This window comes from Paenibacillus sp. WLX1005 (assembly GCF_046603685.1).
GTDB lineage: Bacteria > Bacillota > Bacilli > Paenibacillales > Paenibacillaceae > Saccharibacillus.
In genome coordinates, this window is sequence record NZ_CP176756.1 from 3,938,819 (window position 1) to 3,995,582 (window position 56,764).

General features: G+C 43.6%; 62 protein-coding genes and 2 pseudogenes (2 of these 64 cut by a window edge). 30 read left to right on the forward strand and 34 right to left on the reverse strand.

Going from position 1 to position 56,764, the window contains the following annotated elements; all coding sequences use genetic code 11:
• The 4 genes from ACE3MZ_RS16755 to ACE3MZ_RS16770 form a co-directional block, all read left to right on the forward strand.
• Positions 1-118: the 3' end of a hypothetical protein gene (locus ACE3MZ_RS16755; RefSeq protein WP_411343274.1), read on the forward strand. It extends 1,658 nt beyond the left edge of the window; the window shows 118 of its 1,776 coding nt (coding positions 1,659-1,776); its start codon lies beyond the left edge, outside the window; the stop codon is at positions 116-118.
• Positions 119-171: 53 nt separating this feature from the next.
• Entirely contained in the window at positions 172-687 is a 516-nt protein-coding gene (locus ACE3MZ_RS16760; protein ID WP_411343275.1) for a hypothetical protein, read from the forward strand.
• Positions 688-718: 31 nt separating this feature from the next.
• Positions 719-1,195, forward strand: a complete 477-nt coding sequence (locus ACE3MZ_RS16765; RefSeq protein WP_411343276.1) for a hypothetical protein — start codon at positions 719-721, stop codon at positions 1,193-1,195.
• 92 nt (positions 1,196-1,287) lie between these two features.
• On the forward strand, positions 1,288-2,151 hold the full coding sequence (locus ACE3MZ_RS16770; protein ID WP_411343277.1) for a hypothetical protein: 864 nt from the start codon (positions 1,288-1,290) through the stop codon (positions 2,149-2,151).
• A gap of 310 nt (positions 2,152-2,461) precedes the next feature.
• On the opposite strand, the gene ACE3MZ_RS16775 is transcribed toward ACE3MZ_RS16770, so the two are convergent.
• A complete protein-coding gene (locus ACE3MZ_RS16775; protein ID WP_411343278.1) occupies positions 2,462-3,391 on the reverse strand; it encodes a VanZ family protein in 930 nt (309 codons plus the stop codon).
• A gap of 237 nt (positions 3,392-3,628) precedes the next feature.
• Between ACE3MZ_RS16775 and ACE3MZ_RS16780 the strand changes: the two genes are divergently transcribed.
• Entirely contained in the window at positions 3,629-4,843 is a 1,215-nt protein-coding gene (locus ACE3MZ_RS16780) for an FAD-dependent monooxygenase (protein ID WP_411343279.1), read from the forward strand.
• Between the two features lie 359 nt (positions 4,844-5,202).
• Here the strand turns inward: ACE3MZ_RS16780 and ACE3MZ_RS16785 are convergent, their stop codons facing one another.
• From ACE3MZ_RS16785 to ACE3MZ_RS16795, 3 genes are all read right to left on the reverse strand, one after another.
• The gene (locus ACE3MZ_RS16785; RefSeq protein WP_411343280.1) at positions 5,203-5,622 is read right to left on the reverse strand and encodes a hypothetical protein; all 420 of its coding nucleotides are present in this window, start codon (positions 5,620-5,622) and stop codon (positions 5,203-5,205) included.
• A 128-nt stretch (positions 5,623-5,750) separates the two neighbouring features.
• Positions 5,751-6,185: a DoxX family protein gene (locus ACE3MZ_RS16790; protein ID WP_411343281.1), complete on the reverse strand. Its 435-nt coding sequence runs from the start codon at positions 6,183-6,185 to the stop codon at positions 5,751-5,753.
• A 76-nt stretch (positions 6,186-6,261) separates the two neighbouring features.
• Complete coding sequence (locus ACE3MZ_RS16795; protein WP_411343282.1) at positions 6,262-6,834, reverse strand: TetR/AcrR family transcriptional regulator; 573 nt, start codon at positions 6,832-6,834, stop codon at positions 6,262-6,264.
• Between the two features lie 203 nt (positions 6,835-7,037).
• Here ACE3MZ_RS16795 and ACE3MZ_RS16800 point away from each other — a divergent pair, with 203 nt between their 5' ends.
• Positions 7,038-7,898: an alpha/beta fold hydrolase gene (locus tag ACE3MZ_RS16800; protein WP_411343283.1), complete on the forward strand. Its 861-nt coding sequence runs from the start codon at positions 7,038-7,040 to the stop codon at positions 7,896-7,898.
• A 327-nt stretch (positions 7,899-8,225) separates the two neighbouring features.
• Here the strand turns inward: ACE3MZ_RS16800 and ACE3MZ_RS16805 are convergent, their stop codons facing one another.
• The 13 genes and pseudogenes from ACE3MZ_RS16805 to ACE3MZ_RS16865 all read right to left on the reverse strand — a co-directional run bounded on the left by ACE3MZ_RS16805 (position 8,226) and on the right by ACE3MZ_RS16865 (position 15,747).
• Positions 8,226-9,281: an ankyrin repeat domain-containing protein gene (locus tag ACE3MZ_RS16805; protein WP_411343284.1), complete on the reverse strand. Its 1,056-nt coding sequence runs from the start codon at positions 9,279-9,281 to the stop codon at positions 8,226-8,228.
• Between the two features lie 320 nt (positions 9,282-9,601).
• Positions 9,602-9,826 carry a CPCC family cysteine-rich protein gene (locus ACE3MZ_RS16810; protein WP_411343285.1) on the reverse strand — a complete coding sequence of 75 codons (225 nt, stop codon included), beginning with the start codon at positions 9,824-9,826 and terminating at the stop codon, positions 9,602-9,604.
• A gap of 14 nt (positions 9,827-9,840) precedes the next feature.
• On the reverse strand, positions 9,841-10,194 hold the full coding sequence (locus tag ACE3MZ_RS16815; protein WP_411343286.1) for a YciI family protein: 354 nt from the start codon (positions 10,192-10,194) through the stop codon (positions 9,841-9,843).
• An 83-nt stretch (positions 10,195-10,277) separates the two neighbouring features.
• On the reverse strand, positions 10,278-10,496 hold the full coding sequence (locus ACE3MZ_RS16820; RefSeq protein ID WP_411343288.1) for a hypothetical protein: 219 nt from the start codon (positions 10,494-10,496) through the stop codon (positions 10,278-10,280).
• Positions 10,497-10,545: 49 nt separating this feature from the next.
• A complete protein-coding gene (locus tag ACE3MZ_RS16825; protein ID WP_411343289.1) occupies positions 10,546-11,151 on the reverse strand; it encodes a histidine phosphatase family protein in 606 nt (201 codons plus the stop codon).
• A gap of 83 nt (positions 11,152-11,234) precedes the next feature.
• The gene (locus ACE3MZ_RS16830) at positions 11,235-11,615 is read right to left on the reverse strand and encodes a hypothetical protein (protein ID WP_411343290.1); all 381 of its coding nucleotides are present in this window, start codon (positions 11,613-11,615) and stop codon (positions 11,235-11,237) included.
• A 118-nt stretch (positions 11,616-11,733) separates the two neighbouring features.
• Positions 11,734-12,216: a hypothetical protein gene (locus tag ACE3MZ_RS16835; RefSeq protein ID WP_411343291.1), complete on the reverse strand. Its 483-nt coding sequence runs from the start codon at positions 12,214-12,216 to the stop codon at positions 11,734-11,736.
• 104 nt (positions 12,217-12,320) lie between these two features.
• Complete coding sequence (locus ACE3MZ_RS16840) at positions 12,321-12,767, reverse strand: oxidoreductase (protein ID WP_411343292.1); 447 nt, start codon at positions 12,765-12,767, stop codon at positions 12,321-12,323.
• A complete protein-coding gene (locus ACE3MZ_RS16845) occupies positions 12,764-13,123 on the reverse strand; it encodes a DUF6794 domain-containing protein (protein ID WP_411343293.1) in 360 nt (119 codons plus the stop codon). The genes ACE3MZ_RS16840 and ACE3MZ_RS16845 overlap by 4 nt, the downstream gene beginning before the upstream one ends.
• Positions 13,124-13,331: 208 nt before the next feature.
• A pseudogene (locus ACE3MZ_RS16850) lies at positions 13,332-13,544 on the reverse strand (GNAT family N-acetyltransferase); the annotation flags it as partial.
• Between the two features lie 30 nt (positions 13,545-13,574).
• The gene (locus ACE3MZ_RS16855; RefSeq protein WP_411343294.1) at positions 13,575-13,772 is read right to left on the reverse strand and encodes a hypothetical protein; all 198 of its coding nucleotides are present in this window, start codon (positions 13,770-13,772) and stop codon (positions 13,575-13,577) included.
• A gap of 38 nt (positions 13,773-13,810) precedes the next feature.
• Complete coding sequence (locus ACE3MZ_RS16860) at positions 13,811-14,920, reverse strand: copper amine oxidase N-terminal domain-containing protein (RefSeq protein WP_411343295.1); 1,110 nt, start codon at positions 14,918-14,920, stop codon at positions 13,811-13,813.
• A gap of 275 nt (positions 14,921-15,195) precedes the next feature.
• Positions 15,196-15,747, reverse strand: coding sequence for an NAD(P)H-dependent oxidoreductase (locus ACE3MZ_RS16865; protein ID WP_411343296.1), 552 nt, complete (start codon positions 15,745-15,747; stop codon positions 15,196-15,198).
• A gap of 302 nt (positions 15,748-16,049) precedes the next feature.
• Between ACE3MZ_RS16865 and ACE3MZ_RS16870 the strand changes: the two genes are divergently transcribed.
• Positions 16,050-16,430: a winged helix-turn-helix transcriptional regulator gene (locus tag ACE3MZ_RS16870; protein WP_411343297.1), complete on the forward strand. Its 381-nt coding sequence runs from the start codon at positions 16,050-16,052 to the stop codon at positions 16,428-16,430.
• Between the two features lie 114 nt (positions 16,431-16,544).
• Positions 16,545-17,336: an SDR family oxidoreductase gene (locus ACE3MZ_RS16875; protein ID WP_411343298.1), complete on the forward strand. Its 792-nt coding sequence runs from the start codon at positions 16,545-16,547 to the stop codon at positions 17,334-17,336.
• A gap of 243 nt (positions 17,337-17,579) precedes the next feature.
• Here ACE3MZ_RS16875 and ACE3MZ_RS16880 read toward each other — a convergent pair whose 3' ends face one another.
• Positions 17,580-18,134, reverse strand: coding sequence for a hypothetical protein (locus ACE3MZ_RS16880; protein ID WP_411343299.1), 555 nt, complete (start codon positions 18,132-18,134; stop codon positions 17,580-17,582).
• Between the two features lie 104 nt (positions 18,135-18,238).
• Here ACE3MZ_RS16880 and ACE3MZ_RS16885 point away from each other — a divergent pair, with 104 nt between their 5' ends.
• Positions 18,239-18,628: a MerR family transcriptional regulator gene (locus ACE3MZ_RS16885; protein ID WP_411343300.1), complete on the forward strand. Its 390-nt coding sequence runs from the start codon at positions 18,239-18,241 to the stop codon at positions 18,626-18,628.
• Between the two features lie 28 nt (positions 18,629-18,656).
• Positions 18,657-19,421, forward strand: a complete 765-nt coding sequence (locus ACE3MZ_RS16890) for an SDR family oxidoreductase (protein ID WP_411343301.1) — start codon at positions 18,657-18,659, stop codon at positions 19,419-19,421.
• Positions 19,422-19,565: 144 nt separating this feature from the next.
• Here ACE3MZ_RS16890 and ACE3MZ_RS16895 read toward each other — a convergent pair whose 3' ends face one another.
• On the reverse strand, positions 19,566-20,108 hold the full coding sequence (locus ACE3MZ_RS16895) for a DNA topology modulation protein (RefSeq protein WP_411343302.1): 543 nt from the start codon (positions 20,106-20,108) through the stop codon (positions 19,566-19,568).
• Between the two features lie 267 nt (positions 20,109-20,375).
• Here ACE3MZ_RS16895 and ACE3MZ_RS16900 point away from each other — a divergent pair, with 267 nt between their 5' ends.
• From ACE3MZ_RS16900 to ACE3MZ_RS16930, 7 genes are all read left to right on the forward strand, one after another.
• Positions 20,376-21,401: an ABC transporter substrate-binding protein gene (locus ACE3MZ_RS16900; protein WP_411343303.1), complete on the forward strand. Its 1,026-nt coding sequence runs from the start codon at positions 20,376-20,378 to the stop codon at positions 21,399-21,401.
• Between the two features lie 98 nt (positions 21,402-21,499).
• Entirely contained in the window at positions 21,500-22,426 is a 927-nt protein-coding gene (locus ACE3MZ_RS16905) for an ABC transporter substrate-binding protein (RefSeq protein ID WP_411343304.1), read from the forward strand.
• Complete coding sequence (locus ACE3MZ_RS16910) at positions 22,423-23,592, forward strand: phosphotransferase enzyme family protein (RefSeq protein ID WP_411343305.1); 1,170 nt, start codon at positions 22,423-22,425, stop codon at positions 23,590-23,592. Before ACE3MZ_RS16905 ends, ACE3MZ_RS16910 begins: the two co-directional genes overlap by 4 nt.
• 85 nt (positions 23,593-23,677) lie before the next feature.
• Positions 23,678-24,433, forward strand: a complete 756-nt coding sequence (locus ACE3MZ_RS16915; RefSeq protein ID WP_411343306.1) for an ABC transporter permease — start codon at positions 23,678-23,680, stop codon at positions 24,431-24,433.
• A gap of 55 nt (positions 24,434-24,488) precedes the next feature.
• Positions 24,489-25,238: an ABC transporter ATP-binding protein gene (locus tag ACE3MZ_RS16920; RefSeq protein WP_411343307.1), complete on the forward strand. Its 750-nt coding sequence runs from the start codon at positions 24,489-24,491 to the stop codon at positions 25,236-25,238.
• Positions 25,239-25,340: 102 nt separating this feature from the next.
• On the forward strand, positions 25,341-26,189 hold the full coding sequence (locus ACE3MZ_RS16925; RefSeq protein WP_411343308.1) for a MerR family transcriptional regulator: 849 nt from the start codon (positions 25,341-25,343) through the stop codon (positions 26,187-26,189).
• Between the two features lie 29 nt (positions 26,190-26,218).
• Complete coding sequence (locus ACE3MZ_RS16930) at positions 26,219-27,049, forward strand: sulfurtransferase (protein WP_411343309.1); 831 nt, start codon at positions 26,219-26,221, stop codon at positions 27,047-27,049.
• A gap of 112 nt (positions 27,050-27,161) precedes the next feature.
• On the opposite strand, the gene ACE3MZ_RS16935 is transcribed toward ACE3MZ_RS16930, so the two are convergent.
• Together ACE3MZ_RS16935 and ACE3MZ_RS16940 are read right to left on the reverse strand one after the other, a co-directional pair.
• Positions 27,162-28,211, reverse strand: a complete 1,050-nt coding sequence (locus ACE3MZ_RS16935; protein ID WP_411343310.1) for a hypothetical protein — start codon at positions 28,209-28,211, stop codon at positions 27,162-27,164.
• Positions 28,211-28,936: a hypothetical protein gene (locus ACE3MZ_RS16940; protein ID WP_411343311.1), complete on the reverse strand. Its 726-nt coding sequence runs from the start codon at positions 28,934-28,936 to the stop codon at positions 28,211-28,213. The genes ACE3MZ_RS16935 and ACE3MZ_RS16940 overlap by 1 nt, the downstream gene beginning before the upstream one ends.
• Before the next feature lie 86 nt (positions 28,937-29,022).
• Here ACE3MZ_RS16940 and ACE3MZ_RS16945 point away from each other — a divergent pair, with 86 nt between their 5' ends.
• Complete coding sequence (locus ACE3MZ_RS16945) at positions 29,023-29,757, forward strand: Crp/Fnr family transcriptional regulator (RefSeq protein ID WP_411343312.1); 735 nt, start codon at positions 29,023-29,025, stop codon at positions 29,755-29,757.
• Between the two features lie 194 nt (positions 29,758-29,951).
• Here ACE3MZ_RS16945 and ACE3MZ_RS16950 read toward each other — a convergent pair whose 3' ends face one another.
• A complete protein-coding gene (locus tag ACE3MZ_RS16950) occupies positions 29,952-30,518 on the reverse strand; it encodes a shikimate kinase (RefSeq protein WP_411343313.1) in 567 nt (188 codons plus the stop codon).
• A 565-nt stretch (positions 30,519-31,083) separates the two neighbouring features.
• Between ACE3MZ_RS16950 and ACE3MZ_RS16955 the strand changes: the two genes are divergently transcribed.
• The 3 genes from ACE3MZ_RS16955 (at position 31,084) to ACE3MZ_RS16965 (ending at position 35,150) form a co-directional block, all read left to right on the forward strand.
• A complete protein-coding gene (locus ACE3MZ_RS16955) occupies positions 31,084-32,400 on the forward strand; it encodes a hemolysin family protein (protein WP_411343314.1) in 1,317 nt (438 codons plus the stop codon).
• A 62-nt stretch (positions 32,401-32,462) separates the two neighbouring features.
• Positions 32,463-33,530, forward strand: a complete 1,068-nt coding sequence (locus ACE3MZ_RS16960) for a hemolysin family protein (RefSeq protein WP_411343315.1) — start codon at positions 32,463-32,465, stop codon at positions 33,528-33,530.
• A 195-nt stretch (positions 33,531-33,725) separates the two neighbouring features.
• The gene (locus ACE3MZ_RS16965; protein WP_411343316.1) at positions 33,726-35,150 is read left to right on the forward strand and encodes a hypothetical protein; all 1,425 of its coding nucleotides are present in this window, start codon (positions 33,726-33,728) and stop codon (positions 35,148-35,150) included.
• Between the two features lie 68 nt (positions 35,151-35,218).
• Here ACE3MZ_RS16965 and ACE3MZ_RS16970 read toward each other — a convergent pair whose 3' ends face one another.
• Complete coding sequence (locus tag ACE3MZ_RS16970; RefSeq protein WP_411343317.1) at positions 35,219-35,827, reverse strand: RBBP9/YdeN family alpha/beta hydrolase; 609 nt, start codon at positions 35,825-35,827, stop codon at positions 35,219-35,221.
• 339 nt (positions 35,828-36,166) lie between these two features.
• Between ACE3MZ_RS16970 and gdhA the strand changes: the two genes are divergently transcribed.
• Positions 36,167-37,540, forward strand: a complete 1,374-nt coding sequence (gdhA, locus tag ACE3MZ_RS16975; protein WP_411343318.1) for an NADP-specific glutamate dehydrogenase — start codon at positions 36,167-36,169, stop codon at positions 37,538-37,540.
• Positions 37,541-37,578: 38 nt separating this feature from the next.
• Here gdhA and ACE3MZ_RS16980 read toward each other — a convergent pair whose 3' ends face one another.
• Positions 37,579-38,607, reverse strand: coding sequence for a LacI family DNA-binding transcriptional regulator (locus ACE3MZ_RS16980; protein WP_411343319.1), 1,029 nt, complete (start codon positions 38,605-38,607; stop codon positions 37,579-37,581).
• 564 nt (positions 38,608-39,171) lie between these two features.
• Between ACE3MZ_RS16980 and ACE3MZ_RS16985 the strand changes: the two genes are divergently transcribed.
• A complete protein-coding gene (locus ACE3MZ_RS16985; protein ID WP_411343320.1) occupies positions 39,172-40,224 on the forward strand; it encodes a 2,3-butanediol dehydrogenase in 1,053 nt (350 codons plus the stop codon).
• A gap of 234 nt (positions 40,225-40,458) precedes the next feature.
• Here ACE3MZ_RS16985 and ACE3MZ_RS16990 read toward each other — a convergent pair whose 3' ends face one another.
• Positions 40,459-41,037 carry an SMI1/KNR4 family protein gene (locus ACE3MZ_RS16990; RefSeq protein ID WP_411346826.1) on the reverse strand — a complete coding sequence of 193 codons (579 nt, stop codon included), beginning with the start codon at positions 41,035-41,037 and terminating at the stop codon, positions 40,459-40,461.
• A pseudogene (locus ACE3MZ_RS16995) lies at positions 41,026-41,676 on the reverse strand (DUF2625 family protein); the annotation flags it as partial. The gene ACE3MZ_RS16990 and the pseudogene ACE3MZ_RS16995, both read right to left, overlap by 12 nt.
• A 314-nt stretch (positions 41,677-41,990) precedes the next feature.
• Between ACE3MZ_RS16995 and ACE3MZ_RS17000 the strand changes: the two are divergent.
• Together ACE3MZ_RS17000 and ACE3MZ_RS17005 are read left to right on the forward strand one after the other, a co-directional pair.
• The gene (locus ACE3MZ_RS17000; RefSeq protein WP_411343321.1) at positions 41,991-42,653 is read left to right on the forward strand and encodes a hypothetical protein; all 663 of its coding nucleotides are present in this window, start codon (positions 41,991-41,993) and stop codon (positions 42,651-42,653) included.
• 75 nt (positions 42,654-42,728) lie between these two features.
• A complete protein-coding gene (locus ACE3MZ_RS17005) occupies positions 42,729-43,271 on the forward strand; it encodes a DUF1697 domain-containing protein (protein WP_411343322.1) in 543 nt (180 codons plus the stop codon).
• A gap of 157 nt (positions 43,272-43,428) precedes the next feature.
• Here the strand turns inward: ACE3MZ_RS17005 and ACE3MZ_RS17010 are convergent, their stop codons facing one another.
• The 4 genes from ACE3MZ_RS17010 to ACE3MZ_RS17025 all read right to left on the reverse strand — a co-directional run bounded on the left by ACE3MZ_RS17010 (position 43,429) and on the right by ACE3MZ_RS17025 (position 47,575).
• Entirely contained in the window at positions 43,429-43,968 is a 540-nt protein-coding gene (locus ACE3MZ_RS17010; RefSeq protein WP_411343323.1) for an SMI1/KNR4 family protein, read from the reverse strand.
• A gap of 150 nt (positions 43,969-44,118) precedes the next feature.
• Positions 44,119-44,901 carry a hypothetical protein gene (locus tag ACE3MZ_RS17015; protein ID WP_411343324.1) on the reverse strand — a complete coding sequence of 261 codons (783 nt, stop codon included), beginning with the start codon at positions 44,899-44,901 and terminating at the stop codon, positions 44,119-44,121.
• On the reverse strand, positions 44,898-45,701 hold the full coding sequence (locus ACE3MZ_RS17020; protein WP_411346827.1) for a hypothetical protein: 804 nt from the start codon (positions 45,699-45,701) through the stop codon (positions 44,898-44,900). The genes ACE3MZ_RS17015 and ACE3MZ_RS17020 overlap by 4 nt, the downstream gene beginning before the upstream one ends.
• A 254-nt stretch (positions 45,702-45,955) precedes the next feature.
• Entirely contained in the window at positions 45,956-47,575 is a 1,620-nt protein-coding gene (locus ACE3MZ_RS17025) for a nucleoside hydrolase-like domain-containing protein (RefSeq protein ID WP_411343325.1), read from the reverse strand.
• A gap of 508 nt (positions 47,576-48,083) precedes the next feature.
• Between ACE3MZ_RS17025 and ACE3MZ_RS17030 the strand changes: the two genes are divergently transcribed.
• The 3 genes from ACE3MZ_RS17030 to ACE3MZ_RS17040 all read left to right on the forward strand — a co-directional run bounded on the left by ACE3MZ_RS17030 (position 48,084) and on the right by ACE3MZ_RS17040 (position 50,243).
• On the forward strand, positions 48,084-48,713 hold the full coding sequence (locus ACE3MZ_RS17030) for a YfbR-like 5'-deoxynucleotidase (protein ID WP_411343326.1): 630 nt from the start codon (positions 48,084-48,086) through the stop codon (positions 48,711-48,713).
• Between the two features lie 272 nt (positions 48,714-48,985).
• Positions 48,986-49,363 (forward strand): PilZ domain-containing protein, encoded by a 378-nt coding sequence (locus tag ACE3MZ_RS17035; protein ID WP_411343327.1) that lies wholly within the window; start codon positions 48,986-48,988, stop codon positions 49,361-49,363.
• Positions 49,364-49,484: 121 nt separating this feature from the next.
• The gene (locus ACE3MZ_RS17040; protein WP_411343328.1) at positions 49,485-50,243 is read left to right on the forward strand and encodes an SDR family NAD(P)-dependent oxidoreductase; all 759 of its coding nucleotides are present in this window, start codon (positions 49,485-49,487) and stop codon (positions 50,241-50,243) included.
• 226 nt (positions 50,244-50,469) lie between these two features.
• On the opposite strand, the gene ACE3MZ_RS17045 is transcribed toward ACE3MZ_RS17040, so the two are convergent.
• Together ACE3MZ_RS17045 and ACE3MZ_RS17050 are read right to left on the reverse strand one after the other, a co-directional pair.
• Positions 50,470-50,775 (reverse strand): hypothetical protein, encoded by a 306-nt coding sequence (locus tag ACE3MZ_RS17045; protein WP_411343329.1) that lies wholly within the window; start codon positions 50,773-50,775, stop codon positions 50,470-50,472.
• 186 nt (positions 50,776-50,961) lie between these two features.
• Complete coding sequence (locus ACE3MZ_RS17050; RefSeq protein WP_411343330.1) at positions 50,962-51,930, reverse strand: LacI family DNA-binding transcriptional regulator; 969 nt, start codon at positions 51,928-51,930, stop codon at positions 50,962-50,964.
• A gap of 217 nt (positions 51,931-52,147) precedes the next feature.
• On the opposite strand from ACE3MZ_RS17050, the gene ACE3MZ_RS17055 reads away from it, so the two are divergent.
• Positions 52,148-53,581 (forward strand): glycoside hydrolase family 1 protein, encoded by a 1,434-nt coding sequence (locus tag ACE3MZ_RS17055; RefSeq protein WP_411343331.1) that lies wholly within the window; start codon positions 52,148-52,150, stop codon positions 53,579-53,581.
• A 506-nt stretch (positions 53,582-54,087) separates the two neighbouring features.
• Here the strand turns inward: ACE3MZ_RS17055 and ACE3MZ_RS17060 are convergent.
• Both ACE3MZ_RS17060 and ACE3MZ_RS17065 read right to left on the reverse strand, forming a co-directional pair.
• Positions 54,088-54,789 (reverse strand): cell wall hydrolase, encoded by a 702-nt coding sequence (locus ACE3MZ_RS17060; RefSeq protein ID WP_411343332.1) that lies wholly within the window; start codon positions 54,787-54,789, stop codon positions 54,088-54,090.
• Positions 54,790-55,593: 804 nt separating this feature from the next.
• Positions 55,594-56,145 carry a TetR/AcrR family transcriptional regulator gene (locus ACE3MZ_RS17065; RefSeq protein WP_411343333.1) on the reverse strand — a complete coding sequence of 184 codons (552 nt, stop codon included), beginning with the start codon at positions 56,143-56,145 and terminating at the stop codon, positions 55,594-55,596.
• A gap of 134 nt (positions 56,146-56,279) precedes the next feature.
• On the opposite strand from ACE3MZ_RS17065, the gene ACE3MZ_RS17070 reads away from it, so the two are divergent.
• On the forward strand, positions 56,280-56,764 hold the 5' portion of the coding sequence (locus ACE3MZ_RS17070) for an acyl-CoA dehydrogenase family protein (RefSeq protein WP_411343334.1). 787 nt of this gene lie beyond the right edge of the window; only the first 485 of its 1,272 coding nucleotides appear in the window; the start codon lies at positions 56,280-56,282; the stop codon falls past the right edge of the window.

A 56,764-nucleotide genomic window follows, 5' to 3' on the forward strand; every position in this document is an offset into this window, starting at 1 on the left:
AGAAGTTCAAATATTTATGAATATTGCTCCAATAAACCCTGCAATCATATTATCAACAATTGAAAGAACTCTTTATGAAGAAAAGCAAACTAGTTTTTTTTCTCGTAAAAAATCCTAATTACGGAAAATTTTCAAGATTACTTAGACATATAGCATATGAAGATTCTTTATTTGAAAGATCGATCGGTACACATTCTTATTATTTTTGCACTATCAGAAAAAGTTAATGAGAATACCGATTCAATACGTAAATTATTGAAATCAATGTTTTATATGTATCTTTCAGGAACACATGCTTCTGCAGAAAAAAAATTAAAAATACTCTCCGATTTAATTTCTTCTGGTCAAGAAAATAAAATTGAATTGGGTTTGCTGTTATTAAGTGCTACATTGGAAGCTTGGCACTTCACGTCATTTTATACTACAGAATTTGGATCTCGTATACGAGATTATGGATGGCAACCAAAATGTGAAGAAGAAATCAGCAACTGGTATGAAACTTTTTTAGAATATATAGTCAAACTAATCAGTTCCAATCATGTTGTAACTCTTAAAGTTAAGTCCATCTTAGCTGAAAAACTAAGAGGACTTTGGAGTAAAGCCCATATGCATAATAAAATAGAAACTGCTTTGAGAACAATTTCATGTAATAGCTCTTGGAATGAAGGCTTAATAGCTAATAGCTAAAAAAGTTTTTTTGAAATTTGATAGTAAGAATATGAGTTCAGATTCAATTCTTAAATTAGAAGAAATGGTGCGTATACTAGAACCTAAAAGTATAGTTGAAAAAATAAAGCTCTATACTCTTTCTGGTAGGAACTTTTACTTAGACTTACTGGAATTTGAAGATGTTCCTGAAAGCTTGAATGCAGGAGTCCAATTATTAGGCAACCAAGCTGCTAATCAAACTACTATACTTGATGAATTGCTACCAGAATTATTAATCGAAAAAGGTTTCAGAATATTTGATTTCGGTAAAGGATTAGCACAAGCAAGTCTATCACCTGAAACTATTTGGAATATTTTACCAGAAGAATTGCAAGCTATATCCGAAACCGAACGTAATCATCAATTATTACAAGGATTTTTAAATGGACTTTTTGAATCCAATCAACAATTATGTGAAGACTATTTAAACGACGCACTTACCAATAAGACTCTTTCTAAAGTTTTCCCATTACTTCAATTAGTGTAGGTATCAATAAAAAAGCAATCGAACGATTAGAACGCTCATTGATAATTGGAGATGCACCGATATGGATATACAGCAATTTAGCATTAGGTAGAATGTTTAATGATATTGATGACGATTCATTAGTCAGTTTATTAAAAAGAATATCCACTAAAGATGATGGAATTACAGTCGCAATTAATATTTTAAGCCTACTGATACATGGGAAGGAGAAAGAAGAAATAAGTAAAAAAATAGCCTTACTAGGACAAGAGCTTATAGTAAGTGTAACTTCCTCAATTTTTTTCAAACGTGATCAAAGATTAGATTACGAAATTTCTGAAATTCTAAAATACTGTTTTGTAGATGAAATAGACCAAAAAAATGCTTTGTTAGTCGCTCAAAATATTTTCTCAGCTTTAGTCAATTCTGATCTTTATACCAGAGACTTAGATGATACTTTAGGAACTCTAGCATCAACTTACCCACTAATTTTCTTAGATACCTTTTTTGGAGAATCAAAAAAAGCTGATGATTATATAGCACTCTCTTTTACCATGAACAATTTAAATTCTTCTTTACATCCTATTTCATTAATAGAAAACTCTATTATTCTTCAATGGTGTAACTCTGATCCAGAAGTTAGACAATTGACTTTAGCTTCAGCTATTACACCATATCAATTCATAGAAGATGAAATTAGCTGGACTCCTTTAGCCATGGATTTAATTGAGAATTCTATAGACCCTATCGCAATATTAGAGAAGCTAAAACGAAAATTCAGACCAATATTTTGGGGTGGTTCAAGAGCAACCGAAATGGAACAATATATTCCATTACTATTACAACTACAAAATAATGTAAATTATATTATTACAGATTGGGCTTCGAAAGAAAAACAAAAATTCCAATCTGAAATTCTTGCTGAAAGAAAATTCGAAAATGAATATGAGAAAAACGCTAATGAACGATTTGAATAGATATAGTTTTACAAAGACTTCTTTATCACTGCCGCACTTTCTCTAAAAAACTATTATAAAATGGACTTATACTTGTACTTTAAACTGTTTTAATTTTGTATAAATAATTTATTTTTGGTAGTCAGCTTGCCCAAATATACTATCGTTGAATCAGATTGGATTAGTTATGAGAAGAATCCCATTGCGACTGGGGAAGAATCATAAAACGACCAAAATACAAAAAGCCTGTTTTTTACGCAGGCTTTTTTATAATTACAATTTTAAACGATATTCCCGAAAGCTCAGGAAAGCTCCCCCCTTGCTTACTCCCTTATTCCCAAAAATACTTCATTTCCCTATACCCTAAATCCCAAACCGCTTCCGTACCTTCAACTGTAATCGTAAGTCTTTTCGCCTTTTCGAAATACCAATGAAATTCCACCGGAGCATTCCCTTGGTATTCCGCAGAGTCGGAGAGTGTTTGCTGTCCGTCTACAGTCAGTTCTATGCTTCCATATGGAGCGCTTGAATCTGCAATTCCATAATTCAAGAAAATATAAACATCTTTACCACCTAGATCATACGTATACGTCGTCTTTTCTCCATGTTTTGCTTTGTAGACATTAAATTGCGGCACAACTTCTTTATCCCCGATTTTGAACGGAGTCAGCGATGCCCGTTGATTAGAATTCCCTTGGCTATCCGTCCATTCATTTAATGCTGTAAATGTTCCCTCCCTTTTCGTCAACATCTCTTCGATCCCTTTACTCATGAGCATCATACCTGCCATCAGTACGACAGCACTTAATATAATTATTCCTACTTTTTTGCAAATAGTAGTACCGCGATTACCTAGTTTGTAGGCTCCATATCCAATCGCTGCTCCCGATGAATTCTGAATGATATCGTTCATGTCGAAGCTGCCGAGTTTAGTGAAACCTTGGATCGTTTCCAAGAAAGTAATACAGAGGATGAATACAATTATGAATCGTACAAATGATAAACGATAGAGCACAGGAATTAGTATACCGAGAGGTATAAAGGCTGCAATATTACCAAAATCCACAAGCTCGATTAGCGACGGAGGGAAAAGGTCAGATATATCTGGCAAGATGTAAAAGCTATTTGGAATCCACATAAAGGTATAGCCATTCGTATCAGTTACATCATCCATTCGATCAAAACCGAAAAACATAAAGTACAGAATGAATATGCTATAGAGAACAAAAATAGGCTGGATTAATCTTCGTATTGTAGTCATGATTCGCTCCTCAATCATAAGATGTTCTGTGCTACTGTTAAGACGATGAACCATGAAGAATTGTATCCATCCTCATATTCCTTCTTCACCTATTGTATTATTGCTTCGATTTAACAGGCTTGGGTAAAAAGTAATCAACCAGAGCGATGATTCAGGACATACGATGTGCTGAATACACATCCTATTTTATTCAACTCATCGACTCGGATATATGCATATGTCGAGAGGAGCAACAATATGAACGTTCAACGGGCACTTATTTCAGGTGCGAGTATTGCCGGGCTTAGTACTGCATTTTGGCTAAGTAAAGTGGGCTGGGAGATTACGATTATTGAACGGGCGCGTACGTTTCGTGACGGTGGGCAGAATGTGGATGTACGTGGGATTGCACGCGATGTTTTGAAGCAAATGGGGTTGGAAGAGCAGGTTCGGAAGCAGACAACTACCGAGAAAGGTACCGCCTTTGTAAACGAAAAAGGTCAGGTTGTCGGTGCTTTTCCGGTAGAGGATTCGGATGGTATGACAGCAGAGCTAGAGATTCTGCGGGGCGATCTGGCGCGTATCGTACTGGAAGCTCTTCCGCCGAGTGTGGATATTCGTTACGGCGACTGGATTGAGCATGTGATCCATCATGACGAGCAGGTTGAGGTTCAGCTGCATTCGGGGCAAACGGAACGCTACGACTTGCTCATTATTGCGGAAGGTGTTCGTTCCAAAACGCGGGATATGTTATTCGGAGACGTTATCTCTCGACGCGAACTTGGGCTGAATATTGCGTACGGGACGATTGAACGGACAAACGAAGACGATCATTGGTGGCGCTGGTATACGTCTACAGGCGGTCGCCAGATTTCCCTTCGCCCGGATAATCGGGGAACGATTCGTGCGATGCTGGCGTTCAAAGATCGCGGCAACAATCTTGCCGCCATGTCTTCTGAAGAAGCTCGCGCTGCATTGCGAGATATTTTTGCCGGAGCAGGCTGGCAGGATGAGCGAGTGATCCACGGATTCGCCACATCGCAGGATGTTTATTTTGATTATTTGACCCAGATTATGATGTCGTCTTGGTCAAAAGGCAGAGTGTGCGTTACCGGCGACGCTGCATGGTGCGTAACTCCGATCGGTGGCGGCGGTTCTTCGCTAGCATTGATTGGCGGATATGTTCTGGCAGCGTTCTTATCACAGGGTACATCTGGCGAATCCACAGACATTCAAGATTGTCTCAACAAGTATGAACAATGGATGCGTCCAATTATTGATAAAGCGCAGCATTTGCCGCCAGGAGCACCGGATTTCTTTTACCCGCAGACCAAGCTGGGAGTTGGGACGATGCAGACGTTTATCCGAATCGCCAGCTTCGGTCCGTTTCGCAAGCTCGCTTCGCGCATCGGTCATGTCGCGCGTACCAAGCAGCAGCTTCCGGAGATACGCATCGTTCAACATACACCGTAAATCAATACGCGTACTTGGTTAGCATGTAGCAATGTCAGATGGACAGGTTCAGCTGAGATCATAAGTAGTGACTATGCATTCAACGTAACCCAACTCTGATTAAATGATATTTGACCGATCTCAAAAAACAAACAATCTTCCCAGTATGAGAAAGGAATGACATCGGTCTTCCGTTCTCGTATCAGGGAGATTGTTTGTGTTGTTGGGACATTAGATTATGGTACGTTTGCTTGTGTACCAAGATGCTCACGATGCTTATATCGCCGTTCTTACCATTTCAACAGAGAGATTCTTATACAAATCTCGTATCATTGAACAGATGGCATAGACTTGTACTCTCTTTGCCATCCTTTTCCTAATCAAGACTTCGTATCGTCTTCGTGCATATCCTTCATCACCTGATCTCGATACTGCTGCCATTTTTGGAAGCCTTTTTCTGGATGATCGGCAAAATCGATAATTCCTTCGCCGTCATCAATTAGCGTCCATCCTGTTTCCTCGTTGATGATCCTTAGTACTTCGATGGCATCATCGCCACCTCTAATATGCAGCATGATACTATCAATCTCTTCCTCCGATCCGATGTTAAATTCAATAAAATAATGCTCACGCTCCAACGTTCCCCAGGCAGAATCTCTAAAATCTCCATCTGGAAATAGCGATCGGAGTCTGTCGATCACGGTATGCTTGCTTCCCAAAGGTATCACTTGATCTTCCGTGATCTCTTCAATGTCCGTAATTTCTCCAGTGATATGCATGATCATAACGTCCCAACTCATATCATTCCCCCTTTCTATATGATTCCTGCGCATCAGATATTGTCTAATACAACCGAAATGGATATGACCGTCAGCTCATATGTAGAGTAGACCCATCATTACAGATCGACTTCCACATTCACCTATCTTCAACCCGCGAGCAACACAGCTGCGATGAAAATCAACTGAATGATCGTTCTCACCAGTAAACCTGTAACTGGCTTACCACCGATCGTCAGTTTCTTTTTCGCTGCAAACACATTGGCAGGAAACATAGCAATCAACAGCACAGCCAAGCCGATCGAAGCTGCTCTGGAAGTAGCATCGAACAGAATGCCAATCGCTCCGGCAATTTCGAGCACACCCGTAATCGTTATGATCCAATCCGGTCTCGGAAATGCAGGCGGAACCATACGAATCATATCGGGACGCTTGCTGCCCCAATGTGTAGACGCCCCCAACAAAAACATGACGGCAACGGCTGCCTGAAGCGAATGTTGCCATTCCTGAAAATGAGAAATACCAACTATGCCCAGACCTTCGAATACGATGAATGACACGATTAACGCGTAAAAGGCAATCATATATATCTCCTTTCGTTTATGTAGTGGTGACGAGTCTATATTTTTGTTGTCAGATTTGGCATCTCAATCCTATCCATTAAGAATGGATTGCAAAATGCTGGATCAGGATCGCTGCTGCCTCGCGCGCGTGCACAGCAGACTGTGGATCAGATTGCAGCATATACGTCGTAATTGCTCCTTCTACTAACAAATACAATGCACTTGCTAGCGCTTCTGGTTGCTTGTAATCCGATTGCTCCACTAGATGCTCGATATACTCACGTAAAATTATTTTATACCGCCGGGTCGCCTCAAAATACGGATGACTGCGATCCAGATATTCCGATGCCGTCTTAATAAACGCACACCCAGTAAAGCTCGGCGCTGCAAACCATTCACCCAGCACATCATACACCGCGAGCAAACGCTCCTGCGACGTATTGCCCTTTTGCTCTACTGAAGACTGAAACCAATCTCTCCACTGCTCATCCTGTCGTTCCAGATACGCCAGCACCAGCTTATCCTTGGACGAAAAGTGGTTGTATAACGTCATCTTCGCAACTTGCGATTCCGCCACCACCTGATCGATCCCAGTCGCACGAATACCCTGTTTATTAAAAAGATCTGACGCCACGCACAAAATCTGTTCTTTTTTGCTTTTATTAACCATCTAACAATCTCCATTCCATGTGCACTTGCATTGATTTATTTTCAACATATACAGACCTGTATACTCATACTAAAGCTGTACGACTAGAATTGCAAATAAAGCACCAAATAAAAACACTTGAAACTATACAGACCTGTATGTATAATTCAAAACGAACAGAATCCTGCAGGTTCTATTTCATATCCTACGATGAGGTGATTGATATGAACGTCCAACACAAGATTGCTGTTGTGCAAGGGTTGAACTTATTTTACCGAGAAGCAGGCAACCGGAATAACCCAACTATTTTACTGCTTCATGGATTTCCGTCCTCTTCTCATATGTATCGCAATCTAATACTGCAACTGGCAGATGATTACCATATTATCGCTCCTGACTATCCGGGCTTTGGCAATAGCGACCAACCGTCCATGACGGAATTTGATTATACATTTGAAGGGATCGCCGAGCTGGTCAATGCTTTTGTGGAGCAATTGAATCTGAAGCAATATAGCCTCTATGTGCATGACTATGGCGCTCCAGTCGGCTACCGATTAGCGGTTATGCATCCCGAACGTGTGCAAGCCATCATCACCCAAAATGGGAATGCGTACGAGATTGGATTAGAGTCGGCATGGGCGCCGATTCAGGCATTTTGGCAAAACCCGGACGATGCTGCTGTTCGTCAAGGTGTAGTGGACCTGTTATCGATTGCGATAACGAAGCTGCAATACGTCAATGGCACACGCAATCCGCAGAGCATCAGCCCGGACAATTGGAACAATGACCAGATTCATCTGGATCGCGAAGGCAATCAGGAGATTCAGCTTGCACTCTATTATGATTATCAGAACAACCTCAAGCAGTATCCGACATGGCATGAATATTTCCGTGAGTATCAGCCGCCTGTATTAGTCGCATGGGGCAAAAATGATATGTTTTTTGGTGTCAAAGGGGCGCTTGCGTATATGGACGATCTGGAAGACGTGGATGTGCATCTGTTGAATACCGGGCATTTTCCGTTGGAAGAAGATTTGGATATCAGCGTGTCGTTGATTCGTGATTTTCTGAAGCGGCGGGTATAAACGATCTAATGGATATAAACTAGATCGGTTTATGTTCAGTAGCTTTGTTTGTAATGTGTTGGTTTATATTGCAACGGTTTCGTTCATGAGGTAGTCATGTTGTTCTTTGATATTTTGTCGATATATGTGACTGTATTCATCATACCTATAGTGAGGACAATGCATTGTATGAGCGTGCATTGTTGCTGCAAAATGTGAATACGCTGATCGACAAGGCTCGAAATGCTAGTATACCGAACAAATAAAAGGAAGAAGCGCTATACATATCGACAGTGCTTCTTCCTTTCTGTGTATATACTTTCCATTTACATATTTAGTAGTGCAATACTATCGCGTATATTCCGGGGACTCCAGCGTCATCGGTTGTGGATTGAGTAACACCCATGCTACAGCAAGCTCGCATAATCTCGCCGGTTCTTCCATACCGTCTCCATTGCGAAGTTGTTTTACGAGCGCTTCTGCTTCTTCCAGCTGGGCATCGCTCAATGGTGTTCCCAGAGTAAAATGATGCAGCAATGCGCGCAGCATTTTACGGAACTCACCATCCCAATTGACGCCACCATTGCCCAGAATTTCGCGAGAGATTTTGCCTGTAATACGAATCACTTCACCCTGTACCGTTTGCGCAGAACCGGTGGATGGAATTAGGAGTCTCCACAGCTCCTCATGCTGATGCTGCCAACCTTGTGTAGATACTGTTATAAGCGATATGCCGTCGTGCATCTGGCGCTTGGCGATGGGAATGATATCAAATAATTCATAGAGACGTGTGAGTGCCTGATCGGTCTGTTCCAAATAGTCTTTATTAAACCCAGCCCGATGAAATTCAAAATCGCTTCCGATTCGCTTAACATCATCTTTCATCGCCGGAGTGATCACAACGCCCAAATCAAGCCACAACGATGCGATCTCTGCCATATCTACAATGTCGCTATTACTGCATTCAGCCAACGCTTTGTCCAGTGCGGTCTGATGACGATTGTTTCTTGCATGGATATTGGCACCTTTTGCAAGCAAGGCGCGAACCGCATCTGGCTTGAACGAACCGTGAGCAGCAAATAGCGGAGTCTCATTTTGGTAATCTGCTGCTTCCGTGTCTGCCCCTAGCTCTAACAACAATGACGTATGCCCGCACCAGCTTCTTGCATGATGATGCAGTGGCGTTCTTCCGTACGTGTCGGTTGCCTGTAGATCCGCTCCCTGTTCGACCAACCAGCGAACCAATTCCGCTGGCACATTGTAAAAACTCAAAGCTGGCTCTTTACTGTAACCGCCTCGCGCATCATATTCGCATTTGGTGAATACTTCTTGTAGTGCGGACAGATCACCTGCTTCAATAAGCTGATCGAAGTGTTTGGGTAATGTTTTTTTCTTTTTGGGCATATGTATGTCTCCTTGCGTTCAGGGTTGATTGTTTCGCTGCTGACTGCTGTACGGTTCTGCTGCGCTCGCTTATTGTATAGAATAGCGATATATTGTTCAATGGATACAATCTAAGCGTGATCCTTGTCGATATAAGTATCGTGTATGTAGGTATAGTATTGTTGTCGTGTCGTCGTCTTGTGGAACGCTTCTATCACAATAGTATAGAGTTTACTCCCAATACTCAAATGTCTGGATGCGTTCTTTGTATTTGATCTATAAAGTGTTGTTCTATTTTTTTTAACTCCTCCTGCATTTTAATGTCATTCAAGTTTTGCTGGTTAGACTCTTTTAAATTCAAATATCGAACCCAACAGCTCATGTTCATATTTTTTAAAATGAAGTTGTGCTTGACGAAGGGAGAATTGATTAGCTCCACCTTCAAAATCAGGATCATAATACTGAAAATCTTCGTCCTCCCAAAAACAAATATCGCAAACAAAATAAGAACCCGGCGGTTCTTCGTCAAGGGTTCTATATCCACAACAGGGACAGATATACATCATGTTAAACCAACTCCTTATTCAAAAACTTGCCGCAATTCAACCTGACCTTCGCCATTCCCCTGCGGATCTGGCATTTTCTTCGCCCATTGAATGGCTTCATCTTTGGATGATACATCGATAAGAATGAAGCCAGCTATGGTATTGTAAGGATCAGTAAAAGGTCCTTCGCTAATCTCAGGGTTGCCACCTGTTTCAGGATAAGACAAACGAATGGCGTTAGAGCTGGGATGAAGTCCTTTTGCCATTACACGTACACCTGCATCCTTCAATTCCTGATTATACCGGTTCATGGCTTCCATCAGCTCTGGACTTGGGAGATGTCCGGCTTCTGAATTTGCCGAAGCTTTAACGATGATCATAAACAACATCTTGATTCCTCCTTTATGTTTAAGTTCGCTTTTTGTGAGAGCGTCTATTTATTATTTAACCTCGATATTAGATGTTGATTACACTAAGGCTTTTGACTCCAAGGTGTTAATGTGCCAACCAGATGATAATTAGAGTCTCCCATGATTCCTTCCATCACTCCACTGGCAATTTCGGTATTGGTCAACCAGCGCGAGCCCGTAGGTTCGATCACGAAGCCAAGCTGAATTTGATAATATGCGTAGTTCTCCGTCTGGTTGATACTCTGCACGTACTTCTCCACATTCGCACCACTGCCCAGCACATGAAATAGCTTCCACTTTTTGCTACTCCTTTGCTTATATGGTTAACGTCTATTGTAAATGTTTCGTAGAAGCAAACTGGTCAATTGAGAATGTATTGCCATCATAACTTAACTTCGTAATAGAACATTCGAATACGAGCTGGCTCTGCTGCAAAATAAAATCAGATCTGAGTTTATTCAATATAGACTCAGGAAAAAAGTTAGTAAGATAATCGGTAATCAGCCCCCCATGCGTAATCATCACAATATTACTACTCTTGGGATATTGATTAATTAACGCCATCAACAATAAAAACAGCCGTTCTCCAGCCTCATGAGCGGAATCACCTATCGGCGGTATATAATGAGGCTCCATCGTGCATCGATCCCACATCTCAACAAATTCTTGAAACGTCTGTTCCGGCAAATCTCCCCAATTCACACGCTCTCGCAGACGCTGGTCTACTTGAACTGCCGCACCAGTTACCTGTGATATATAGGAAGCTGTAGAAATAGCTCTTTGTAGAGGACTTGAGATAAGCGCCGTTATCGGCATATGATCAAAATATTGAGCTGTCTTCTGTGCCTGACTAATACCTTCCATTGTAATATCCACATTCCCTACAGCCTTTTCCTTTACGGCATGACGAACTAGAAAGAATTGCATAGTCATCATTCTTCTCCTTTGACTACATGAGAATTAAATACTTAAAATATGTACGGTATATTTATACTAAGTTTTTTACGATGTGCTGTGTTTCAAATAGCCAAATCTTCACTTTCTTTGATACTTAAATACTCAATATCAGTACAATAAAAATGTATAGCTGCATCCTCATAATCTTCGATCTCATATTTCATTGGATGATAACCATATTTTGTTACATCCTTAATATTAAAACCACTTATGTATGTCAGAATTGCTCTAGACTCAAAATTCAAAGATTCTATACCCGAAAATCGTATACATAACTCATAAGTTATTTCATTTTCTTTAAGCAAAAATGTCACATCAAGTGTAGAAATCGGCTCGAAATATTTGTTGTGAATAATGCGCAAATGAAAATCTGAAATCCATTTTAGTCTATGAATTGCAAAATGACTGATAATAGATTCTATTTCTTCGATCTTCCTGATCATTTTTAAATACTCTCCCTAAAAAACAAATTTTATATATATGATCATTTGCTATTGAGCACTGGCATGTCACAGTGATTGAATATCTAATACACTTCAACCATTTTTTATTATTGCTAGCTCAGTCTATTATTGCATTGGTAATATGTCTAAGTTCAGCAAGATCTTGTCTGAGACTTTCAGCCACCTCGGTCATGTGATGGCGAGTAAAAACGAATGTACTCTGCGTTTTCAGTTGAGGATCTTCAAAAGGAATTTGCTCTGTCCGCCAAGTGATATTTTGTTCTTCATGAAGGACTTCAACATAATACCCGCCACAACCGAAAATGCCGCACGAGCATGTGAATAATGGATAGATGCCCGGACGAAGCAACGTATTGAAGAATTCCTCCACAACCAGTACTTCGTCATGAGCTAGTTTATTGCCATTTATGTATACAAGTAACTTCCGATCAACAACGGAAACCATCTTTCCTTTTACTTTGCTTATGTTTCTGTAGACCCTTTTTTTCTCTACTTGCAGCTCAATAGATAATCTATCGTATTGTAAATGATCATTTTGCTTCTCAGGGAATGGATCTCGTTTACAATATTTAAAATCCATTATTAAATCTCCATTCTTTGTTTACTGTCATGATAACGTAGCGTGTTTGACCTTTTTCGCCATTTCCCCATAGACTCGTTACATAGATGATGTATTGATTCGAATCATTTGGACTTTCCTTCTATACATGTATTACGTATCGCTTGCTCATATTCTTCCCATTCAAACGTAAAAGGGCCTAATGGAATCGAGCGGTTGTCTGCTTCCAGTCTAAAATCTTGCCATATTACCAGATTTCCTTCTCGCTCTACGAATACCGAAATAAAGCCGCACTCCTCGTCTCCACACCAAGCACAAACTAGTAGCGGATAGCGCCAATACAGATATGGATGCATATCGTTCAGTAAAAAGTAATCTACCATTTGCTGCTGATTTTCCTGGACTCCCCAACCAAAACATGGGATGAATTCGTACTTTTTCAGCATATCATAAATGGATATACCATCTATGAGTATGTCGCTAAAATTCGTATTGATCTGTCCTTCTGGCTTGACCTCCCAATCCTGATAACACTTGGATCTTCTGGTTTCGATACGATTGATTTTGCTCATTGTTTACGCACCTTTTTCCAAATTTCTCTTGATATATGTCCAGACATATCATCATCCTGACACATGCCTGTATGTAGAAAATCATAAAAATCTTTTGTTTCTTCATCCATTTCGCCATACGTTTCAGTCATATTGTCCAGCAAGGATTGTTTAAACTCAGCGATCAAATGAGGTACTTTTTTTCGATCAGAAAGTTCATAATGATTACGAATATACATACCAAATGAGAAATGTAGCCCTATTGTTGTATCCATCGCTCTAAGTTTCTCTTTGTTTTCATCGTCTAAATCATGTTCAATAATGTAGTCGATCAATTCATACATAGAATCAATGACTATCTTTTGCGGTCTTCCCATTGATTTTACACCTCTTATATGATTTTAAACTATGGACGAGAAAACAATGAGTTATGTTGCTAACCTGCTTATCCAATATTATCCCTCGTGTACGAATTCTTTGATTTTAGAGATTCGATCTTGTAAACCGTAAGTATTTACTTCTTTGATGACTTCTGCAGAGAAACGTTCAACCCAACTTTGCTTTTCCATCCATATAAAAAAAGATTTAATTCAAATTTTTAATAAAAGCAACGATTCTATTAACCTCCCGAAATCCGATTTTCTTATGAAACTTCTGACTTCCATCGTTATCTAGCTCTGTATCTGAAGCGATCTCACTACAACCTAATGATTTTGCCCAATGCTCGCCTGCTTTCAGTAACTTAGTCGATATACCTTGATGTCGAAATACTTCTTCTACGTAGATTCCTTCTACATAACAGACAGGACTTGAATTTGATCCTTCTACTTAATCGTTTCTAAGAGACACCTGAATAAAGCCTATACTTCTATTATCTACACTTGCTACGTATACGATACTCGTTACCGACTCCAGAATCTCTTTAAACTCTAGCTTCAAGTCAGTCTCTACACTATGCGACCAGAGCTGCATAGCCAGATTTGTTACTTCCTCCAAATTGGATAATGTTGCTTTTTCGATAATCATAACAATCTCCTTTCTAAACTCTCATTCCTCTTCTAATTTCAATCCAGCTTGTACGTATACGTATGTGTCGAATGATCCGAAGCAAATGTGTAGCGGAATGACAGCGTACCGTTATCGTTTTTTACGAATGTAATGATACTGTCTTCGCTTGGATATGCGAATCGGTCGGCGGCGGCTTGGATGAGGAACTGTTTTTCTTTTGCTGGTAGATTCAGTACTTCGTGCAGATAGACGGGTTTGTTCGTTTCTCGGTTATACACAATCAGATGCTGGGTTTCGTATTCGCGGACGATTAGGAATGGAGCTTCGGCGTGTTCGACCAGATAGTTATATGCTGGATTTAATGGAGCAGCCCAATGGTAGGATGCCGTCTGTTGACCTGTTGGTGTAACGAAGTCGGTTTGTTTGCCATTGGTCAGTACATAGTCACCATTGCTCGTATCGATACTGGTGTCCTTGAAGTCGCCAACAATAGATAAAATGCTTTGTTTTATGATCGTGTTCTTGGCTGCGATGAAGCGTTCTGTTGTACGGATACGGTTGTTGACGCCGACAGCTTCTATGGCTTTGATGTACGCGGATGACTCTGACAGCTTCTTCACTTCAAAGTCGGTGGAATAGTACAGATCGATGTTCACTTTACCGATGAGGTTGCCACGCTTCTGACTGATCGCTTGGTATACATGCTTGGTATCGCGGTTGATCCAGTAGGTGAGATTGTGATCCATGCCCATCACATACAGGGAAGACAGAGTAATGATTCGATTAGTCGAATCCCAAGATACAGTCTGCTTTAAGGCACTGGCAATGAATTTCAGCGGGAGATACGTAGCTCCATTGATGATCTGAGCAGGTACGTCGAGAGTGACTGTTTTGCCATCTACTATAGCGGTTTGGCTGCCGATGGTCAGTTGAATGGTGTGTTCGGCTCCGTATAGCGAAACGGTTTGGTTGGTAGCATTCCAGAAAGTACGCAGACTGGCATGTTGACCAAGTTCACGAATCGGTAGCAATACTCTTCCGTCTTTGATATAAACAGGATTGGTGAGTGTAACACGGTAACGATCGCCGCCGGAATCAATACTTGCTTCTTTTATACTGACTGTACTACTTACTTGGGCAGAAGATGGTAGTGTACTGCAAGTCAAGCATAAGCTTGTTACGATCGTCAAAGCTGTAATCTATTTACACATATTGGGCAACCTCCTAATTTATGTATGTATAATTGATGACGGTTATATGTTTGAAAAGGTTTCATTGTAAGGAGAATATGAAAAAATGCTCCCACAGTTTTGTGAGAGCATCGGTGGATATAGACAGTACATCATTGACGATTTTTTTCATATAATTACGAGATGGGGTAGCGCAATCTGGGCCGATTCTTGCGTACTATATCGCATACTATCTCTATGCTCGTATCCGATTATTTCTGTTCCACTACAGGAGAAGATTGCAAAATATACCGTATATAATCGGCAGCACTCTGCTCCACCTGTTCATCTGTTGCCTGAAACGAAGCTCCGAAAAATGCGAAATACGGCAGTTCAATGGCTCCGACATGATGCAGGCTTGCTTTGAACGGAGCGATAAGCTGCTCTACTGTAAACGAAACGGAACCATCTGGTAGGTAGCTAGTCTGTGTATTTCCAATAGACATGGACAGCCCGAATGATTTGCCTTGTAAACGATCGCCTGTCGATCCATATGCCCAGCCGTAGGCGAACACGTCGTCCATCCATTTTTTCAGTAACGGTGGATAGCTGTACCAGTATAACGGAAATTGTAAAATCACCCTATCGTATTGCTCCAGCAAGCGCTGTTCTCGTTCTACGTCGATCTGCCAATCCGGGTATTCGGTATATAATTCGTGCACCGTTATCTCTTGTGGATGCTGCAACAATTCTTGCTGCCAGCGACGATTGATACGCGATACCTCCAGATTCGGATGTGCGAGAATTACTAGTGTTTGTGTCATATCCTGTACTCCTTTCCTATCTCTCTATAGGATTTATATAGTGTATGCATCTTCCTGTACTTCGGAATATCCCTATTATGCTATTGTCCGTTCAAGATGAAAATACACACAATGAAGTAAGATACTTACCTGAAAGTGTGTACTGGACGGTAGCTATCTGCTATGCCAGAATAAAGGTTTACGGTGATATCATTCTTTGCAATGAATAGAAGTTCATCCGTCCATTCCTAAAGTGAAATCTATCTATTCCATGCATCCATACAAGCATATATTGGCAAATTACAATGAAGAGGAATGAGATCATGAAACGATATAATCTAGGCATTGAAGCCACATTGGAAATCATCGGTGGTAAATGGAAAGCGCTGATTATCTGCCTGCTCATCACTGGTGTTAAACGTACTGGACAACTGGAACGCAGCATCACTGGCATTTCACAAAAAGTACTAATCCAGCAACTACGCGAACTGGAACGCGATGGTCTGGTAGAACGCAAGGTGTATGACCAAATGCCGCCACGTGTTGAATACAGTCTGACTCCATACGGCGTCACTGCCAATCGTATTGTGGAAGTGATGTGCGCGTGGGGAACGGAAAACATCCATATGCGCCAGCAAGCAGGTGAAGAGATTGAATTGTTGGAAAACGAGCCAGACGCATCCTATACGCCAGTGTCCAAGTAGCACAATCGGTCGTTTGTAGAAGTGCCTTATTCTCCCATGATTGACACTCTGCCTGTCCGGGTAAATGCAGTACGAGCAGGATTGAGAATGATCAACGAACAGGAGGATAACGACATGCTAGGGAAAAAGACCATTTTCATCACAGGTGCAGGAACCGGACTCGGAAAAGGCGCTGCCATCGGGCTTGCACAAAAAGGACACCGCGTTATTGCTACCGTTGAAACGATCTCTCAGGTTCCACCATTGCAAGACTATGCCAAGGAACAAGGTTTAACGATCGATGTATTCAAGCTGGATGTGAATAATCCGCTGGATCGCGCTCAGGTGGATAAATACGATATCGACGTATTTGTTGCCAATGCTGCGATTGGACAGGGCGGACCGCTAGCTGAATTGCCCGTAGAGAATCTACGCCAGATTTTTGAAACAAATGTATTCAGTTCGTTGGAGCTGGTACAGCTCGTTGCCAAACAGATGGTTGCGAAGAAAAAAGGCAAAATTATCTTTATCAGCTCCATTGCAGGTCTGAGTGTAACGCCTTATCTCGGTCCCTATTGCGCATCCAAGCATGCGGTGGAAGCAATTGCACAGGCGCTCAAGGACGAATTGGCTGAATTTAATGTGCAGGTGGCTACGATCAATCCGGGTCCTTTCAAAACTGGATTCAACGACATGATGTTTGCTGAAAAAGAAAAATGGTATGACGAAAAGACCAATTTCACCAAACGTGCCGATCTGCTCAAGGGCGAGAAATTGCTTGCCCAGCAATTTGATCCACAAGATATGATTGAGAAAATGGTCGAAATCATCGATGCCAAGCACCACCCATTCCGTAATGTGTACCCAGAAGCTTCCGAGCAGCAGGTGAAGGAATATCAAGCCAAGCTGTGGGAAGAACAGGTGTAATGAGCGAAAGCGAAGACGGATGTTTGTAAGTAAATTGAACGGATTGTAAATAAGTAGTGCCTTTTCGTACATTTCCTTGAACTAAAGGAACTGGCGAAAAGGCACTGTTTTGTTTTATGGCGTCAGTATAGATGATTAGATATTCAATTCATCCCAGCTGTAAATGACATAGCCTAATCCTAATTGAATGAGAATCCATCCTAATATGGGTTTATTGTAGTAAACCATGATTTGCTCTCCTATTCACTTGAACATCAACATATAGAGCCACATTAGCTTATGATGTCCAATTAATTTTTTGGGGATATCTTGCATATTATGAATAGTAAATCCGTAAAAATATAAATTTTCTCTATCGTACAACTGATATGTACCGTCCATCGGAATTTCGTTTCTAAATTTATACAATGCTACGACGTACTCTTCTTCATGATTGTAGCCGTCATACTGAAGATACGACCTGTCTAAATTGCCGATATGTTGAATAGCTTGAACTGCTTCTTTTGCTTGTTGAACGACCGATATACCTGAGTCTTGCGGATACATCTTAATCGTAATCGCCGTTGTAATCATAATAGTCAAAGTAACTTTGGTAATCACGAACCACCTTTTCCGATACGTGATTAACACTGCTAGTCCAACAATAAAAATATTTATTAAAAATGTAAATGGAACCGTTACAATTCTTCCCAAGCCTGTATACGGGAAAAATTTGATCAATAACATCGTTGTTAAGATCGTTGGCATCAATAGAAACAAAAATCGTAAAAATCGGCGAAACTCTTTTAACTCGTCCATTCTATTCCCTCCCTACTTTTTTCTGTTGACATGAACCATGGTTTAAGTCCTATCATGAAGCTATCGATATCGAAAGTATACTGCAACCACCTGGAGGCCTTCAGATGAACTATGTATCCATTGGCGAAGCGGCAGCTCATTTTGGTTTGCCGGAATCGACGCTGCGCTTTTATGAGAAAAAGGGATTGCTGCCGCTTGTAGAGCGCGATGCAGCCGGACGTCGCTTGTATTCGGAGCATCAAATGATGCTGCTCAAGATTATCATTTATCTCAAACATACGCATATGCCGATTCGTACTATTCGACAGTATGTAGACTGGGTGATTGAGGGTAATCATACTATACCGCAACGTTTGGACATGATGCAGCAACACAAGCAGGCGGTATTGGACGAAATCTCGTTTATGCACGAAGCGCTAGACGCGATGGACTCCAAAATCACACGTTATCAAAAACAACTGCAATCCCAAACAGAATCCCCAACGACGATGTAAATCAAACACAGAAAAGAGGTATTCTTTTATGAAGCTGAGTGGGAATACGATTGTGATCACAGGTGGAAGCGCCGGTATTGGACTGGCTTTTGCGGAACGATTTTTGCGTGCGGGTAATACGGTTATTATTTGTGGACGGCGCGAGCAAGCACTTGCGGAAGCCAAAGAACGGTTTCCTGAGCTAATTACCCGTGTGAGCGATCTGGATGTGGAAGCCGAGCGCATCGCACTATTTGACTGGGTGACAACTACTTATCCTGATGTGAATGTACTGGTGAACAATGCTGGAATTCAGCAACGGTTCCATGTACTTCGCTCCGATGCCAAGACGAACTGGAGCGAATTCAATCGCGAGATTACGACGAATATCGAAGCGCCGTTTCATCTGGCGATGCTGTTTGCACCTTATTTTGCCAAGCAATCGGCGGCTGCGATTCTGAATGTGACGTCCGGGCTGGCATTTACGCCGTTCGCTATCGCTCCCATCTATTCCGCTACCAAAGCAGCGCTGCATTCGTTCACGATGAGCCTACGTCATCAATTGAGCGATACGTCGGTCGAGGTGATCGAGATTGCCCCACCTGCTGTCAATACCGATCTCGGTGGCGCTGGTTTGCATACACATGGCGAGCCGCTGAACGATTTTGCAGATGGCATCTTTGAAGGGTTGGAAGCGGGACAGTTAGAAGTTGGCTACGGTACATCGGTGAGTCGTATGCGCATGTCGCGGGATGATATTGACCGATATACCGATGAGATGTATCAGTCGACCAAGCATATGTTTGAACAATAATACGGGTACGTTGGCTATTCTGTTTCGCTTTTGTTCCTTTTATGTGTGGATCTACATGTGTGAGTCTAATATAGCAGTACTACAAACACTCGTCAGCATGCTGGCGAGTGTTTGTCATTTCTAACGCAATACACATAGCGGCAATTAGACGATAACAGATGATGTAGACAGCTGCTTCAGAAATGTATGTAATTGCTGCGAATTGCGGATCGTGATGATCTGCTTGTCCCCTTCAACTTTGCGTAATCTGTCCAGTGTTTGCAGGCGGCTTCGTTTGCGATAATTCCATATCCATTTGATAAATGCCCAATCGATCTTTTCATTACAGCCTGCGTTCATATCAGGACGGCTTTTGCCATGATATTGAATACGGCGTTTGATAACCCGGTACAGACAAAGCCAGCGCGGCATATCCAGATAGATAATCGTGTCTGCATGCTGGATACGAATATCCATCGTACGACCATAATTGCCATCGATAATCCAGCAATCTGCCTGTGCGAATGCTTCCACCTGTCTGTCCCACTCCTCATCCTCGGTCGCCTGCCAGTTCGTTTGCCAGAAATGCGCATCCATATGGATAACTGGAATGTGCAACGTCTCATGAAGTTTTCTCGATAGTGTTGATTTGCCAGCACCGGAACAACCGATGATCATAATTTTCTGCATGGTAGATGAGCTTTGCATTGATATTCCTCCTTTATATCGTATGTAATACATCTTCTTCTGCCTGCACACAACATATTGCCAAGATGCCCAGAAAATGAGTGAAAAATTCTCTAACACAGCTTTTTTGCTAAATTATTCTTGACTCTCCCCTTATGTGGAGGGTTTATCATATTCACATTACCAAGTAAACTCATCAGAATTAACAGATAAGCTGTTTCATTGTATCCATTCGCTTCTAAATGATTTCATTCGCTGGCGTCATGTCAGCATACAGGGGGAACCAAGATGAATGTTATTTCCAAACGTCTCAGTCTGGGCATCACAGGCGCACTGTCATTATTACTAATATTGAGCGGTTGCTCGTCGTCAACAACAGCATCCGGGGAGGACGCAAGTAGCGGGCAATTAGAGAAAACGACCGTCATTCTCGATTGGACACCGAATACGAATCATACCGGATTATATGTCGCACTTGATCAAGGCTATTACAAAGAAGCGGGCTTGGATGTGGATATTATTCAACCTTCTGACGGTACAACAGCCACTCTGGTTGCAGCGGGACAGGGAGATTTTGGGGTGAGTTATCAGGAAGATGTGACTTACGCACTGACAAGCGACGATCCATTGCCGATCAAGGCGGTAGCAGCGCTCATTCAGCATAATACCTCTGGCTTTGCTTCACCAGCAGACAAAGGTATTAAAACCGTCAAAGACTTTGAAGGCAAATTGTATGGCGGCTGGGGTACACCGTCTGAAGAAGCAGTAATCAAAGCGGTGATGAGCAAGAACGGCGCCGATTTTAGCAAGGTCAAGCTGGTCAATCTTGGGGATGACGACTTCTTCGCCGCCACGCAGAACAATGTAGATTTCGCCTGGATCTTCGAAGGCTGGACAGGTATTCAAGCCAAACTGAAGCATATCGAGCTAAATTACATCCCAGTTCGCGATCTTGATCCGGCGCTCGATTATTATACACCACTATTGATCTCCGGCACGAAGACGATTCAGGACAACCCGGAAAAAGTACGTAAGTTCTTGCAAGCTACAGCTCGCGGCTATCAATATGCGATTGAGCATCCAGAGGAAAGCGCCAATATTTTGCTAAAATATGCACCGGAAATTGATAAAAACTTGGCGATCGACAGTCAGAAATATCTGGCAGATAAATACATCGACGATGCACCACGCTGGGGCGAGATGAAGGATGAAGTCTGGAACCGTTATACGAATTTCTTGAAATCAAATGGCTTGATTACAAAAGACTTGCCTGCTGATCAAGCGTATACAAATGAATTTTTGCCACAAACCTAACGTTGACGAAGCAGATGAACTTCTATCTCCAACGCCAAAAGTTACGAATTTCCCGCTTTCTCTTTTCTATTATTTTGATTCATAAGGAGTCTATCGCTATGACGAAACGTATCCGGGTTATTTTGGAATATTTCTATCCGTGGACAAATTCTGCTGGATTTTATTACGCCCGCGAACAGGGTTGGTATGCAGATGCCGGGCTGGATGTGGAGCTCATTTCTGCTGATCCAGGGCGTGGTGATACGCTCTCCTATCTGGATCGCGGTGAAGCGGACTATGGCATCTTTCCAGGCAATCGCCTGCTGGTACTGCGAGAACGACAGCCTTCCGTCCAAGCGATTGCAGCGATCAATCATCGGGCGATGGAAACGATCCAAACGGTCAAACAAACCGGCATTGTACGTCCGCGTGATCTGAGCGGTCGCCGGGTTGCACTCAATCCAACACCACGCGGGCTGGCAATGGTTCGCCATCTGGTGACAGCCGACGGCGGCGACCCCGATCAGATTGAATGGGTGAACAGCGGCGTACGGGAATGGACAGCTGAAGATATTGCTGCGGGTGAAGCGGATGCGACGTTTGGCAGCTACTGGGCGTGGGAGATTCAGATGGATTCGCTCATTCCGGCAGAGCAACGGTTGATCTGGCCCGTCGATGAAATCGGTGCTCCTTCGTATCATAGCTATCAGCTCGGTACAACATCAGCTAAAGTTGCGGCTAACCCGGATGAGATTCGTACCTTTCTGTCCGTAACTGCGCGCGGGTTTCAGGCAGTTGCTGCGGATCCATCGCTGGCGGTAGGCATTTATGAGCAGATTTTGCCTTATTTCCCTGCGACACTAATTCATCGTTCCTTGCCGCTCATTGCGGCTACGTGGCTGCATGATGGGCAATGGGGATACCAGCGCGCGCAATGGATCGAGTCATATGCGCACTGGCTGGCGAGTCATGGCATTTTGCAGCATCCTGAGCGCTGGCGTGACTCCTATACGAATGAATTTCTGACACAGGGGGAATCTTCATGAGCAATGAGCTGGATACTGGCTTTGCCCACGGAATGGGCGTAGAACCGGCGCTTCGTGACTGGCAGACTATTACGCTGACGGAAGCGGAACAGGTAATCGATCGCTATCCACAGCTCGGTAAGCTGCACAAGCTATCTTGGCATAGCCCGCGCCCCTTTTCCAGTGCAGCGATTGCTGTGACAGATGGCGGGGCGGTATTTATAAAACGGCATCATGTGTCGGTACGGGATGTACAGGGCATGCTGGAGGAGCATCATTTGATTCAGCATCTGCATGCTCATGGTGCGGCGGTACACCCGGTATGGGCAGATGTGAACGGGCAAACTGCGCATGCAATTGGGCAATGGACGTATGAACTGCAACCGCTGGCGGTTGGCGAAGACTGGTACCGGGATGATGTATCGTGGACGCCGTTTCACCAGGTGTCTCATGCGTTTGAAGCTGGACGCGCGCTTGCTTCGCTGCATCTGGCGGCAGAAGGGTATGATGCACCTGCACGTCAGCCGCGTCCGCTCATTTCTAGCTTTGGTATCTTTGCCTCAATTGATCCGGCGGCGCGATTGGATCGCTATATTGCCCAGCGTCCGGCGTTGGCACGTTATCTGAATGGTCGCAGCTGGCAGCAGGATATTTTGCTTCCGTTATTTCCTTTTCACCGTCAGCTATATCCGCTGCTATCTTCACTTCCGCCGCTGTGGACACACAATGATCTGCATGGCTCCAATATGCTATGGAGCGGGTCAGGCAGCGATGTGCGCGTAACTGCCATACTGGACTTTGGATTGGCAGATCGCACGAATGCGATGTATGATCTCGCAACGACAATAGAGCGCAATACGATTGAATGGTTACGTATGGATCATCCGGGGGACAACGGCATTGTCCATCATCAGCAGCTAGATGCGTTGTTACAGGGATATCATGAAGTGCGTCCGCTCAGTGAGGCTGAGCGCAAAGCATTGCCACTAATGCTGCCGCTCGTACATGCAGAATATGCGTTATCGGAGATTGATTATTTTGAAGGGATTGTGCATTCGCAACAGAATGCTGATCTCGCGTATGAGGAATTTCTGCTGGGACATGCGCACTGGTTTCATCATCAGGACGGTCGGGATGTGCTGGATTATATTCACGCTTCGCTTCAGAAGCTACCAATTTCACATTGACGTTAGTAAGCAAGTTTGCTATCTTGATTCTAATTCATATTAAATTCATCAGAATAGTATATTTATAAATCAAAGGCGTGATCATATGCTTCAATCATCGTTACGGCGTACAGACCGGATCTATCCGCTGGCTGCTGTTATTGTTCTTATTGGTCTATGGCAGGCGATTGTATCGCTGGCGCATATTCCGGCTTATGTGTTGCCTTCACCGCTAGATGTAGTACGAGCGTTAGGTTCCGATTTGGGTCTGATTGCCGATCATACCAAAGTAACATTGCTCGAAGCGGTGATTGGATTCTCGCTGTCGATTGTACTGGCATTTCTACTCAGCATTGTTATGGATAGCTTTGCACCTGTACAAAAATCGCTGTATCCGATTCTGATCATCTCGCAGACAGTTCCCATTATCGCGCTCACACCGCTCATGATCGTCTGGTTCGGCTTTGGTATATTGAGCAAAGTATTGGTCATTATTCTGGTGTGCTTTTTCCCGATTGCGGTCAGTTTGGCAGACGGCTTTCGCAAAGTGGATCAGGATTATCTGAATCTGTTCCGTTCGCTTGGCGCATCGCGAATACAGGTGTTTCTGCATTTAAAATTACCTGCGGCGGCAGTGAACTTTTTTTCCGGCTTAAAAATTGCTGCTACGTACACGATCATGGCAGCAGTGATCGCCGAATGGCAAGGCGGTATGCAGGGCATCGGTGTCTATATGGTTCGCGCCAAAAAGGCATATGCGCTGGATAAAGTATTCGCCTCAATCGTCGTTATCGTCATCGTTAGCATGCTGATCATCTATCTGATTGAATACATCTCCAAAAAAGTTACGCATTGGAAATAAACCATCCAAGCAAGCTACACATAACTAGTACTAGGCATCAAAGGAGCTGATCTTCATGTCTACCATCCTCTCCCCATCTTCCACGTCAGACACGGATACATTGATTCAGCTCAGTGGAACGGGCAAGCGATACGGCAATACCGAGATTATCCGCGATATCGATCTGTACGTTCGTCGCGGCGAGCTGGTCACTGTACTGGGACCAAGCGGCTGCGGGAAAAGTACGATTTTCAACCTGATTGCCGGACTGATTCAACCAGACGCCGGGCTAGTTCAGGTACAAAGTCGAATCGGCTATATGCAGCAAAAAGACCTGCTGCTACCATGGAAAACGGTCATCGACAACATCGCATTACCGTTGCGATTAAGCGGCGTCTCCAAAAAGGACAGTCGCCAGCGGGCAGCCGAATATATCGATCTGATGGGGCTGCGCGGATACGAGTCCCAGTATCCGTATCGATTGTCTGGCGGGATGAAGCAGCGGGCTAGCTTTTTGCGTACGTTTCTGACGTCACAGGACATGATGCTGTTGGATGAGCCATTTGGTGCGCTTGATTCTATCACTCGTAGTAAGCTACAACGCTGGCTATTAGAGATGAAAGACAATCTGAATCTGTCGATTCTGCTCATTACGCACGATATTGACGAAGCGCTTCTGCTGTCTGATCGGCTGTATGTGATGTCCTCAAGTCCGGGGCGAATTGTAGAAGAACTGGACTTGCCCATGCTGCGAGAAGATAAGGCGCGACGGTTTGTGTCAGGCGAATTGTTGGAGATCAAGGAGCACATTTTGTCCTTGCTTTAGGTTGTTTTCGGTTTCACTTTGCGTTCATGTTCGGTGAAACTCGGTGATAACTCGAACTCTATAGTTTCCATATACAAGATGTACCGGAAAGGAGCGACCGGCATGGAATTGGAATTTTTGACGATTGGAGAAGTGTCCAAGCTATGCAATATTCCCGTAAAAACACTGCGTTATTACGACGAAATTGGTCTGCTGCGACCGGATCGGATTTCGAATGAAAGTCATTACCGTTATTACTCCAAACAAAGCGCGCTCAAAATCCCATTGATCAAGTACTACAAGCAGCTTGGCTTCAAACTCGACGATATTAAGGAGCTAATCCAAGAGCTGGATATCGGCATTTTGAGCAACTTTTTCCAAAAAGAACTGACTTCGGTCGAGGAGCAAATGGATGCGCTACGCAAAAAGCATTTTGCGATTACCGAATGGAGCAAGTTGCTACAGGATGGTGAAGCGTATCTAACGCAACCGGGGGCAACCGGACGAATCGATCTGCGCACCATTCCGGTATACAAGACCGTGCATTTTCGCTATCGTTTGGAAGATGGGCAAAAGCATGAGGAAATGCTGTACAGCAACTCCTTTGTAGAATTGTGCCAGCGTAGTGATGTGTTCGCGTATGGACCATTTATGCTGCATTTTGACCATTTGCAGGAGCGGATGGATGGTAACTTCCGCGAGGTGGATTGTTATACGTCGGTAATTGAGGATGATCAGCCGGGCGTGCATACGCAGGTGATTGGCGGCTTTCAGGCAATTACGACAGTACACAAAGGCGGATATGGTCAGATCGGTGAAACGTATGGACGGCTGCTAGACTGGGCGGAACGGCATAACTTTGCATTGCGTGGATCGGCGTATGAGCGCAATATTATCGATCCGTGGAGCACGCGTGTGCCAGAACATTATGTAACCGAGCTGATCGTACCGATTCGGTCGCTGGGAGCTTGAAGGATTGCTGGAAAGGAGCATGATTTCGTATGTCTTATTTAATTTCAGTGCAAGAAGCGCTACAGCAATGGGAACTTCAACAAGCTGTGTTTCTGGATGCGCGGTTTGTATTTGGCGATATCGAAGCAGGCAAAGCTGCGTATGCACATAGCCATATTCCGGGCGCAATGTATTTTGACCTGAATGACGATCTGTCTGGTCCTATTCTGGAGCATGGTGGTCGACATCCGCTGCCAGATGAACAGGTATTTGCACACAAACTGGGACAGGCAGGAATTGATGCTTCCACACCAGTCATTGTGTACGATGATCAGCATGGCGCTGTAGCGGCACGGCTCTGGTGGATGCTGCATTATTACGGGCATGATCAAGTGAAGCTGCTGGACGCGGGATTTACCGGGTGGGTTCAGGCTGGCGGAACAGTTACGAGGGAGCCTTCTGTTGCGATTGCGCGTTCATTTCTACCACAACTTCGTCGTGAACTGGTCATCGATGTGCATGAAATTTCCAGTCGTCTAGGTGAAGATGGATTGCTGCTCATAGACTCGCGGACACACGGAAGTTACACAGCCGAGACGCCAACCAAATACGCGAGAAATGGTCACATTCCCGGAGCTGTGAATTATTTCTGGGAGCACGGTGTGACAGAACATGGAGTCTTCGGTGATGCAACGCTACAACGGGATCGATTGATTGATTTGCCAGTGGATCGCGAATATGTCGTGTATTGCAACGCTGGTGTGACGGCATGTCCGAATGTACTGGCTTTGCTGGAAGCAGGGTATAAGCATGTTCGACTATATGTAGGCAGCTGGGGCGATTGGATTAGCTATGAAGATGCGCCAGTTGCTATTGAGTAAAACTAGCAATTTAGCAACTCAGTCTCTACATATATTTTGGTAATTTAAGATATATGTAGAGACTAATAACTTTATAAAAAACAAATAAAAGGTTATACCTTCACATTTATATTTATTCCACTTCCCAATCTATAGAATCGATTTTCCAACCATATTTAGTTTTTAATACAACTACATACTCAATATAGTTAAATATTTCACCTGTTTTGGTATCTTTAGTAGTAGATGATTCAAAAATAGTCACCCTTTTTTGATCCGCCTCGCTAATAAGTTTCACTTTATTTTTATGGAATTTTGGGATGTAAATATTTTTAGTTTCGATGTTTCCAATGCTGTAAGAATCATAAATCAGATTATACGTAAATAAAAATTGCATCTTTTGTCTATATTGCTTAAATGTTAGTATGGATATACTTTTATTTAAAGCTTGATTTGCTGTATTTACTAAGTTAACAGCATTAGCAGGAGTCAATGGGGGAGTTTCTTTTCTCAAATCATCTCTTTTTCCATCTTGTCCATATACATATTTGATATATTTCTGCTGTTTAGCACTCCATACATATGCAAACTTGTCATAAATAGCATGAGCGTGTCCTAATTTTGATGTTTCTGGTGATAAGTACCACTCCTTCCCATGTATTTCGTCATTCCCGTCCTTATCAGAATCTTTGATATAAATTTGAGTTTCACTTGCATCTATCGTTCCAATTAACTTCAGTGTATCGTTTACAAAAGCAAAAACTTTTGCATCAGAACCACCGCTTGCTCCAGATACACTTTGTATAATCAGACAATTTTTAAACATTTTGTTTTTGATTTTATTCAGCTTATAAGGTAAAAAATACTCACTTTGATTATTGAACATTTTAGTAACAAGTAAATTTCCTTCATTGTTGTAAATGCTAATAAGTGCTTTAGAATTCAATTCCATTTTTTTATCCCATGCTACAATTAAAATCTCATCATCATTATCATTGTTTACATCGTAAATCATAGTCTGTACTATATCTGTTTTTTTCATATTATTAACTTTAACGAAATCAGCTTGTGCTTCATAAACAGTTTGTTTCTGGGGTGTTGTAGCATGTACTTGTTGAGAAAGTATTGCATTTAAAACAAGCATAAAAAGAAATAGGGTAAACATACCTGCACACTTCTTCATTATAATACCTCCATTGAATCGTTTAAATTTTGAGCGACTTTCATTTGAATCAAAGGTCGTACTAGAGACCCTATAGCTAGAATGTAAGAAAATCCTAATAAAACTACCCAGCCCCAATATTGAGGTTGTTTTATAAATGAAGATTTAAAATAATATGCTGGAGACGATAATATCCATTTTTTTTGCAAACAGTTCGCAGATAGCCAATAATCAAGAAAGATGTTAGTGAGGGCAAGTTCAAACGGAATAAGTATAATGAGTGATACATTAACTATTGGAATAATAGCAAGCAAGGTATGGAAAGCTCCAAAAATGAGTTGCGATGCTAAAGTAACCAAAACAACCAAAAGCCAGCTCTTTGCACCAATATGCAAAATATGAATAAAACGTAATTTATTTTTTACTGCTAATGCAGGTAAAAAATATAATCCAGATTTGAAAATTGCAAATATTGCTTGAATAATAGTCACTATCAAAACCAATTTAACTGCTTTTTTCAAAAAAAATACTATAGCACTGAATGTAAACGATTGATCTTCTCTATCAAAAAATAAAAATCGATAGATTGTAAAAAAATCTAATATAATGGAATTGATGGTATTAAAAAAAATAGCAACAGTAAGTAGGGAAGGGATTAACATTATCAACATATGATATTTGAAAAACCTCATATATGTATATTTTATAATGTTATATCGATCTTCACTTTTTTCTTTAACTAGCATCCTTTATCATCTCCCACTTCAATAAAATAAATTTGTATTTTTAAAGATAGTAATCTCAATTTCAACTGTAAAAGGAGGATTTTATATTGTATTTTTCCGTTGCAGACACTTCATTTTTTCTAAATATCGTAAAACCTTCAAATCGTCAAGATATTGAATCCAAATTTGTACTCAAAAAATATCCACGTGGGCAGATATTATATGAATATGGAGATCAGGGAGATACGATGTACATTGTTAAATCAGGCTCACTCAAAATTTATCGCACAGATGATCAATATGAAATTGTACTTGGACACCAATTTCCAGGCGAAGCTGTTGGAGAGTTAGAATTATTCCATCATAATCCTATGCGCACAGCATCCGTTGCTACTTTGGAGCCTAGTGAATTATGGATGATTAGAAGATCAGACATGAATATTTTAGTAACACAATATCCCGAGCTTATGCGTAAAGTGATCTACATACTTAGCGAGCGATTGACACAGGCAGATCGAAAGATCGAGTACCTAGCTTTTTTGGACGCAAGAGTTCGAGTAGCCAATTTATTATTAGATCTTTGCTCGAACTTTGGTATTCAAGATGATATAACTTGGAGAATAAATTGGAAGGTTACGCATCAACATTTTGCAGATATGATCGGTGTGACTCGAGAGACCGTGACTAAAGTTATAAATCAATTTCAGCAAGATGGTTGGTTATATATTGAGAAGCGTCAGTTCATTATTACAAATTTAAGCATGATCCAACATATGGCGGGTGGCAACATGACTGTACACTCAGAGCGAATATGGCACTCTACTCATAAATATGAGTTATAATCTGAAATTATTTCAATAAAATGTATTTTATTACTCAAATTATATTTCATACTTATTTTTATTTCTGTATTCCTGTACACTTTTTTTTTGTAATCTATATCACATTTTTTCAACTCATTTTTATGTGTAAAACATATATAAAACTCTAAAAAAATAAAGGAGATGGTTTGGAGTCTAACTCCTTTTAATTCCAATCAAAACCCAAATCGTTTTACAATCATATCTGCTACTATTTCCGGGGCTAATTCTGTATTATCAATCCGTATATAATTTGCCGCTTGAATCTCGCCTGGTAGTGAATTTAATCGATACTGCTGATGTGTGTTTAATAACTCTTTTTCCGACCAAGCAATATCGCGTTTACTTGGCTTGTGATGCAATCGATTTTCCGTTTGATTACGCAGTAGTCGTTCATCCACATTCGCTTCCAATTCGACCAAATAGATACTTGCACCCGCCGACTCAAATACATGTAAAGTTTCTTCTATGTAGTCACAGTCACTTTGCAAATCAAACGCCCAGACATAGGTGAAAATCAATCCTTTTAACTCATCACTACTATTTGCTACTTCTTCAAATATTCCACGTCGGATCAGACTAACTAAACGCTTACCAGCAGGTGTACCATAATCGAAAAACTGCGAAACCAGATCAATCGACATATGATTATGGAATAATTTAAAATTCGTTTTTGCTGCCAAATGCTGTCCCACTGTCATCTTGCCTACCGCTTGCGGACCAAATAATATAACAAAGTTCATATTTCCTCTCCCCTATACTTATTTTCCTCTCATTGCTCAAACCAATGTCTTCCTACACTTGTATCATTTTACCAATTCTTACCGATATCGTCATCCTTGCTATCTAAATCGTCGCCATTCCCTTCTTCTGTCAAGGATTTGACAAAATTTCAAACCATAACGTGATACTGTATGGTACAGATGTGTTTATGTTATACTTGTAAGCACTACTTTATGGAAGGAGGCAACAGACTTGGGAAGGCGTTAGCGATTTCTACTGATTTCTCCGTTCCTGTATATTGTCTCCTTCATACGGACTTTTTACGTAATAGGCGATCATCTACCGGAATAACTACATCGTCGGATGTGCGTACTTTTGTAATCGCACAGGGCTAACATTAATATTGGCATCACAAAGTCGAATATAGAGTTGCAGATGCTGTAGAAACCCGTAAAAAGCGGTATATGCCGAAAATTGTACCCTTCATCACAATCTACAATATCAGCAAAGTATCGATTTTCATCTTGTTTTACTATGTTTCACTATTTCTATTGTGGAGGTGAATCCCTCGCACGAGGGAAATCATTGGACCTAACAACGATAATCAATTTGTTTATTCTGGTTGTGCTACTGGCATTAACCGCGTTCTTTGTCGCTTCGGAGTTTGCTGTCGTCAAGGTACGGGCATCCCGGCTTGACCAGTTGATTCAAGAAGGCAATAAAAAAGCAATCATCGCCAAAAAAGTTGCCCATGATCTGGATTACTATCTGTCTGCCTGTCAGCTCGGTATTACGGTGACCGCACTCGGACTCGGTGCCATCGGTAAACCAGCGGTAGAGATGCTGCTGTATCCGGTATTCGACTTTTTCAATATTTCGGTTGCCGCAGCCTCTGTCGCTTCGTATGCGATTGCCTTTTTCCTCGTTACGTTCTTGCACGTCGTTGTCGGCGAAATGGCACCGAAGACGCTGGCAATTCAGTTTGCGGAGAAAATGACATTACTGCTTGCGAGTCCGCTTTACTGGTTCGGACGGATTATGTATCCGCTCATCTGGGCATTGAACGGAACATCGCGCGTATTGCTGCGTGCCTTTGGCGTGAAGCCTGCTGGACATGAACAGGTATATTCAGAAGACGAATTGAAGATTATTATGACGCAAAGTTACGAAGGCGGCGAGATTAACGAAACCAAGCTATCGTATATGGAAAATGTCTTTTCCTTTGACGAGCGTGTCGCGCGCGATATTATGATTCCGCGTACCCAGATGGTCACATTGGATCGCGATCTGGATTACAGCGAGATTGTCAGCATTCTGGACGAGCATTATTACACCCGTTATCCAGTCACATCGGATGAGAACAAAGACCAGATTATCGGGATGATCAATGCGAAGAAGATGCTGCCGCATATTATTAACGGCACAACTGCCAAGCTGGATCAATTTATTCGTCCCATTCCATTCATTTCGGAATCAATGCCAATTCAGCAAGCGATGCTACACATGCAGCAGAAACGGGTTCATATGGCGCTCGTTGTCGATGAATACGGCGGTACTGCCGGTTTGCTGACGATGGAGGATGTGCTAGAGGAACTGGTCGGTGAGATTCGCGACGAATTTGATGCTGATGAGGTGAACGATATTCGGCAGACTGGCGAAGGACAGTATCTGATCAACGGACGCGTGCTGTTGGATGATCTGGAACGCCGCTTTGGTATTGCCTTTGACGATCGGTACGATACCGATACGATCGGCGGCTGGATTTTGCATCACAAAGGTACGGATATTGGCGAAGGCGAGCGTCTGGAACAGGCAGAGCGTGTCTGGACAGTCGCGGAAAAAGACGATATGCAGATCAAATGGGTATCGTTGAATTACAGTGAAGTACCACTTGAACATTAAACTATACGTTGCTTATAAAACATCATTCATATGGAGGTGAATCCCTCACACGAGGGAAATCATTGGACGGAACTATTGGCTTAAATCTATTTCTGGTCGCGGTATTTATCGGTCTTACTGCCTTTTTCGTCGGAGCGGAATTTGCGATTTTGAAAGTACGGATGTCCCGTCTGGATCAATTGATCGCAGATGGCAACAAAAAAGCAGTCATGGCAAAAAAAGTCGCCACTGACCTTGATTATTATCTCTCTGCCTGTCAGCTCGGTATTACGATTACTGCGCTCGTACTCGGTGCGCTTGGTGAACCAACGGTAGAACGGATGCTGCATCCGGTATTTGAACGGTTTGCAGTACCAGAAGCGATCTCGACTGTATTGTCGTACGGTATCGCACTGGCAGTGATTACGTTCCTGCACGTTGTACTTGGTGAGCTGGCACCGAAGACACTGGCGATTCAATTTGCTGAGAAAATGACCTTGCTGCTCGCCCCTTCTCTGTATCGCTTTGGTCGTCTGATGGCGCCGATTATCCGCTTGTTGAACGGCTCGGCTACTTTGCTGCTACGTTTGTTCGGCGTCAAGCCTGCTGGTCATGATACCGTTCACTCAGAGGAAGAATTGAAATGGTTGGTTGAGCAAAGCTTTGAGAGCGGTGAGATCAACCAGACGGAACAGACGTATTTGCAAAATATTTTTGCATTTGACGACCGCACCTTGAGCGAGATTATGATTCCTGCGGATCAGATGATCACCATTGCAGAACAGCTACCACAAGCCGATCTAATCGCTCGGCTCAGTCAGTACGAATATACGCGTTATCCCGTCACCGCTGCCGCAGATGATACCCGGCTGATCGGCTTTATCCATAGCAAGGAAGTGCTGACCGCGATTGCAGCCGGACGTTCTAGCGAATTGTCTGGATTCATGCACGCCCTGCCTACCTTTGCCGAGACTGCTTCGCTGCGGGAAGTACTGCTGAGCATGCAGCAAAACCGCGTGCATATGGCTGCTATTACCGGCACCGGCGGACAGACGGTCGGACTGGTCACCATGGAAGATATTCTGGAAGAGATCGTCGGCGATATTCGCGATGAAGCAGATGATATCAAAGCTCCGCTCGCTTCTATGTAAAACAACTAAATACACAACGACACCGGATTCGTCCCTACGGCGGATTCGGTGTTTTTTGTTGCCTATACATAATCAGAAGATAATAAAGTATCATTTCGGCAAACAAATTGTTACTTTTCCCATCTTCTTCTGGATCACGATTATGTCTACAATAGTAAGGATATGGAAATAAATTTCATACACAAAGGTGGAATCATGATGGCTTCCAACAACAAATTATCGTATACATGCGGTGCATTACTGGCAGCCAGCCTGCTTGGTGCCGGATGTATCGCTCCAGTATCTGCACATGCAGCGACGACCAATTCATCCGTTTCTTCGGTTGCGAGTACAAGTTCTACATCTTCCTCTTCATCCAATACAGCAAGCACAACGATAAACAGCTCAACCGCAAATGCAGTAGCAACGACTGCTACGTCTGCAACTGCGTCCAGCAATGGATTACAGCCGCAAAAAGCATGGGCTTCCGACAATCTACTGACCACATCGGCACTAGTCGCAGATGCATCGCAATCCGTAATGGCAGACACGTATGTCGTACCTGCCAGGAAGCTGGTCTATGTACATATCTCACAGCTCATTCAGAATACGGGCGCTGCCAAGACGCAATATAGCTGGGTTGTGGATAGCCTCAAGGCACTGGATCAGAATACAGGTAAAGTAAAATGGACGTACACATTCCACGAATCCGCAGGTCCCTACACTCTCTACAGTCTGGCAAAATTCACTGCTTCCGGTACGGCGTACGTGTTTCAATCCTTTTCCGATAATACGTACCGTCTCTACTCTATCAACAGTTCTGGCGAGCTAAACTGGATTCGTTCTCTACCACGTCAGGGTGATGGTGATATTGTCGATTTTGAAGTCATGCAGGATGGCTCCATCGTGGCGGCGGTTCAGCATGATTACAATAGCAAAGGCATCTACACGACCGACTTGCTCCGTTTTCAAGCAGGCGGCAAGCTGCTGAATCGTACGTCTATACAAGGGCAAGTACTAGGCATCCAGCAAAATCGTATCCTGTTCAATGCCAGTCCACTCGTGAAGGACAAATCAGGAATCTGGGGCAATCCATACAGTCCACAAATCGCTGTGTATGATCTCAGTCTCAAAAAGACGTTTGCTTATAAACTACCGAAAAATGCCTATGTCTTCAGTGAATCGAATGCCGGTCAACTGGTGATGCCAGACGGCTCTGTCGTCATTCGCGCGGAAGCGACCAGCACTCAGGATAAATTGTATGGCTTCTCTCCAACTGGCACATTGCTATGGGGACGATTGATTCTGGTAGACGCATTTGTACAGCCTGCCGGTTCGGGTTACGCCACATACAGTCCATCTACGATGACTCTTGATCTATATTCATCCAAAGGCAAAATCGCTACTCGCAGCTTCAACGAACTGGCAGATGAGACAACCGATCTAACGACTAATGTAAATGGCAATCTGATGCTCAATCTGGCACAACATACGTATGTAATAAACCCGGAAACACTCAATGTCGCACTCTCATTCGCTACAGATCGCGATTGGATCGATCCTTTTGTAAAAAGCTATGCTGATCGCGCCGTATACACAACGCTCAACGATGGCAAAGTGTATCGCTGGAACTTGAAATAATGTGAATAGAACATAACAAAGACCAGCATTCCCGGTCTGCATAAGCAGATGAAGAATGCTGGTTTTTGTTATCTAGTCGAGATCATGCGTTCCAGTAATTCTAACACTAGCGGGAACTCGGTAAATCCATCGCGATCTAGAAAATGCCCTCCATGCTCCAATTCATGTAATTCTGCCTGCGAATGATCAGCAAAGTTACGACTGAACACAACAGGCACGATGTCATCATCTGCGGCGGCAACTACGACACGCTGCGGAATAGCGGCGATTAACGGCTCATACTGAACGGGAATCTGCACAAATTCATCCAATTGCGGCAAAGTGTACAGCGACTCGTCAAACCCGGAAACAAGCAGCGCTCCACCCAGTTGTACTGGTGCAATCGCCAATTGCTCCTGCATATAGAGTAGTGTAGTGATGCAGCCCAGACTGTGACCAACAATATAAGTGTGGCGATCCGGTGTGCCAATGCGTGCATATACCTGCTCTAACCAATCGGCGGCTATCGGTTGATTCGGATCAGGCATCTCAATCACTTCTACCGCAATACCTTTGGCCGACAACTGCTCTTTGAGCCATGGAAACCAATTATCGTGAACGGAAGCGGTATACCCGTGGATAATATACACTCTATTCTCGGATAAACTATTGTCTTGATTGGAAGAAGCTACAGTCATAGTTTTCGTCTCCTTTGATGTTATTTTTTAATGATGTTACCATATAAAATAAACTTTATAAAGTATACTTATTAATTATTTTATACATGTTAATAAACGATATATAGGTTCCATTTTTATCATTTCGTATTGACTATTGCATTATTGATTGTTGACTGTGCACATGCAAAGCACGTTATACCTTACATAGCATGTTCAAAATTTAACTGTGCAAATTATAAATTATTTTTATGAGCGCTGATGAAATAAACGATTGGCACATTCAAAGTACGCTATCTATAATGATGTAAAGCTGACTTGAAGCTTACATGAATTCATACAAAAAGGAGTACGAGAAGCATGAGTAAACTGATACAAGACCATACATCATCGACAGAAGCATACATACAATCTATTTATGATACCGTGATCAAACGTAATCCGGGCGAGCAGGAATTTCATCAGGCAGTGAACGAATTTCTGGAAAGTATGGCGTCGGTAATCGAGCAGCATCCTGAATATCGCAAGCATGCCGTGCTGGAACGACTGCTAGAACCAGAGCGATTGGTGTCCTTCCGTGTACCATGGGTGGACGATCATGGGCAAGTGCAGGTCAATCGAGGCTTCCGAGTCCAGTTTAACAGTACACTCGGTCCTTACAAAGGCGGACTTCGTTTTCACGAGACGGTCAACAGCAGCATTATCAAATTTCTCGGCTTTGAGCAGATTTTCAAAAATGCCTTAACCGGGCAGCCGATCGGCGGTGGCAAAGGCGGCTCTGACTTTGATCCGAAAGGCAAATCAGATATGGAAATTATGCGGTTCTGCCAAAGCTTCATGACGGAACTATACAAATATATCGGCTCCGACGTCGATGTACCTGCCGGGGATATCGGGGTTGGCGGACGTGAGATCGGATATTTGTTCGGTCAGTACAAACGGATTCGCGGCGGCAATGAACCGGGCATTTTAACTGGAAAAGGTATTGGTTATGGCGGTAGTCTGGCACGTACAGAAGCGACAGGATACGGCTGTATTTACTTCCTACAGGAACTACTCTCTTCGCGCGGATTACATCTGCAAGGACGCCGTACCGTTGTATCAGGCAGCGGCAATGTATCGATTTTCGCTATGGAAAAGGCGCAAGAATTGGGCGCTATTGTAGTCGCATGTAGCGATTCTGGCGGTTACATCGTCGATCCTGATGGCATCAAGCTAGATACGGTGAAACAGATCAAACTGGTTGAAGGTGGACGTATCCGCGATTATGTAACACACCATCCTGAAGCTTCGTATCACTACGGCAGTACAGACATCTGGAGCGTGCCATGCGAGATTGCCCTTCCTTGTGCTACGCAAAATGAACTAGATGCCGCCGCCGCTCGTCGTCTGATCGGCAACGGTCTGATCGCGATCGCAGAAGGTGCCAATATGCCAAGCACGCTCGATGCGGTACATCTGCTGCTGGATAACGATATTTTATTCGGTCCTGCCAAAGCTGCCAATGCGGGCGGTGTTGCCGTATCCGCACTGGAAATGGCGCAAAATAGCATGCGTCTGTCTTGGAGCTTTGACGAAGTGGATGACAAGTTAAAACAGATCATGCAGCATATTTACCGCGATAGTGTCCAAGCAGCGAAAACGTATGGCTTTGAAGGCAATCTGGTTGCTGGCGCGAATATCGCTGGTTTCCGCCGGGTAGCAGAAGCTATGCTACAGCAGGGAATCATTTAAAATTACATTCCATTGGTATTCACTATTTCACCATTTCACTATTCGCTACGCATATATCGATGAGCAGATAGACTGGATTCACGGACGATCAGGCGCGGTTCAAACTCAACACGTTCATAGGGCAAGGCTTCGGTGGACTGGATTCGCTTGAGCAGCAATTCAGCCGCCAATCGCCCGACTTCGGCACCCATAATCGACACTGAACTAATCTGTGGCGTTGTAATTGTCGTCCATAGATTGTTATCAATACCGACAATTGCAACATCCTCTGGCACATTGACACCTAGCTCCTTGAAACGATTTACAATGCCAATCGCTACCATATCGTTGACGGCATAGATCGCATCCGGCATATGCTTGAGGTTATAAAAGTAATCTGCTGCCTGACGACCGGTATCAAAGTTGAAATCTTCACCAAAATATACTAACGATGTATCAACCTGCGGCAGTGCCTGCTCATATGCTAGATATCGTTCTTCAATCTTATCCTTTGGCGCTCCAGCATAAGCGATTCGTGTACGTCCGATTTGCAGCAGATGCTCCATGACGAGTCGTCCTTCCGGGCGCGCCATGCCTACAATGTCTGCTTTCAGATCAGGGCTGAGCTTTTTGCTGTAATTGATCACCGAGATCGGCAGACTCGATTGATTCATTAGCTGTTCCAGCGTTTTCGGATACGCGAGCGGCATCATGACGAGTCCGTCCACATGCAGCTTTTTCACCTCGCGCAGCGTTTCTAGCTCCAATCTTGCGTTACCTAGCATATTAATCTGTACAACCCGATATCCATGTTGCTTGGCGGCTTGTTCGACCGACCAAGCGATATCGGGAATAATCGCATTGCGAATATCTGGTACAGCCAGTGCAATTTGACGCGTTTGACGAATTTTCAGACTTTGCGCAGATGTATTGGGGACAAAGCCCATCTCTTCCACGATGTGTAAAATGCGTTGTCTTGTTTTGGCGCTAATGCCTTCACTATTGTTGAGTGCGCGCGATACGGTAGCAATACCAACACCCGCCTGTTTTGCAACATCCTCAATCGTTACCTTTTTCCTGTCAGCCATATGAATGCCCCTTCATAATCGGAAATGTTTCCATTCTAAATTCAAATATTCATGTTTTGCATCCATTATATCATATTCCAAATGTACCCAGCTGCATTGGTAATCAGCTAGCTTGTATTCCTTACATTATACTTGTATCCATTTCCATTTGAAAATTCAATTTGTAAATATACGAAAATGTGCGAAAAAGCTTTCCATCAATCTTTTCATCATATTTTAACTATTTAGTCACTAAACTGATATGGAATACATTTCTCAAAATGATATGAAGATGTTGGTATATCGTTTTTGCGTTTCTATCCTAATTCTTACTATCTATTACCGAAATCGGTTTGACATTATGACGGAATTATGACATTATTTATTTCGGAAACGTTTCCTATAAAATTTTAAAATTGTAGTTGTTGATAGCATCTTCAGCGATGATTTGGCGCTGTCCCAACCAAACTCCAAGCATATAGCAACAGAACACATACTTTTATGAACACGCCTGAACAAGCGTTTGAACCTGCTATTTCAACAGTGCACACATTCCAATGACAGTCTTACAGGGAGATGACTTTAATGCAAGCTTTAAGATGGCATGGTGTAAAAGATTTACGTGTAGAACAGATCGAAGAACCCGCATCCCAAAAAGGGAAAGTAAAAATCAAAATCCAATGGTGCGGTATTTGCGGCAGTGACCTGCATGAGTACGCAGCAGGCCCTATCTTTATCCCGCAAGGTGCCAAGCATCCACTTACTCAAGAAGAAGCACCCGTCGTAATGGGTCATGAATTTTCCGGTGAAGTGGTTGAAGTTGGCGAAGGCGTTACCCGCATTCAGGCTGGCGACCGCGTCGTAGTCGAGCCTATTTTTGCATGCGGTGAATGTGCTGCCTGTCGTCAGGGCAAATACAATCTGTGCGAAAAAATGGGCTTCCTCGGTCTTGCTGGCGGCGGTGGCGGTTTCTCCGAATATGTTGTTGCCGATGAGCATATGGTTCACAAAATTCCAGACAGCGTATCATATGAGCAAGGCGCACTGGTTGAGCCTTCCGCAGTTGCACTGTATGCAGTTCGCCAAAGCCAATTCAAAGTCGGCGACCGTGCCGTTGTATTCGGCGCTGGCCCGATCGGTCTGCTCGTGATCGAAGCGCTAAAAGCTTCCGGCGCTGCGGAAATCTACGCAGTCGAATTGTCCGAAGAACGTCGCAAAACAGCAGAATCGCTCGGCGCGATCGGTCTGAACCCGGCGGACGGCGATGTCGTGCAAGAAATCCACCGTCTGACGGAAGGTGGCGCAGATGTTGCGTATGAAGTTACCGGTGTACCTGTTGTACTGACACAAGCGATTGAATCGACCAAACTGAGCGGTCAGATTATGATCGTCAGCATTTTTGAAAAAGAAGCACCGATTCACCCGAACCGTATCGTAATGCAAGAGCGCAATATCGCCGGTATTATCGGATACCGCGACGTATTCCCAGCTGTCATCAGCCTGATGAGCCAAGGCTACTTCGCTCCTGATAAACTCGTTACGAAACGCATTGCACTTGGCGACATTATGGAGCAAGGCTTTGAGGCACTGCTGAAAGAGAAAAATCAGGTGAAAATCCTCGTTTCGCCAAATCTGTAATCCAGTCTGTTATCTGAGAGTCTGACAGAAGATCGAATATTTCATGATCAAGCGTATTGCTTATCATGCATCTGATTATGCATATAGCTCCAAAAAAAAGAAGTCCGCATATAGTGGACTTCTTTTTTTACTCTTTCGCGTTTAGTAACCATTATGAATCAAATAGGGCTGCATTTTATATGAACCGTGACTTGCAGCTAATCGCACTACAGCAAGTACTTTTGAATTATATCCTTATTCCGATTCTGTCTGCGGTTCACTCGACAACGAATGTGCTTCTTGCTCTTTTAGCAAATGCATAAACGCCTCAAAGTGATCGGCAATTTTACGTACATTGCCTTCTAACAGCTGCTGTGCTTCCTCCGGGCTGTTCGCCTCGGCTTCTGCATCTTCGCGTACCATCGCTTCTTCATGTTCAAGCAGCAATACTGCTGGTTCTGCCGGATTGTAGCGATAATCGAGCAAATAATTGTTCCCACTGCTCATACTCCATGCAATCGGAATGATCCGCTGGGGATCGGGATTCACATCGTTTACCATTGCCTGGTTGTTTGCAATAAACTGACCATCCAACGCTGAAAAGTGAATTTCCCAATCTGTCTGTCCGCCTTCCTCTCTAAACTGGTACGCTTGATCGCCGCTTTGACGCACAAACGCCAAATAATCCAAAGGAAAACAGATACGATAATGCTGCTCAATCTCATCGATATGATGTTCGGTTTCATTCACTTCACTGCTGCCAACTGTATTGCTGCTAGTTATGTCTGTCTGCGGTTTCTGCTGTGCCTGTTCATCCTGATATTGCTCTAGCACGAGTTCCCATGCTTCGCGGATCGATATCGGTGATTTGTAGCTATTCTCGCCACCACCCTCTTTCGTCCAGAGCGGCGGATAGTAAGACAATACACGATCTGCACCCAGTTGAGACGATTCACTTTGCCAGCCTTCCCAGCGGAACGTATCGTAAAATTGCTGCAAATCGCCTACGGCTAACCAGTTGATAAACCCGGAATATGCCAGCTCGGTCGATTCCCATTCCAGCGTATCCGGTGCAAAATAATAAATGTGTCCGGTCTGCCCAAAACGTCCGGTATCCAGCGCAAAAAAGCCACCTGCCGCATCATATGCCACGGTTAGCATACCCGGAATCTCCGTAATTACCGGCTGCTCATGCAGTCCATTCCATGAACGCAAGCTACCATAAATCCCCGGCGCACCTGATCCAAGAAGCTTGATCCAGCCATGATCGACCAGCACACCACCCGTTTCATACGCAATGGCTCCTAGATACGAACGGGTGCTAATCTGTAGACGCTCCAATGTCTGTCTGCTTTCTCCGCGATCAATAGGTAAAATCATATATGTATGGCGACCGCCTGTGAACAGTTGCATCAGTTCATCCCAGGCATGATTCTCATGGTCAATCAATTGATCCGCAGATAATGAGTGCATAGGTCTAACCCCTTTATGATTGATTTAATTAGGAACTGATGATGCCATAGGATACGACAAAATGTATAGAGATACTTGTGCTTACAGTATAACAGATGGGTAGAAGCCAGAGCCAATGGAACATAGATCGGCAAACTTGCTTTCATTGCCCGCTTGGAATAGAGAGATTTCTTTTGAATATCCTTTGTTTGAACCGATGAGGTGGAATGCTACAATATAGAAAAGAAAAGTATAAGATTGTATTTCCAAATAGCGAAATGGTGATATGTACATCTTGTAGCAACTACCTATACATACAGAGAGGAATGAATACGATGGAACAGCATTGGACATTGGAGCAAGCGACTGCTGCATTTGTACGTCAGCATCAGGATTATAACGCATTGTATGGATTATTTGCCGGAAATGGCTTCGTCGAAGCAGGGAAGACGCTGGATATTGCAGTGGATGAACGGATTCCGCTGTCGCCGGAGCTGCAATATGTATACTCGCATTATGAGATTATGGACCCGTCAGCAGAAGGTTCGCTCAAGCTAAAAAATGCAGCGGTATTGATCGGCGATGGCATTTTGCTCTGTTTCGCCGCACCAGATTATCTGGATCGGTTGCAGTTGGGACATCGCTGGATTGGTGATGTGAATGCGCCGCAGGAATCGGAGCAATGGGCGCCGCAGCATGTAGTGATTGCTACGTATAACGATGATCCGATTATTGCAGATACGTCAGCAGAAGGCACACCTGTTTATGTATCATTTGAAGGTGGCGATGCAGAACTGGCAGCGAAGTCTCTGGCAGATTTTTTCGCGGCATTGACGTTGATGATTGAAGCCGCAACCATGCTGGGCGGCGAGATTCAGGATGAAGAAACCTATGAGGTCAAAGATATCTATCTCAAGCTAGTAGAGCCAAAGTTGAATGAACTGCTCGGCGAAGAAGCGACGAATCACCTGCTGGTCTACTTGTCGCTGCGCTGGTAACAACAACAGAATCAATACAGAATCTATGCTGGTATATATGTACGTCGATTCTATTGAGGAAAAGAGGGCTTGTTCATGATCTACGTCGCTTTGTTACGTGGTATTAATGTAGGCGGAAACAACAAGATCAACATGAAGCAGTTAAAAATTGCTTTTGAAGATGCTGGTATGACTCAGGTGACAACGTACATCAATTCCGGCAATATTATTTTTGCCAGTGAACAACTGCCTCATACCGAGTTAGCGGTACGATTGGAGCGAGCGATTCAAACGGATTTTGGATTGGAGATTCCAGTAATGGTGCGCAGTCTGCCAGAGATGACTGCTGTGATCGACGCATTGCCAGAGACATGGACGAACGACGACAGTATGAAAAGTGATGTGCTGTTTCTCTGGGACGAGATTGATGATCGTTCGATATTGGAGCAATTGCCCCTCAAACCGGATATGGGCACGGTACATTATAGTTCCGGCGCCGTTCTCGTGTCCGTTCCACGCGAAAACGTAGTGCGCAGCGGCATGAACAAGCTGGTAGGTTCGAGATTGTACCGCTACATGACGGTGCGCAATGTGAATACGACGCGGCAGATTTTCCGTTTGATGCAGGCGGCTGATTAGCAGAAGCTGTAACAGTAATTAGTAGCATCGCAAACATGTCTGATCTTGAACAAAACGAACGGCTCCTAGACCAGCAATGCAATTCAAAAAGCGATACCACTTGCTCAAATGGTATCGCTTTTTAGCAAAGAAAATCTATTATACATACAATCATTCCTTAATCTAGTTCCTCACCCCGAATGCATAGTTCCCATAACGAGTCTGCCACATGCTGCGCATCGCTATAATCCAGATTTCCTGAATCTGCTAACAAAATCGGGTATTCTCCATTCACCAGATCACTACGCATATCAAATAGATAATGCCTGCCGCCGCCATCCATCCCAAACGACAGCGCACCCAACATATAATGCAGTACTTCGTACACCAGATTCATCTCCCGCAATTCGTCCATTCTGAAAAACTGAAACATACGTTCACCTGTCTGATACTCACCACCATTCGCCCATCCCAGCAAATTGAGATAACTGTCTGGTAGTGGCTTTTGCGGAAATGTCCATTGCGCTGTATCGAGCGGTTTATACTGACTGTATAGCGGAGAATGCGTCGGAAATGGATTGCGTTGCTGATCCTTTACCAGCTGTATTTCTTCATCACGCAATGCTATATTCCAATGACGAGCAAAGGTGTGCAATTGCTCATCATCCGCTCCCGGATTAGTAAACAATATTTTATCAAATGCAGAATCCCAGTCCATACGGCTGTCTCCGATCTTTTACATTCTGTGTTCTGTGTTCTGTGTTCTGTGTTCTGTGTTCTGTGTTCTGTGTTGCAATGATGTTCTTTATTCGATTACCATGCAAATTTACTATATCAGTCATCATAAATTATTACATTCCATGCGCTTTTAAAAAACGACAGAGTTCACCGCTGTTCTGGCACTTTGCAGCAATCCTTCGTACAGTTCGCCGGAATATCGTTCATATTCGGCTTCTTTGCCGTGCGCATATGCCATTCCCGGCGTGCTATCATTCCACGATCCCATACCGCCGAACACCCAGCTCTTGTATACGGCATTCAGCAAACGCCATGCTTCGGCGCTGTATACAGGTGGCAATTTAAACGCATATTTGGCAGTCTCTCGACTGCTACCATCCAACAATTGCAATGCAGGGTCAAAAAAGTTTTGTTTCCAAAATGCTTCTCCGATCTGTTCAGCCAGTGTACCTACCTGTTCTAGCACCGTTCGTAATTGCAACGTCACATCCGCAAGTGGCACAAACGCGTGACCAGCTTGCTGACTACCGCTGTACGGATATGCACGATAGGTCACTTGCCAGCTAGAACGAGTCGGATGTCGATCTAGCTTCCATTCCGGTATCCAGATCATATGCCCGCTAGTTGCTAGCGTAGCGATGCCATGCCTTGCACCGCCGCCTGCAAATCCACTGTTTTGCCATGACGAAGTCGAGGGGTTCTCCGCTGTATGAACAAGCATTAGCCGCTGATACTTCTGATTACGAAGCTGCTCCAGCCATGCACTCCAGGTCAGTAGCTGATCTTCACTGCAAAAACGTACGATCAATCTGTCCGTTTGCTCCAATTCCTTGCTGGCAGCATCGTTGGCATTGATCAGGAATCCATTTCCAAGTGCGGTGATGAGCAGCATCTGATGCAGTTCCCCATTCATCCCTTCAACCCCCGATATCCAAAATAATGTGCCACGGTCTGTTGATCATACCCATCCTGCCCCTGCCAAATTGCCATCGACATAAAATAGTTATCATGACCGCGACCGATACGCGGCAGATCTGTCGTTTGCAATATACCGGCATAACCGAGTATTTCCATTACCTTATCACGTTCACCCTTATTGGAAGGCAGAAGATCTTTCCAGCGCTTTTCCAATTTGCGCGCACTTTCTCCTGGCTCACATTGATTCACAGCATCTAGCATTTCCCGAAATAAATCGACATCCTGCTCTGTCGCTTCCACTGGTTGCTCTCGGCTAAACAACTCCAGATCCATCCAGCAATATAATAACCAGTCTAACCGGACACCACCCCATTTAATCCGTTCAAAATTCAGTACATTCAGATCTTCGTTCACCAATTCTTCGCTAGACATTAATCCCTGATGATTGCAATCCCCGCAACTGCTCGTAAGAGGATGTACACTTTTACGTTGTTCATACGTATGCAGCGGCAGATTCACCGTTAATGCCCAGCTGGACAATACACTGCGCAGATGCGTCTTCCGCGTTGATAAACTATGTAAAAAAGCTTCGCTAACTTGTTGCTGTGTGATCTGCTGGTGCAGTTTATGCAATCGCTGGATCAACTCGTCATGTGTGATCGTGATGGGGTCGAACATCATCCCTTGACTGCGCGCATATTCAAAATCCGGTCCGGCAAATACTCGCACGCCTGGCTTCCAGCCAGCGGAGCTCCAAAAGGTTTTCATCAGAATCTGTTTGGCTTTTTTGTCCATGCTATTCCTGCCTTTCTGATCGAGTGGATCATTATGATGCTGTGTTTGCTGCTCGTCTCGCTTCTGTTCATTCAACGATAGTTACTCCCTATACAGTTTACACCATTCCTTTCATCAATGAAAAAAGCCTTCCCGTTCAGCACTGCTTGCCATACGCCGATGCGTAGCAAAAGACAGCAACTGTATAGAAAGGCTTCGTTCATACTTAGTAGCATATAGTCAGGATAAAAATCGCATTCCCAATTCCACCGTGATTACTTCACCGTAATAATAACACGCTGATAATGCTTGAGCGTATGTGTGCCATCATCCTGCACTTCGGCGATCATGTGGATCGTATCACCGGATTTGGCATCCTTCGGCACTTGGAATTTGACGGTAGCGGTATTGCTATTTTTCAGACCGATTGTATTGCGTTTCTCGCCTTCTGCCACCGGACGATGGATGCCGAGCAGCAGATCGCCAGCCATTTGTTTCTCCTCTGCGGCAGGCGCTACACTAGAATCGTTATACGTATCCGCTTCAAAATAACGCCACCATTTGTACGTCAGTTTGTCGCCATCTGGGTCTTTGCCTACGGCATGCAGGGTAATATATTGTCCCGGTTTCGCAGCCAGATTCAGACCTTCTTTGACCGTCAATGTTGGATTATGGTTAGCATCTTTGTAGCTGGTTGCGATTGCCCAGTCTGCACGAGCAGCAAAGTCATTCTGGATATCGTCAAACCAGCGCATCAGCGAATATTCGGCTTCATAGCGGTTGGTGTACACATCGTAATCGAGTACATTGTTGCGATACAGCTTGTCATTCACTTTGCCAAAGCGTCCGCCCCAACCGCCATAGCTTGGGTCTTCATTGCTACGCAAACCGTTGTTGATCAAGTAGAAGAAGGATGGGGAATCCCCTTCAGAAATGAAATCGTACTGATCGTATTGCGGATTGTTTTTCAAATAATCGGCGCTGCCGCGTTGTTCTTCTGCCAGCTCGCCGTCGATCATTTTGCCATCACCCATGAGCGCATACAGCGCCAATAGTGGACCATGATCATGCTGAATGTTATCGTAATTCCACATGCCATGCAGCTTGCTGTTCACCACTTCAGTGTGATATTTCCATGCGTAGGCAAAATGCCAGAAGTTCGACTGATCATTGATAATGCGGATATTCGGCCAGCTCTTGGCGATATAGTCATTGTAGCTGTCATCCTGATCAAGAATGATGTACAGTACAAGTTTGTCGTTGATTTTCTTCTGGATGGCTACCCATTGGTCGGTGCCTTTGTATTGCTCTTCAATCGATTTTAACGCACGGGCTGTCGTATTGGTGCCGCCCCATGTTTGCACATACAGATCGCGTTTATCATTGTCGAGGAACAGCTTTTTGAGGAATTCCGAGCCTTCGGTCACTTTGTCCATCTCACCTTTGTAGGAGATGTTACCGATCTTGGTCACGCTGCGAATATAGTCTGGTGTTGGATAACCGTCCGCTTGTTTGCTCAGGTTCGGATATGCTTTTGCATACGCATCGGTCATGTTGCTCAGCCACTCCGTACCTGTCCAGCGATACGGCTCAATGCCTTTATCTGGATCGCCAGCATAATGATACACCGAGCTGGTCAGCACGATACCTGCCAGATCCATTTCGTTGGAATACAGTAGAAAACGCAGCATCGAGTTCATATCATCCACTTCACCATCGTTTGTAATGACGGTTCTGGCTTTACTTTCCTGCTGCTTGTTCTGCGCGGCGGTGGAAGCTTTGACATTGCTGGCGGTTTTGCTGTCTGCTGCCATTGCCTGTCCACCCATACCGCCAATCAGCAGCACGCACAGATTAACAGATAACAGCGCTTTGATCCATTTGCTTTTTCCCATTTGAATCTACCCCTTTTCCCTGTGATCAATTCCAACCGGATGATGAGCATGTCCCTATGCAAACCGCCTGTTCGCTTCGTCTCTATCCCTGAGACGAAAAAAACCTGGCTACAGCCATATCCCGAACACGGAATATCGCTATAACCAGGTTTTGCCTGCATGACCAGTCACAATCCTGATGAATACGGTATCATAGTTTTTTTACAATGTAAACGCTTAATAAATGTTGAAGAAGGGAAATAAATCTAGTAATGCTTCTATTTTCTAATTTCTATCCTGTTCACTCCATCCTAAACAAGCAGACTTGAGCTATACGAATGATGTCATCCTATGAAGTTCATCCTTTTTATAATAAGCGTTAAGCAAAAATTGACCTGCACTTAACGTGCCGTTAACACTACAGGGCTATGCTGAAATGGATATCTTCTTAACATGCTACTGCATACACATCACGCAGATATAGTTATCATTTCACATCAATTTACGCAATCAAAGGATGGTTAGTCATATGGGAATTCATGCTTACTTTCGCTCGCTGGATGATCTGGAACGGATTATTCGCTGTCCGGGCAAATTCAAATTTGAGCAGCACAGTGTATCCGCTCACTCATGGAAAGTCATTCAATACGCCAAAACGCTTGCCGATATCGAAGAAACACACGGTGTCGTGATCGATTGGAAAAAGCTATACGAAATTACTAGCAGCCATGACTATGGCGAAATTTTTATCGGCGATATCAAAACTCCGGTTAAGCACTCCTCACTAGAACTGCGTTCTCTGCTGCAAAAGGTAGAAGAAGGTATGATTGAGCATTTTATCGATGAGAATATTCCAGAAGACTTCAAAAGCATCTTCCGCCGCCAACTACACGAAGGCAAAGATCATTCCACCGAAGGACTCATTCTCGAGGTTGCTGATAAAATGGATCAGGTGTACGAAGCCTTTTCCGAATTGCAGCGCGGTAATACCGAGAAAGAATTTATTACGATGTATCGCAGTGCGCTGGTGAAAATTAAAAACATTAAGCTGCATTGTGTCGATTATTTTCTCGATAACATCTTGCCAGATATGGTTCACGAAGGCACCTTCTCCACAATCGATATCAAACGCATCACCGAGGAAGCGCTGGCCCAGTAATGGGAACCAGCCTTTTATGATGTAAATCGCGATGAATAATCATGTAAAATAATGTAATTCTCTTCATTTATAAACTGCTTCTGTCGATAGTAAGTATACATGACATATTTAGAGAGCAAGCGGTATACAGAATCGTCGAGCAATTTGTATAGTATTGTTAGAGTTGATCCGTATTCCTATTGCCTCTCATTTCCACAATCGCAGCTTATCCGGTATGCATGTTCCTGCCTACCGATACATACAGAACTAAGTCTGCTACTCGGGAGGTCGCCATGATGCTCAATCGCCGAAAGTCCCCATTCCGCTATGTATTAAAAGAACCCGTTTCCTTTGAAATGCAAATTATGCATATTAACGGGCAGATTGTTGATACCAAACCAGTACAGGCACTATTGCTGGATCTCAGCCGTTCCGGTTGCCGTATCTCATTACCGCTGGAAATTCCTGCTCAAAATAATGACGTGCATGTCCGCATCCGTATGCTACTACACGAAGATCCGCTACTGCTGGAAGGTCGATTACAATGGAACCGCACCGATGGCGGACGATATCATTATGGTATTCATTTGGATATGACCTCCTATAATCGCGACCATTTGCTGCGCGAATTACGACTGCTGGCGAGCAAAAACCTGATTGTCATCACCTGATACCCCCTTCCGCACAACCTACCGATGGTTGCTGCGGAATTTTTGTATTCCTATTTGTAATTTTTCAGTAACCGTACCATAATGGGTACGATACATCATAACGTACGAAGGAGAGAACCATATGACTGACAAAACAAAGAAAGTCGCTATCATCACCGGAGGTGGCAGCGGACTTGGATTATCCACTGCGCTCAAGCTAGCTGACGCAGGTGTGAATATTACGATTGTAGACATCTCCGAAGCGGCTGGTGCTGCGGCTGTGCAGCAATTGGAAGCGAAAGGCGTCAAAGCTCTGTTCGTGCAAGCCGATGTCAGCCAGCCACAAGACGTCAAACACTATGTAGATCAAACGGTCAGTACTTTCGGTACGATTGATATGTTCTTCAACAACGCTGGTATTTCCGGTCCCGGCACTCGTTTTGCCGATAATACGATTGAACAAATCGAACAGGTCGTCGGCATCAATCTGTTGGGCGGATTGTACGGATTAAAATATGTACTGGAAGTAATGCTGCAAAATGGCGGCGGTTCCATCGTCAATACCTCCTCTACTGCCGGTCTGGTCGGTCAAGCAACCGTAGGTTCATATTCCGCTACCAAACATGGCATCATCGGCATCACCAAAACGATTGCTGTGGAATATGCGGCAGAAGGCATCAATGTGAATGCCATTGCGCCCGGTACGACCGAGACGCCAATGGTCAAGCAATACCGTCAGGACAACCCAGAAACATTCCAAGCCGTCGAAGCCGCTATTCCACAACGTCGTCTCGGTCAACCAGAGGAAATCGCTGCACTGGTTGCATTTCTGTTGAGTGATGAAGCGAAGTATATTAATGGGGTAGTGGTACCGATTGATGGTGGATTTACAGCGCAGTAAGGGTGTTAGCAGATGAGTGACAAGCAACTGAACGATCTGCACATCTACCTGATACACCTGATAGTATTTTATTACTAATAGCAGGCAATAGCAGAGGATTCAAACTGCATTGCATGTATCCACAAAAAAGCAGCCTATGGGATATGGAATTCCCATAGGCTGCTTTTTCAACGATTCATACCAATCATGTAAAGACGGATGTATTTATATGGTGAATACAACATACTTATCTAATCCGCACCTGCTGCTTCAACTGCTCATTTTCCCGAAATGCAAGCATAAACCGCGACGGATCATGACGAATCGTATAGGAAAATACCCCTTTACTTGTATGCAGGTAAAACAGTCCCTCACCCGCACCCAATCGGCGGTAAGACATATCAAATACATCCTTTAACGAAAATTCGCGGCGATGCGTGATCAAACGATCCTCGTACAGCACCATCTCGCGCTCATCGGTCAAATAATGTTGTCCCGTACTGTTCAGTTCACGCTCAATTTTGTAATAAGGCTGTACCGCAATCTGCTTCATCCCAATCCCCGCCTCTCGCAAAAATGGAAAAAGGTGCTCCGTACCGGCTATTCACCGGGCATCATCCTGCCGTTCTACCCTTTTTATCGGCATTCCTACAAGAATGTTAAGGTCTTAATTACCCAAAATCGAAGCAATTGGTTCAGCAATCACCATATCCAAATCGATCGCTCTCGCATTGCCGATTCAAGTCGTTTCGCGTGCAATCAGTTCATATTCGAGCCGCTTCGGTTCGATCAACTCACGACCGAGCACTTCCCATAATCGGTAAAAAGCATGCACTGCCTGATCGGCAATCGGGTTGCGAATCGTCGTAATACCTAGTGTTCGTGCCAGCTCACTATCGTCAAAACCGACAATCGCCAGCTGCCTTGGCACATCAATTCCTTGTCGACGTGCTTCCGCCTGCATGCCCATCGCCACATAATCATTGGCACATAACACCGCTTGTGGCATCTCCGGCGCAGCGGCAAGGCGGCGCACCATTTCTTCACCATTGGACACATTAAATACCGAATAATGATACCAATCACGCAGAACCGGCAACCCCTGACTGCTCATAAAATCCTCATACGCTTCGCGCCGACTGCGCGTATTCAGACTGTCAACGCGTCCAAACATATTGGCAATACGCGTATATCCGCGTGACACAAGATGCTCCAACGCCAGTCGATACCCTTCGCCCTGATCCATCGCAATCGATGGAATTTCATCGTTCCCCATTCGCTGCCATGACACGATAGGACCGTATTCGCAGTATGTTTTTAGCATTTTCGGATCGTTCACACAGGTGATGATCACCAATCCGTCCACCCGTTTGCTGCGCAAATCCTCAAATGCACGCAGTTCACTTTCCTTATCGTCACGGGTTGTATAAATAATCGTCTGGAAGCCGTAATCCATCGCAATATCGATAAATCGCTCCAGAAAAGATAATATAATCTCACTCGTACTCGCCATCACCATGCCGATCTGATTCGTTTGTCCGGTGGACAGTGAAACGGCATTGCGATTCGGCACATAATTAAGCTGACGCATAATATCTGTAATTTTCGCTCTAGCTTCATCACTCACATGGGGCGAATGATTGATTACCCGCGAGATGGTCGCACGCGAATAACCGGATAATTTAATAATCTCATCGAACTTGGACATGTCTGTTCTCCTCTTGCACATGAATAACATCGCATGGCTGGTCTGTCTGTACCCTATATCTTTACAGCACTGGATCGGTTGGAAGTGAGTCTTTTTTCATTTCCAATAACTTACATCAAAATCACGCTTGACATGTAACCCGTTCCAACGATTACGCTTGATAGGCAGTGCTGCTAACAGTGTAGCACAAAAAACAGACAGAAATGGAGTGCTGAACATGAGTAACTCTCAAAATAACGTACCGAATTTCCCGGACGGCTTCCTATGGGGCGGCGCGATTGCAGCCAACCAGGCGGAAGGCGCATTTGATCAGTACGGTAAAGGCTGGTCTACACAGGACGTAGCACCCAAAGGTGTGATGGGTCCAATCACCGAAACACCTACCGAAGATAATATGAAACTGGTCGGCATCGACTTTTACCATCGTTACAAAGAAGATGTGAAGCTATTCGCCGAAATGGGCTTCAAAGTGTTCCGTACGTCAATCGCGTGGTCGCGTATTTTCCCAAAAGGCGATGAAACCGAGCCGAACGAAGAAGGTCTGCAATTTTATGACGATCTGTTCGATGAATGTCTGAAATATGGCATCCAACCGCTGGTTACCCTATCTCACTACGAAACACCGCTGCATCTGTCCAAAGAATACGATGGCTGGGTCAACCGCAAACTTGTTGGTTTCTACGAGCGTTATGCCGAAACTGTATTCCGTCGGTACAAAGATAAAGTGAAATACTGGCTGACCTTTAACGAGATCAATTCCATTTTGGAAGCTCCGTTTATGAGCGGCGGTATTTATACTCCGAAGGAAGAGCTGAGCAAGCAAGATCTGTATCAGGCGATTCACCATGAGCTTGTTGCTAGCGCATCCGCAGTCAAATTGTGCCATGAGATCATTCCAGATGCACAAATCGGCTGTATGATTCTCAGCATGCCGACGTATCCACTGACTCCGAACCCGGACGATGTAATCGCAGCGATGGAATCCGAGCACAAAAACTATTTCTTCGGCGATGTTCATGTACGCGGACGTTATCCGGGCTATATGAAACGCTATTTCCGTGAAAAAGGTATTGAGATCAAAATGGAAGCTGGCGACGAAGAAACGCTGCTGCATACCGTTGATTTCGTTTCATTCAGCTACTATGTCAGCATCTGCGAAACTGCCGATCCAGAACAAAAAACCTCGGGACAAGGCAACTTATTCAGCGGCGTTCCTAACCCGTATTTGCAAGCAAGCGAATGGGGCTGGCAGATCGATCCACAAGGTCTGCGTTATGTACTGAATATGTTCTATGATCGCTACCAGAAACCATTGTTTATCGTAGAAAATGGTCTTGGTGCTGTTGATGAACTGATCACCAATGCAGATGGCGAGAAAACAGTTGAAGATGACTATCGTATTCAATATTTGAATGATCATCTACTGCAAGTGGCTGAAGCTGTCGAGGATGGCGTTGACGTGATGGGCTTTACCTCATGGGGCTGTATCGACGTTGTCAGCGCTTCGTCCGCGCAACTAAAAAAACGCTACGGTTACATTTATGTAGACCGCAATGACGATGGTTCTGGTACGCTGGAACGCTATCGCAAAAAATCATTCCACTGGTACAAAGACGTTATTGCTACTAACGGCAAAAGTCTAAAACGTTAATCCAGCAATATCCATCAGCCTTGTACCATATATCTAATGATTCAGTAGCCCTATTGTGATACTGACTTGTATATTGCCAAAACACATACGCACGAACCTTCTGTGAATAGCAACGGATGCAGGTTGAAATGATATATATCTGCATCCACGCATAGCGGAACACCCTAACTCTGCTTGCACTTGCCAACTTACGGTTTATGCGTATGCTGTACGGCACATATACTTCGGTTTCCAGTTCATATAACATATGGATATAACACAAAAGACGACGCTCCTCATATAAACTGACGGGCGTCGTCTTTGCTGTACTCCTCAAGTCATTTGGGGAGCATTATATTTCGTTTGCGTCTCATGTACTTTGATGAGCATCGTTTTTGGTTTGCTCCTCATGTAATTTGATGAGCGTCGTTTTTCGTTTGCTCCTCATGTACTTTGAAGAGTGTCATCTTTAAATTAGGCATAATCTAAGTCATTGTAGTGTGAATCTGGGATCGTATGAATCGGGCTTAGTTTGTAAAAATATGCTGTCCCAGCGTAATTACGGCTGGACGCTTCATACTCCACTCGGATGTAGCGATTCGTGGATTGTAGTAATATAGCGATCCATTCGTTGGATCAACACCACGCAGTGCCTGCTTAGCAGCATTGTATGCTGTCTTACTAGGCGTCAGATAATATTGTCCATCCGCCACTGCTGTGAATTGACCGGGCTGCATAACAACGCCCCAGATGGTGCTTGGGAATTCGCCGGATTGTACACGATTTAATACAACCGCACCTACCGCTACTTGACCTTCAAACGATTCCCCACGCGCTTCACCGTAAATGACATGTGCCAAAATATCCAGTGAATCCTGATCCATTTTGTAACTGCCGCTACGATTAGACGTAGATGTAACTGGTGCGCTTGCTGTTACGATACCAGTGCTTTTCACACCCAATTTGGAAAATGTCGCTGGTCCAGCGACACCGTCCGCACTCAAACCATGAGCACGCTGAAATTGCTTCACTGCATTGGATGTGATGCTTCCGTAATATCCTGTTGTATTTGCATGGAAATATCCTTCTTTGGCGAGCTGACGTTGCAGATCGACTACATTCTGACCGCGCATTCCTTGTTTCAACAGCGAGGCATCAGCAGATTTTGCCATCATGGTTACGCCCATCACGCAGGCGCAGGATACTACAAAAGCGGGTAATTTTCTCATCGTTTGGTACTACCTCCATATTTCAATAATAAAGTTTAGTCATGAATTGATATCGTAAAATGAAAGGCATATGGAATTCCAAGTTAGCAGAACTGGCTTGTACTCAGATCATACCTGCACAAACATTGTGTAAATAATTACAATCCTATTGAAAGTAATACCGGTGCATATCCGGTTTACGTGGTCTACATTTGTATTATTAATATCGGCAAATCTATTCTCTTTTAACACCATTTGCTTGCTGTGTAACATGCTTCGCACGATATATACGTGCTGTTATGTGCCGCTGTATGGCATTCAACTTCCCACAGCCGTGGTTCTGGATTACGTATGACAATTTTGTAACCAGATAAGTATGCAAATGATGTGCGTATACGTAGCAGTATAGCATAGCCATTTTTATGTCTGCGCCCTGCCATAGACCTAACATTTGCTTGCAAATCAAGCATTTTTTAGCAAATTCCACATATTCAGCAATGAAACTGAGACCGTGGTTCCAAATTTAAAGGACTTTTGGTAAGTAACTACTCAGCCCATAAGTTTCATTTTTGTCATTATTCTCAAGCAGTATAGCAGATTTTCGACGAAATGCAAAATTGGCTTACATATTGTCTATGATTCATAGTCTCTGCATAACATGTTCATCTTACACGATACATGTCTGCATGAAGCACAATTAGCTATTCTAACCTGCTCTACATACATTCGAGATTCATTCTTACAACCAACGTAATTTTTACTGTAAATCAAAGGAACAACATAATAACTTTTAGTACAACAACAATAATCAAAACAACGTACGTATCAGAACTTCCAGTTCATACTGCGTTCAAACTTGCGGTACAACTCCTCTGTGCTGATGGGCATATGATTTTGCAACCACCATTGCAGTACACCAAGCGCACTGCCAATATACGCCTCGATTGCAATCTCCATATCCATTGCATCCATCTCGTTCCATCCCTGAATTTGCTCATCTGCATATCGGATCATACCTATCTTCATCTCGCTTCGCAGTATGTTACGCAGCGAATCAGGCTCTTCCAGCAACAATTGAGAAAAAAGTTCATGGTATTGTGTAGCCACCTCGCACACTTTCTGAAAATTGCGAGCCGGGTCCAGCTGTCCTGCTTGATTCAACTCTTCATCAGCAATTTGTCGCAGCATTTGAGTAAGAAGATCAAATTTATCTAGAAAATGAACGTAAAATGTCGTGCGATGAACCATCGCCAGATCACAAATTTGCTTGACCGTGATCGTTTCGAATGACTCTTTTTTGATCAAATCCATCAATGCTTGATATAACAATTTACGTGTTCGTTTGACTCGCAGGTCTTCTTTTTCGGATTTATTCACGACACATTCTCCTTTGTGTATAGTTACTCGTCAAATTTGAAATATTATCGGTTGAAGCAACTTATTATACACCATACTATTTAGCTTACAAACATCATTTAACTATACAGGTGTATAAAAAGGAGCGAACCATTATGACTTTGATGAGTAACGATACACAACTTAACCATACCGAAAAGCAACTGCTACAAAACGCCACTGATCTGATTCCATTTTTACAGAGCTTTGCCCGTCAGATTGATCAAGAACGTCATATTCCAGATGAAGTGATCGAAAAGCTGTCAGCAGCTGGGCTATTCAAATTAGGTACACGCAAAAAATATGGCGGTCACGAAGTAAGCATTCGCGCCATGGTCGAAATCATCTCCGAAGTTGCCAAAGGAAATGGTTCCGTCGGCTGGGTCGTACAGATCATTAATGGCAACAACTACAATGCTACCTTGTCACTGTCTGAGTCTATTCTGGATTCTATCTTCGGTCAACACGAAGAAGTGCGCTTCTGCTCGGTATTACAACCACGCAAAGCTAGTATTCAACAAACCGCTGACGGTTACATGATTGAAGAAGGTTTCTGGGGCTTTGCTTCTGGTTCCAAGCATGCTACCCATGCGCTACTGAA

What these genes read in the sequence shown, in the direction of transcription:
- ACE3MZ_RS16835 (WP_411343291.1), bottom strand. Translation starts at nt 12,216, where the DNA reads ATGGATTTTAAATATTGTAAACGAGATCCATTCCCTGAGAAGCAAAAT.
- ACE3MZ_RS17040 (WP_411343328.1), top strand. Translation starts at nt 49,485, where the DNA reads ATGACTGACAAAACAAAGAAAGTCGCTATCATCACCGGAGGTGGCAGC.
- ACE3MZ_RS17060 (WP_411343332.1), bottom strand. Translation starts at nt 54,789, where the DNA reads ATGAGAAAATTACCCGCTTTTGTAGTATCCTGCGCCTGCGTGATGGGC.
- ACE3MZ_RS17005 (WP_411343322.1), top strand. Translation starts at nt 42,729, where the DNA reads ATGATCTACGTCGCTTTGTTACGTGGTATTAATGTAGGCGGAAACAAC.
- ACE3MZ_RS16840 (WP_411343292.1), bottom strand. Translation starts at nt 12,767, where the DNA reads ATGAGCAAAATCAATCGTATCGAAACCAGAAGATCCAAGTGTTATCAG.
- ACE3MZ_RS16905 (WP_411343304.1), top strand. Translation starts at nt 21,500, where the DNA reads ATGACGAAACGTATCCGGGTTATTTTGGAATATTTCTATCCGTGGACA.
- ACE3MZ_RS16970 (WP_411343317.1), bottom strand. Translation starts at nt 35,827, where the DNA reads ATGACTGTAGCTTCTTCCAATCAAGACAATAGTTTATCCGAGAATAGA.
- ACE3MZ_RS16910 (WP_411343305.1), top strand. Translation starts at nt 22,423, where the DNA reads ATGAGCAATGAGCTGGATACTGGCTTTGCCCACGGAATGGGCGTAGAA.
- ACE3MZ_RS16810 (WP_411343285.1), bottom strand. Translation starts at nt 9,826, where the DNA reads ATGATGTATATCTGTCCCTGTTGTGGATATAGAACCCTTGACGAAGAA.
- ACE3MZ_RS17035 (WP_411343327.1), top strand. Translation starts at nt 48,986, where the DNA reads ATGATGCTCAATCGCCGAAAGTCCCCATTCCGCTATGTATTAAAAGAA.
- ACE3MZ_RS16920 (WP_411343307.1), top strand. Translation starts at nt 24,489, where the DNA reads ATGTCTACCATCCTCTCCCCATCTTCCACGTCAGACACGGATACATTG.
- gdhA (WP_411343318.1), top strand. Translation starts at nt 36,167, where the DNA reads ATGAGTAAACTGATACAAGACCATACATCATCGACAGAAGCATACATA.
- ACE3MZ_RS16790 (WP_411343281.1), bottom strand. Translation starts at nt 6,185, where the DNA reads ATGATTGCCTTTTACGCGTTAATCGTGTCATTCATCGTATTCGAAGGT.
- ACE3MZ_RS17015 (WP_411343324.1), bottom strand. Translation starts at nt 44,901, where the DNA reads ATGAATGGGGAACTGCATCAGATGCTGCTCATCACCGCACTTGGAAAT.
- ACE3MZ_RS16870 (WP_411343297.1), top strand. Translation starts at nt 16,050, where the DNA reads ATGAAACGATATAATCTAGGCATTGAAGCCACATTGGAAATCATCGGT.
- ACE3MZ_RS16815 (WP_411343286.1), bottom strand. Translation starts at nt 10,194, where the DNA reads ATGTTGTTTATGATCATCGTTAAAGCTTCGGCAAATTCAGAAGCCGGA.
- ACE3MZ_RS16895 (WP_411343302.1), bottom strand. Translation starts at nt 20,108, where the DNA reads ATGCAAAGCTCATCTACCATGCAGAAAATTATGATCATCGGTTGTTCC.
- ACE3MZ_RS16830 (WP_411343290.1), bottom strand. Translation starts at nt 11,615, where the DNA reads ATGATCAGGAAGATCGAAGAAATAGAATCTATTATCAGTCATTTTGCA.
- ACE3MZ_RS17020 (WP_411346827.1), bottom strand. Translation starts at nt 45,701, where the DNA reads ATGGACAAAAAAGCCAAACAGATTCTGATGAAAACCTTTTGGAGCTCC.
- ACE3MZ_RS16855 (WP_411343294.1), bottom strand. Translation starts at nt 13,772, where the DNA reads ATGATTATCGAAAAAGCAACATTATCCAATTTGGAGGAAGTAACAAAT.
- ACE3MZ_RS16940 (WP_411343311.1), bottom strand. Translation starts at nt 28,936, where the DNA reads ATGCTAGTTAAAGAAAAAAGTGAAGATCGATATAACATTATAAAATAT.
- ACE3MZ_RS16825 (WP_411343289.1), bottom strand. Translation starts at nt 11,151, where the DNA reads ATGATGACTATGCAATTCTTTCTAGTTCGTCATGCCGTAAAGGAAAAG.
- ACE3MZ_RS16890 (WP_411343301.1), top strand. Translation starts at nt 18,657, where the DNA reads ATGAAGCTGAGTGGGAATACGATTGTGATCACAGGTGGAAGCGCCGGT.
- ACE3MZ_RS16880 (WP_411343299.1), bottom strand. Translation starts at nt 18,134, where the DNA reads ATGGACGAGTTAAAAGAGTTTCGCCGATTTTTACGATTTTTGTTTCTA.
- ACE3MZ_RS16795 (WP_411343282.1), bottom strand. Translation starts at nt 6,834, where the DNA reads ATGGTTAATAAAAGCAAAAAAGAACAGATTTTGTGCGTGGCGTCAGAT.
- ACE3MZ_RS16935 (WP_411343310.1), bottom strand. Translation starts at nt 28,211, where the DNA reads ATGAAGAAGTGTGCAGGTATGTTTACCCTATTTCTTTTTATGCTTGTT.
- ACE3MZ_RS16980 (WP_411343319.1), bottom strand. Translation starts at nt 38,607, where the DNA reads ATGGCTGACAGGAAAAAGGTAACGATTGAGGATGTTGCAAAACAGGCG.
- ACE3MZ_RS16770 (WP_411343277.1), top strand. Translation starts at nt 1,288, where the DNA reads ATGTTTAATGATATTGATGACGATTCATTAGTCAGTTTATTAAAAAGA.
- ACE3MZ_RS16780 (WP_411343279.1), top strand. Translation starts at nt 3,629, where the DNA reads ATGAACGTTCAACGGGCACTTATTTCAGGTGCGAGTATTGCCGGGCTT.
- ACE3MZ_RS16925 (WP_411343308.1), top strand. Translation starts at nt 25,341, where the DNA reads ATGGAATTGGAATTTTTGACGATTGGAGAAGTGTCCAAGCTATGCAAT.
- ACE3MZ_RS17050 (WP_411343330.1), bottom strand. Translation starts at nt 51,930, where the DNA reads ATGTCCAAGTTCGATGAGATTATTAAATTATCCGGTTATTCGCGTGCG.
- ACE3MZ_RS17025 (WP_411343325.1), bottom strand. Translation starts at nt 47,575, where the DNA reads ATGGGAAAAAGCAAATGGATCAAAGCGCTGTTATCTGTTAATCTGTGC.
- ACE3MZ_RS16805 (WP_411343284.1), bottom strand. Translation starts at nt 9,281, where the DNA reads ATGCCCAAAAAGAAAAAAACATTACCCAAACACTTCGATCAGCTTATT.
- ACE3MZ_RS17010 (WP_411343323.1), bottom strand. Translation starts at nt 43,968, where the DNA reads ATGGACTGGGATTCTGCATTTGATAAAATATTGTTTACTAATCCGGGA.
- ACE3MZ_RS16985 (WP_411343320.1), top strand. Translation starts at nt 39,172, where the DNA reads ATGCAAGCTTTAAGATGGCATGGTGTAAAAGATTTACGTGTAGAACAG.
- ACE3MZ_RS16965 (WP_411343316.1), top strand. Translation starts at nt 33,726, where the DNA reads ATGATGGCTTCCAACAACAAATTATCGTATACATGCGGTGCATTACTG.
- ACE3MZ_RS16930 (WP_411343309.1), top strand. Translation starts at nt 26,219, where the DNA reads ATGTCTTATTTAATTTCAGTGCAAGAAGCGCTACAGCAATGGGAACTT.
- ACE3MZ_RS16950 (WP_411343313.1), bottom strand. Translation starts at nt 30,518, where the DNA reads ATGAACTTTGTTATATTATTTGGTCCGCAAGCGGTAGGCAAGATGACA.
- ACE3MZ_RS17055 (WP_411343331.1), top strand. Translation starts at nt 52,148, where the DNA reads ATGAGTAACTCTCAAAATAACGTACCGAATTTCCCGGACGGCTTCCTA.
- ACE3MZ_RS16765 (WP_411343276.1), top strand. Translation starts at nt 719, where the DNA reads ATGAGTTCAGATTCAATTCTTAAATTAGAAGAAATGGTGCGTATACTA.
- ACE3MZ_RS16800 (WP_411343283.1), top strand. Translation starts at nt 7,038, where the DNA reads ATGAACGTCCAACACAAGATTGCTGTTGTGCAAGGGTTGAACTTATTT.
- ACE3MZ_RS16900 (WP_411343303.1), top strand. Translation starts at nt 20,376, where the DNA reads ATGAATGTTATTTCCAAACGTCTCAGTCTGGGCATCACAGGCGCACTG.
- ACE3MZ_RS17045 (WP_411343329.1), bottom strand. Translation starts at nt 50,775, where the DNA reads ATGAAGCAGATTGCGGTACAGCCTTATTACAAAATTGAGCGTGAACTG.
- ACE3MZ_RS16775 (WP_411343278.1), bottom strand. Translation starts at nt 3,391, where the DNA reads ATGACTACAATACGAAGATTAATCCAGCCTATTTTTGTTCTCTATAGC.
- ACE3MZ_RS16885 (WP_411343300.1), top strand. Translation starts at nt 18,239, where the DNA reads ATGAACTATGTATCCATTGGCGAAGCGGCAGCTCATTTTGGTTTGCCG.
- ACE3MZ_RS16915 (WP_411343306.1), top strand. Translation starts at nt 23,678, where the DNA reads ATGCTTCAATCATCGTTACGGCGTACAGACCGGATCTATCCGCTGGCT.
- ACE3MZ_RS16865 (WP_411343296.1), bottom strand. Translation starts at nt 15,747, where the DNA reads ATGACACAAACACTAGTAATTCTCGCACATCCGAATCTGGAGGTATCG.
- ACE3MZ_RS17000 (WP_411343321.1), top strand. Translation starts at nt 41,991, where the DNA reads ATGGAACAGCATTGGACATTGGAGCAAGCGACTGCTGCATTTGTACGT.
- ACE3MZ_RS16875 (WP_411343298.1), top strand. Translation starts at nt 16,545, where the DNA reads ATGCTAGGGAAAAAGACCATTTTCATCACAGGTGCAGGAACCGGACTC.
- ACE3MZ_RS16845 (WP_411343293.1), bottom strand. Translation starts at nt 13,123, where the DNA reads ATGGGAAGACCGCAAAAGATAGTCATTGATTCTATGTATGAATTGATC.
- ACE3MZ_RS16785 (WP_411343280.1), bottom strand. Translation starts at nt 5,622, where the DNA reads ATGAGTTGGGACGTTATGATCATGCATATCACTGGAGAAATTACGGAC.
- ACE3MZ_RS17030 (WP_411343326.1), top strand. Translation starts at nt 48,084, where the DNA reads ATGGGAATTCATGCTTACTTTCGCTCGCTGGATGATCTGGAACGGATT.